Origin of the sequence: Flavobacterium caseinilyticum, from assembly GCF_004349085.1 — a bacterium.
GTDB classification, from domain to species: Bacteria; Bacteroidota; Bacteroidia; order Flavobacteriales; family Flavobacteriaceae; genus Flavobacterium; species Flavobacterium caseinilyticum.
The window spans coordinates 115,343-173,013 of sequence record NZ_SMFM01000005.1; the positions used below are offsets into that span (position 1 = coordinate 115,343).

At 34.0% G+C, this 57,671-nt stretch carries 57 protein-coding genes (2 of these 57 running past the window's edge); 36 read left to right on the plus strand and 21 right to left on the minus strand.

The window, feature by feature from the left end:
* Positions 1-130: the end of a DUF2752 domain-containing protein gene (locus E0F89_RS11540; protein WP_243699516.1), read on the plus strand. The gene continues 131 nt to the left of window position 1, outside the view; 130 of the gene's 261 nt are visible here — the last part of the coding sequence; its start codon lies off the left edge, out of view; its stop codon occupies positions 128-130.
* Between the two features lie 30 nt (positions 131-160).
* Here the strand turns inward: E0F89_RS11540 and E0F89_RS11545 are convergent, their stop codons facing one another.
* The gene (locus E0F89_RS11545; protein ID WP_131909929.1) at positions 161-859 is read right to left on the minus strand and encodes a DUF1003 domain-containing protein; all 699 of its coding nucleotides are present in this window, start codon (positions 857-859) and stop codon (positions 161-163) included.
* A 375-nt stretch (positions 860-1,234) separates the two neighbouring features.
* Here E0F89_RS11545 and cysM point away from each other — a divergent pair, with 375 nt between their 5' ends.
* A complete protein-coding gene (cysM, locus tag E0F89_RS11550) occupies positions 1,235-2,122 on the plus strand; it encodes a cysteine synthase CysM (RefSeq protein WP_131909930.1) in 888 nt (295 codons plus the stop codon).
* Between the two features lie 72 nt (positions 2,123-2,194).
* On the opposite strand, the gene E0F89_RS11555 is transcribed toward cysM, so the two are convergent.
* Positions 2,195-2,605, minus strand: a complete 411-nt coding sequence (locus E0F89_RS11555) for an OsmC family peroxiredoxin (RefSeq protein WP_131909931.1) — start codon at positions 2,603-2,605, stop codon at positions 2,195-2,197.
* Positions 2,606-2,855: 250 nt separating this feature from the next.
* Between E0F89_RS11555 and E0F89_RS11560 the strand changes: the two genes are divergently transcribed.
* Positions 2,856-3,500, plus strand: a complete 645-nt coding sequence (locus tag E0F89_RS11560) for an SGNH/GDSL hydrolase family protein (RefSeq protein ID WP_131909932.1) — start codon at positions 2,856-2,858, stop codon at positions 3,498-3,500.
* 509 nt (positions 3,501-4,009) lie between these two features.
* On the opposite strand, the gene E0F89_RS11565 is transcribed toward E0F89_RS11560, so the two are convergent.
* Positions 4,010-4,237: a hypothetical protein gene (locus tag E0F89_RS11565; RefSeq protein WP_131909933.1), complete on the minus strand. Its 228-nt coding sequence runs from the start codon at positions 4,235-4,237 to the stop codon at positions 4,010-4,012.
* 566 nt (positions 4,238-4,803) lie between these two features.
* Here E0F89_RS11565 and rlmD point away from each other — a divergent pair.
* The 3 genes from rlmD to E0F89_RS11580 all read left to right on the plus strand — a co-directional run bounded on the left by rlmD (position 4,804) and on the right by E0F89_RS11580 (position 7,603).
* Positions 4,804-6,219 carry a 23S rRNA (uracil(1939)-C(5))-methyltransferase RlmD gene (rlmD, locus tag E0F89_RS11570; RefSeq protein WP_131909934.1) on the plus strand — a complete coding sequence of 472 codons (1,416 nt, stop codon included), beginning with the start codon at positions 4,804-4,806 and terminating at the stop codon, positions 6,217-6,219.
* Between the two features lie 81 nt (positions 6,220-6,300).
* Positions 6,301-6,822, plus strand: coding sequence for a DUF6452 family protein (locus E0F89_RS11575; protein WP_131909935.1), 522 nt, complete (start codon positions 6,301-6,303; stop codon positions 6,820-6,822).
* Entirely contained in the window at positions 6,794-7,603 is an 810-nt protein-coding gene (locus E0F89_RS11580; RefSeq protein WP_131909936.1) for a DUF6048 family protein, read from the plus strand. The genes E0F89_RS11575 and E0F89_RS11580 overlap by 29 nt, the downstream gene beginning before the upstream one ends.
* Before the next feature lie 236 nt (positions 7,604-7,839).
* Here the strand turns inward: E0F89_RS11580 and E0F89_RS11585 are convergent, their stop codons facing one another.
* On the minus strand, positions 7,840-8,076 hold the full coding sequence (locus E0F89_RS11585; RefSeq protein WP_131909937.1) for a hypothetical protein: 237 nt from the start codon (positions 8,074-8,076) through the stop codon (positions 7,840-7,842).
* A gap of 45 nt (positions 8,077-8,121) precedes the next feature.
* Positions 8,122-9,327 carry a THUMP domain-containing class I SAM-dependent RNA methyltransferase gene (locus E0F89_RS11590; protein ID WP_131909938.1) on the minus strand — a complete coding sequence of 402 codons (1,206 nt, stop codon included), beginning with the start codon at positions 9,325-9,327 and terminating at the stop codon, positions 8,122-8,124.
* A gap of 95 nt (positions 9,328-9,422) precedes the next feature.
* Here E0F89_RS11590 and E0F89_RS11595 point away from each other — a divergent pair, with 95 nt between their 5' ends.
* Entirely contained in the window at positions 9,423-10,187 is a 765-nt protein-coding gene (locus E0F89_RS11595; protein WP_131909939.1) for a class I SAM-dependent methyltransferase, read from the plus strand.
* 107 nt (positions 10,188-10,294) lie between these two features.
* Positions 10,295-10,963 carry a ZIP family metal transporter gene (locus tag E0F89_RS11600; RefSeq protein ID WP_131909940.1) on the plus strand — a complete coding sequence of 223 codons (669 nt, stop codon included), beginning with the start codon at positions 10,295-10,297 and terminating at the stop codon, positions 10,961-10,963.
* A 57-nt stretch (positions 10,964-11,020) separates the two neighbouring features.
* On the opposite strand, the gene E0F89_RS11605 is transcribed toward E0F89_RS11600, so the two are convergent.
* Complete coding sequence (locus tag E0F89_RS11605) at positions 11,021-13,411, minus strand: outer membrane beta-barrel family protein (protein ID WP_131909941.1); 2,391 nt, start codon at positions 13,409-13,411, stop codon at positions 11,021-11,023.
* A gap of 156 nt (positions 13,412-13,567) precedes the next feature.
* Positions 13,568-14,710: a helix-turn-helix domain-containing protein gene (locus tag E0F89_RS11610; RefSeq protein WP_131909942.1), complete on the minus strand. Its 1,143-nt coding sequence runs from the start codon at positions 14,708-14,710 to the stop codon at positions 13,568-13,570.
* 213 nt (positions 14,711-14,923) lie between these two features.
* Here E0F89_RS11610 and murQ point away from each other — a divergent pair, with 213 nt between their 5' ends.
* From murQ to E0F89_RS11640, 6 genes are all read left to right on the plus strand, one after another.
* Entirely contained in the window at positions 14,924-15,736 is an 813-nt protein-coding gene (murQ, locus tag E0F89_RS11615; protein WP_131909943.1) for an N-acetylmuramic acid 6-phosphate etherase, read from the plus strand.
* 49 nt (positions 15,737-15,785) lie between these two features.
* On the plus strand, positions 15,786-16,256 hold the full coding sequence (locus tag E0F89_RS11620; RefSeq protein WP_131909944.1) for a hypothetical protein: 471 nt from the start codon (positions 15,786-15,788) through the stop codon (positions 16,254-16,256).
* A 4-nt stretch (positions 16,257-16,260) separates the two neighbouring features.
* Positions 16,261-16,479 (plus strand): DUF6095 family protein, encoded by a 219-nt coding sequence (locus E0F89_RS11625; protein ID WP_131909945.1) that lies wholly within the window; start codon positions 16,261-16,263, stop codon positions 16,477-16,479.
* Positions 16,479-17,051, plus strand: coding sequence for a pentapeptide repeat-containing protein (locus E0F89_RS11630; protein WP_131909946.1), 573 nt, complete (start codon positions 16,479-16,481; stop codon positions 17,049-17,051). Before E0F89_RS11625 ends, E0F89_RS11630 begins: the two co-directional genes overlap by 1 nt.
* A 169-nt stretch (positions 17,052-17,220) precedes the next feature.
* A complete protein-coding gene (locus tag E0F89_RS11635; protein WP_131909947.1) occupies positions 17,221-17,595 on the plus strand; it encodes a DNA topoisomerase IV in 375 nt (124 codons plus the stop codon).
* Between the two features lie 26 nt (positions 17,596-17,621).
* On the plus strand, positions 17,622-18,395 hold the full coding sequence (locus tag E0F89_RS11640) for a TerC family protein (protein ID WP_131909948.1): 774 nt from the start codon (positions 17,622-17,624) through the stop codon (positions 18,393-18,395).
* A 40-nt stretch (positions 18,396-18,435) separates the two neighbouring features.
* Here the strand turns inward: E0F89_RS11640 and E0F89_RS11645 are convergent, their stop codons facing one another.
* From E0F89_RS11645 to ychF, 6 genes are all read right to left on the minus strand, one after another.
* The gene (locus E0F89_RS11645; protein ID WP_131909949.1) at positions 18,436-21,129 is read right to left on the minus strand and encodes a DNA gyrase/topoisomerase IV subunit A; all 2,694 of its coding nucleotides are present in this window, start codon (positions 21,127-21,129) and stop codon (positions 18,436-18,438) included.
* The gene (locus E0F89_RS11650) at positions 21,129-22,256 is read right to left on the minus strand and encodes a PDDEXK nuclease domain-containing protein (RefSeq protein ID WP_131909950.1); all 1,128 of its coding nucleotides are present in this window, start codon (positions 22,254-22,256) and stop codon (positions 21,129-21,131) included. Before E0F89_RS11650 ends, E0F89_RS11645 begins: the two co-directional genes overlap by 1 nt.
* 50 nt (positions 22,257-22,306) lie before the next feature.
* Positions 22,307-22,492 carry a hypothetical protein gene (locus tag E0F89_RS11655; RefSeq protein WP_131909951.1) on the minus strand — a complete coding sequence of 62 codons (186 nt, stop codon included), beginning with the start codon at positions 22,490-22,492 and terminating at the stop codon, positions 22,307-22,309.
* An 11-nt stretch (positions 22,493-22,503) separates the two neighbouring features.
* Positions 22,504-24,366, minus strand: a complete 1,863-nt coding sequence (locus tag E0F89_RS11660; RefSeq protein WP_131909952.1) for a DNA topoisomerase IV subunit B — start codon at positions 24,364-24,366, stop codon at positions 22,504-22,506.
* Between the two features lie 130 nt (positions 24,367-24,496).
* Positions 24,497-25,018: an NADPH-dependent FMN reductase gene (locus E0F89_RS11665; protein ID WP_131909953.1), complete on the minus strand. Its 522-nt coding sequence runs from the start codon at positions 25,016-25,018 to the stop codon at positions 24,497-24,499.
* 380 nt (positions 25,019-25,398) lie between these two features.
* Complete coding sequence (ychF, locus tag E0F89_RS11670) at positions 25,399-26,493, minus strand: redox-regulated ATPase YchF (protein ID WP_131909954.1); 1,095 nt, start codon at positions 26,491-26,493, stop codon at positions 25,399-25,401.
* A 292-nt stretch (positions 26,494-26,785) separates the two neighbouring features.
* On the opposite strand from ychF, the gene E0F89_RS11675 reads away from it, so the two are divergent.
* Both E0F89_RS11675 and E0F89_RS11680 read left to right on the plus strand, forming a co-directional pair.
* Positions 26,786-29,503: a TonB-dependent receptor gene (locus tag E0F89_RS11675; RefSeq protein WP_131909955.1), complete on the plus strand. Its 2,718-nt coding sequence runs from the start codon at positions 26,786-26,788 to the stop codon at positions 29,501-29,503.
* A 96-nt stretch (positions 29,504-29,599) separates the two neighbouring features.
* A complete protein-coding gene (locus E0F89_RS11680) occupies positions 29,600-30,340 on the plus strand; it encodes a class I SAM-dependent DNA methyltransferase (RefSeq protein WP_131909956.1) in 741 nt (246 codons plus the stop codon).
* Positions 30,341-30,398: 58 nt separating this feature from the next.
* Here the strand turns inward: E0F89_RS11680 and E0F89_RS11685 are convergent, their stop codons facing one another.
* Positions 30,399-30,749, minus strand: a complete 351-nt coding sequence (locus E0F89_RS11685; RefSeq protein ID WP_131909957.1) for a 4Fe-4S dicluster domain-containing protein — start codon at positions 30,747-30,749, stop codon at positions 30,399-30,401.
* 136 nt (positions 30,750-30,885) lie between these two features.
* Between E0F89_RS11685 and E0F89_RS11690 the strand changes: the two genes are divergently transcribed.
* From E0F89_RS11690 to E0F89_RS11715, 6 genes are all read left to right on the plus strand, one after another.
* Positions 30,886-31,944 (plus strand): acyl-CoA reductase, encoded by a 1,059-nt coding sequence (locus E0F89_RS11690; RefSeq protein ID WP_131909958.1) that lies wholly within the window; start codon positions 30,886-30,888, stop codon positions 31,942-31,944.
* A gap of 93 nt (positions 31,945-32,037) precedes the next feature.
* Positions 32,038-33,108, plus strand: coding sequence for a 3-phosphoserine/phosphohydroxythreonine transaminase (gene serC, locus E0F89_RS11695; protein ID WP_131909959.1), 1,071 nt, complete (start codon positions 32,038-32,040; stop codon positions 33,106-33,108).
* A 114-nt stretch (positions 33,109-33,222) separates the two neighbouring features.
* A complete protein-coding gene (locus E0F89_RS11700) occupies positions 33,223-34,173 on the plus strand; it encodes a D-2-hydroxyacid dehydrogenase (protein WP_131909960.1) in 951 nt (316 codons plus the stop codon).
* A gap of 95 nt (positions 34,174-34,268) precedes the next feature.
* Positions 34,269-34,832: a hypothetical protein gene (locus E0F89_RS11705; protein ID WP_131909961.1), complete on the plus strand. Its 564-nt coding sequence runs from the start codon at positions 34,269-34,271 to the stop codon at positions 34,830-34,832.
* Positions 34,833-34,941: 109 nt separating this feature from the next.
* A complete protein-coding gene (locus E0F89_RS11710) occupies positions 34,942-35,373 on the plus strand; it encodes a DUF6146 family protein (protein ID WP_131909962.1) in 432 nt (143 codons plus the stop codon).
* Between the two features lie 32 nt (positions 35,374-35,405).
* The gene (locus E0F89_RS11715; RefSeq protein ID WP_131909963.1) at positions 35,406-35,708 is read left to right on the plus strand and encodes a DUF6787 family protein; all 303 of its coding nucleotides are present in this window, start codon (positions 35,406-35,408) and stop codon (positions 35,706-35,708) included.
* Positions 35,709-35,720: 12 nt separating this feature from the next.
* Here E0F89_RS11715 and E0F89_RS11720 read toward each other — a convergent pair whose 3' ends face one another.
* Both E0F89_RS11720 and msrA read right to left on the minus strand, forming a co-directional pair.
* Positions 35,721-36,044: a hypothetical protein gene (locus E0F89_RS11720; RefSeq protein WP_243699512.1), complete on the minus strand. Its 324-nt coding sequence runs from the start codon at positions 36,042-36,044 to the stop codon at positions 35,721-35,723.
* A 23-nt stretch (positions 36,045-36,067) separates the two neighbouring features.
* Complete coding sequence (gene msrA, locus E0F89_RS11725; RefSeq protein ID WP_131910053.1) at positions 36,068-36,616, minus strand: peptide-methionine (S)-S-oxide reductase MsrA; 549 nt, start codon at positions 36,614-36,616, stop codon at positions 36,068-36,070.
* Positions 36,617-36,862: 246 nt separating this feature from the next.
* Between msrA and E0F89_RS11730 the strand changes: the two genes are divergently transcribed.
* From E0F89_RS11730 to E0F89_RS11765, 8 genes are all read left to right on the plus strand, one after another.
* Positions 36,863-37,537, plus strand: coding sequence for an ABC transporter ATP-binding protein (locus E0F89_RS11730; RefSeq protein WP_131909964.1), 675 nt, complete (start codon positions 36,863-36,865; stop codon positions 37,535-37,537).
* A gap of 137 nt (positions 37,538-37,674) precedes the next feature.
* A complete protein-coding gene (locus E0F89_RS11735; RefSeq protein WP_131909965.1) occupies positions 37,675-38,439 on the plus strand; it encodes a TIGR02757 family protein in 765 nt (254 codons plus the stop codon).
* A 508-nt stretch (positions 38,440-38,947) separates the two neighbouring features.
* On the plus strand, positions 38,948-39,316 hold the full coding sequence (locus E0F89_RS11740) for a response regulator (protein ID WP_131909966.1): 369 nt from the start codon (positions 38,948-38,950) through the stop codon (positions 39,314-39,316).
* Positions 39,317-39,345: 29 nt separating this feature from the next.
* Positions 39,346-40,449, plus strand: coding sequence for a HEAT repeat domain-containing protein (locus tag E0F89_RS11745; protein WP_131909967.1), 1,104 nt, complete (start codon positions 39,346-39,348; stop codon positions 40,447-40,449).
* 2 nt (positions 40,450-40,451) lie between these two features.
* Positions 40,452-41,882, plus strand: a complete 1,431-nt coding sequence (locus E0F89_RS11750) for a glycosyltransferase family 2 protein (RefSeq protein WP_131909968.1) — start codon at positions 40,452-40,454, stop codon at positions 41,880-41,882.
* Positions 41,883-41,902: 20 nt separating this feature from the next.
* Entirely contained in the window at positions 41,903-44,293 is a 2,391-nt protein-coding gene (locus E0F89_RS11755; RefSeq protein ID WP_131909969.1) for an LTA synthase family protein, read from the plus strand.
* Positions 44,290-45,555 carry a YaiO family outer membrane beta-barrel protein gene (locus E0F89_RS11760; protein ID WP_131909970.1) on the plus strand — a complete coding sequence of 422 codons (1,266 nt, stop codon included), beginning with the start codon at positions 44,290-44,292 and terminating at the stop codon, positions 45,553-45,555. The genes E0F89_RS11755 and E0F89_RS11760 overlap by 4 nt, the downstream gene beginning before the upstream one ends.
* An 82-nt stretch (positions 45,556-45,637) precedes the next feature.
* A complete protein-coding gene (locus E0F89_RS11765; protein ID WP_131909971.1) occupies positions 45,638-46,990 on the plus strand; it encodes a DEAD/DEAH box helicase in 1,353 nt (450 codons plus the stop codon).
* A gap of 151 nt (positions 46,991-47,141) precedes the next feature.
* Here E0F89_RS11765 and E0F89_RS11770 read toward each other — a convergent pair whose 3' ends face one another.
* Positions 47,142-48,254 (minus strand): lactonase family protein, encoded by a 1,113-nt coding sequence (locus E0F89_RS11770; RefSeq protein WP_131909972.1) that lies wholly within the window; start codon positions 48,252-48,254, stop codon positions 47,142-47,144.
* A gap of 182 nt (positions 48,255-48,436) precedes the next feature.
* Here E0F89_RS11770 and E0F89_RS11775 point away from each other — a divergent pair, with 182 nt between their 5' ends.
* The 4 genes from E0F89_RS11775 (at position 48,437) to E0F89_RS11790 (ending at position 52,716) form a co-directional block, all read left to right on the plus strand.
* Positions 48,437-50,365 carry a BatA domain-containing protein gene (locus E0F89_RS11775; protein WP_131909973.1) on the plus strand — a complete coding sequence of 643 codons (1,929 nt, stop codon included), beginning with the start codon at positions 48,437-48,439 and terminating at the stop codon, positions 50,363-50,365.
* Between the two features lie 107 nt (positions 50,366-50,472).
* Positions 50,473-51,726 carry a dihydroorotase gene (locus tag E0F89_RS11780; protein ID WP_131909974.1) on the plus strand — a complete coding sequence of 418 codons (1,254 nt, stop codon included), beginning with the start codon at positions 50,473-50,475 and terminating at the stop codon, positions 51,724-51,726.
* 4 nt (positions 51,727-51,730) lie between these two features.
* The gene (locus E0F89_RS11785; protein ID WP_131909975.1) at positions 51,731-52,063 is read left to right on the plus strand and encodes a hypothetical protein; all 333 of its coding nucleotides are present in this window, start codon (positions 51,731-51,733) and stop codon (positions 52,061-52,063) included.
* Positions 52,064-52,068: 5 nt separating this feature from the next.
* Positions 52,069-52,716, plus strand: coding sequence for an alpha/beta hydrolase (locus E0F89_RS11790; RefSeq protein ID WP_131910054.1), 648 nt, complete (start codon positions 52,069-52,071; stop codon positions 52,714-52,716).
* 60 nt (positions 52,717-52,776) lie between these two features.
* Here E0F89_RS11790 and E0F89_RS11795 read toward each other — a convergent pair whose 3' ends face one another.
* Positions 52,777-53,277: a hypothetical protein gene (locus E0F89_RS11795; RefSeq protein ID WP_131909976.1), complete on the minus strand. Its 501-nt coding sequence runs from the start codon at positions 53,275-53,277 to the stop codon at positions 52,777-52,779.
* An 11-nt stretch (positions 53,278-53,288) separates the two neighbouring features.
* Positions 53,289-54,053 carry an MBL fold metallo-hydrolase gene (locus tag E0F89_RS11800; protein WP_131909977.1) on the minus strand — a complete coding sequence of 255 codons (765 nt, stop codon included), beginning with the start codon at positions 54,051-54,053 and terminating at the stop codon, positions 53,289-53,291.
* A 94-nt stretch (positions 54,054-54,147) separates the two neighbouring features.
* Here E0F89_RS11800 and E0F89_RS11805 point away from each other — a divergent pair, with 94 nt between their 5' ends.
* Positions 54,148-55,608 (plus strand): TonB-dependent receptor, encoded by a 1,461-nt coding sequence (locus tag E0F89_RS11805; protein WP_131909978.1) that lies wholly within the window; start codon positions 54,148-54,150, stop codon positions 55,606-55,608.
* A gap of 217 nt (positions 55,609-55,825) precedes the next feature.
* On the opposite strand, the gene bcp is transcribed toward E0F89_RS11805, so the two are convergent.
* A complete protein-coding gene (bcp, locus tag E0F89_RS11810) occupies positions 55,826-56,278 on the minus strand; it encodes a thioredoxin-dependent thiol peroxidase (protein WP_131909979.1) in 453 nt (150 codons plus the stop codon).
* An 89-nt stretch (positions 56,279-56,367) separates the two neighbouring features.
* On the opposite strand from bcp, the gene E0F89_RS11815 reads away from it, so the two are divergent.
* Positions 56,368-57,045, plus strand: a complete 678-nt coding sequence (locus E0F89_RS11815) for an endonuclease III domain-containing protein (RefSeq protein ID WP_131909980.1) — start codon at positions 56,368-56,370, stop codon at positions 57,043-57,045.
* 285 nt (positions 57,046-57,330) lie between these two features.
* On the opposite strand, the gene E0F89_RS11820 is transcribed toward E0F89_RS11815, so the two are convergent.
* On the minus strand, positions 57,331-57,671 hold the 3' portion of the coding sequence (locus E0F89_RS11820; RefSeq protein ID WP_131909981.1) for an RNA polymerase sigma factor. The gene runs 244 nt beyond the window's last position; only the last 341 of its 585 coding nucleotides appear in the window; its start codon lies beyond the right edge, outside the window; the stop codon is at positions 57,331-57,333.

The window sequence follows — 57,671 nt, forward strand, 5'->3', positions numbered from 1 at the left end:
ACTTTTATTCTTGGGAATTTTGCTTTTAAATTTAATCGACAGCGATAGGAACTACAAAAAAATTATCATTGGCTCAGCCATATTAAATGGAGCTTTTATGATCGCCGGTTATTTTTTTAAACACTATTGATTCCTTTTTTTCTTTTAAAAACAAATTATACTATTTGATTCGAGTCAAAATATCATTCATCATTTCGATTTGAACTTTTTGGATTTCTATCAATTCTTCCTGTTGATGCATGATCAAATGATCCAGTTTTTCATGTAGCATCCTAATTTCAAGTTCTGATTTCAGATTGATCATGTAATCCTTTTTAGACCTTTCCCTGTCTTTCTCCTCCTGACGATTTTGGCTCATCATAATTACCGGAGCTTGGAGCGCGGCAAGACATGATAGAATTAAATTCAATAAAATAAAGGGATAGGGATCAAAACCTTTATTCATCAGAATAAAAATATTCGCTAAAATCCAACATATAATAAAAGCTCCGAAAATAATAATGAATTTCCAGCTTCCGCCAAAAGCTGCAACTTTATCCGCTACTTTTTGCCCAGCTGTACGAACCCCTGTTTCATCCTCGACACTAGTTACTAACGACTTATCTTCCTGCAAGGAACCGAGAACTTTAGCTTCAAGATTGGACAACTCCCCTATTTCTACTAATAAATAATTTGAAATGTATTTTTCCCGATACGCATTGAGTTCGCTTATCGCCAAGAATTTATCGGCATCAAAATCAGGATAATCATCTTGTATAAGCGCCAATATTGGGTTACGTATGTTTTTAGCAGGTACTTTATCTACAATTGGGAATTCCTTCTTGGAAATATCACTTATAAAAGTTGGATTGCTTTTCATAGGTTGTAATTTATTGGCTAATTTAAAAAAACACATTCACCAAAACTAATAAATAACCAAAGGGTATTGAATAATAGCAGTTTAATTAATTTTATGTGTTGCAAAAAAAATCAATAGGTATAAGATTAGAGAATGCACTCTCTTTTTTTTAAAATATATATTATCCTCTTCGTGCTGGAAAGTTATAATCCAAAATAGTTCAATATCTTTGCAATTCTTTTTAAATACCATAAAAATAGCATTGAACCACAAATAAATTTGGTAGTGCTGTTGTTGTTTTTAAAGATAAACTTTTGCACGTAAAATTTAGTAAATCTAATGTATTACAATATAATCTACATTGATTACACAACAAAAATATAAGACAAAAAAAGTATGAAATCACAAAAAATATTGGATTTGATTGGAAATACACCTTTAGTAGAATCCGGTAATCTGATAAAAAATAGAAATGTCAAACTTTTATTGAAGTTAGAAGGCAACAATCCTGGCGGTAGCCTAAAAGATCGTGCAGCGTACAACATGATTAAATCTGCGCTGGAACGAGGAGACATCAAAAAAGGAGATAAACTTATTGAGGCAACCAGCGGAAACACCGGAATAGCTTTGGCGATGATTGCCCAATTGTTCAACATTGAAATAGAATTGGTGCTTCCTGAAGATTCTACTAAAGAACGCACCCAAACAATGCGTGCATACGGCGCAACCGTAATATTGACACCCGCGGCAACAGGAATAATAGGTTCCAGAGATTATGCTGATAAAAAAGTGGCCGAGGGCGGTTACATCATGTTAAATCAGTTTGCCAATGACGATAACTGGAAGGCACATTATAAATCCACCGGTCCAGAAATTTGGAAAGATACCGAAGGTTCCGTCACACATTTTGTAGCTGCTATGGGAACTACAGGAACAATTATAGGAACTTCAACGTATTTGAAAGAGATGAATCCAGCCATTCAAATCATAGGAGCACAACCCAGCGATGGATCTCAAATTCCAGGAATCAGAAAATGGCCTACGGAATACTTGCCCAAAATTTTTGATGCTTCAAAAGTCGATACTATTATTGAAGTTTCTGAAAAAGAAGCACGCGCCATGACCAAACGTTTGGCGCTGGAGGAAGGTATTTTTGCGGGAATGAGCAGTGGCGGTTCTGTTGCAGCGGCTATCAAAATTGCAAATACTTTAGAATCTGGTGTGATTGTCGCTATCATTTGTGACCGTGGCGATCGGTATTTATCTTCCGATTTGTTTGACTAATCCAATATTTATTTAACATATAAAAAGGCTCGATTTAAATTAAATCGAGCCTTTTTATATGCTAATTGTAATTTATGCTAAAGTAGCTGTACTTGAAATCGCTGCATTCAATACTTTAGAAACCGGGCAATTCTTCTCAGCCTTTGTAACTAATTGCTGAAAAGCATCCTCTGTAATTTCTTTTACTTTTGCTTGAACCGTTAAATGAGATGTTACAATTGTTCCATCCACAAAATCGATGTCGCATTTTGTTTCGATACTTTCAACTTCAAAACCTTCTTCATTTATGTAAGCCGAAAGTTGCATTGTAAAACAGCCTGCATGAGCAGCTGCAATTAATTCTTCCGGATTTGTTCCAACTCCTTCTTCAAAACGTGATTTGAACGAATATTGTGTATCCTTTAATGTGGTAGTTTGCGTGGTAAGTTTCCCGGCTCCTTCTTTTAGTGAACCATTCCAGACTGCGGTTGCATTTCTTTTCATATTTTTTAATTTTCTGTTTTCTCAAATTTAGTTATTTAATCAAAAAAAACTTTCAGAAACTGATTTTTTTAACGAAAATTTAAAAAATATTTGAAAAGCATTTTAAATCCTCTTACATTTTTTAGGTAGGTTTCCAATGTGGAATACTTTAGGTTTGTGGGACTTAAAAATTAATAATTTAAAACTAAAGGAAATTTTTAAAATTGAAAAAGTCAAGTTAATCTATTGCGCGTTATTTGAACCAAATTTTATGAAAGGAAGAGGAAATACAGAAGACTGGCCAAATTTAAATCGATACCATAATGAAAACGCAGCTCTAAAACCCGCTGCACAAAAAGAAAAAAGGATTGTTTTTATGGGTGATTCCATCACCGAGTTTTGGAGCACCGTTCATCCAGAGTTTTTCATTGGACAATCATATGTTAATCGAGGCATTAGCGGACAAACTACACCGCAGATGCTCTTGCGATTCAGAGCCGATGTAATCGCGTTACGTCCCAATATTGTTATAATTCATGCTGGAGTCAACGATATTGCTGGAAATACAGGTACGATGACCACTGAAATGATTCGAGATAATATATTTTCAATGATTGAACTCGCCAATTCACACGATATCAAAGTAATTCTTGGTTCAGTACTGCCAGCTTACGACTTTCCTTGGAGACCCAATCAGGATCCAATTGAAAAAATAACAGCTTTAAACGAAATCCTTAAAAATTACGCTAAAAAAAATGACATCGTGTATCTCGATTATTATTCGGCAATGGCTGATGAACGGAAAGGTCTAAAATCTGAATTTTCTAATGATGGCGTGCATCCCAACAAAGCGGGATATCAAGTAATGATGCCATTAGCCGAAAAAGCAATTGCTATGACTTTATTGAAGAAATAAATGTAAATATGCCCCTTTTCTTTTGAACATCGGCATGACTTATAAAAAACCATATTACTGCAACTTTTAAAATAGTATTGCGTATTATTTTTTATGTTTAAAAGATTATGTTTACACCTAAATAGCATGTTATAATCTTTTAAAAAAATAGTAAATTTTCAAAATTCTTAAATAATGAAAAATAAATGGATTTTGATAACAATAAATTTTATTTTAATATTTGTGTTAAGTAGCATATATAAAACTTACCTTAATAAAGGATTTATAATAAATTTTATATTCATATTAGTATCTGTTACTTTATTATGGGAATTAGTTTACTTAATTAAAAAACTATTAAGTAGAAATTAATTTTTTTTAGAAAATAGTATCTAGCGCAAAGCCCGAAAGTAGGGAGTTTTTTTGATAGTTTAAAATATCATGCAATAAAAAACCGGTATAAATTAACCCTATCGAAGGTCAGTTTACACCGGTTTTACTATTGATACTAATAATTAAGTACCTGTATATTAGTTGCTATTTCTACCTCTTAAAAGAGCTACTATAATTATTATAAAAACTGCAGCACCTACGACTAAAAGCCATGGTTCTGCGTACCAATCACTTCCTCCGTCATTCAAATTCAAATTTACATCTACTTCTTTGTCTTGCGCCCATGCAAAAGTTTGAAAAAAGAAAAGTGCACCTATTGCTAAAGACTTTTTTAAATTTGTGTTGATGTTTTGCAATTGTTTCATGTTAAATAGTTTTAATTAGTGATATTAATTATGTTAATTGTTTCGTAAAAACAAATATATTAATATTATCTTAATGAAAAGTTATTAAATTAAACAAAAAGATTACATAATTCACATTTTTATCTACTGTAGTGCAATCAATAATTTCTGCAGTTAGCTGTTTGTACTTTCCACATAAATCGTTGCAGACTCTATCATCGGAATAGATAGTAAGCCAATAATATTTAATAGAAAAAAAGTTAAATATTATATTTTTAATTTCCAAAACACTATTCTGAAATTTTTAAAATTGTACTTTTTTTCCTTTTAAAAATAGTTAATACAATGAACAGGAATTATACTTTAATAATTTGACAATTAACAAGTGGCTTACCCGTTAGTACTCTTTTTTTACTTTTAAAAATATATTTTAATTGAAATTAAATGGTTAATTACGGGGAAAGCTGTTTTGTCGCCATTAAGATTTGTAGCGCAAAGCAGGAATCAGTTCAAATAAAAAACACATCACAGTGAAAATATTTCCTAATTTGAATTTATAAAACCATTCAAACGCTTATTTTTGCGCTATGGCAAAGAAAAATACAGACAAAGTTGTCTTTCATCAAATAAAAGTCCTTGATGCTGGTGCAAAAGGCGTTTCGGTAGCAAAAGCTCCGGATGGTAAAGTAGTTTTTATCCCAAATGTTGTTCCCGGTGATGTGGTTGATGTGCAAACATTCAAGAAACGCAAAGCGTATTATGAAGGAAAAGCAATTCATTTTCACGAATATTCAGAGCATCGTGTAGAACCGATTTGCGAACATTTTGGTGTTTGTGGCGGTTGTAAATGGCAGAATATGAAGTACAGCCAACAGTTGTATTACAAGCAAAACGAGGTAAAAAATCATTTGCAACGCATTGGAAAAATAGAAATCCCCGAATTTGAACCGATTTTAGGTTCGGAAAAACAGTTTTTTTATAGAAACAAAATGGAATTTTCGTTTTCGAACAGCCGTTGGTTGACTGAAGCGGAAATTGACAGCACCGAAGATTTAGGAAACAGAAACGCGCTTGGTTTTCACATCCCGAAAATGTGGGATAAAATTCTGGATATTAACAAATGTCATTTGCAGGAGGATCCATCGAATGCCATTAGAAACGAAGTGAGAGATTTTGCTAATGCAAATGGACTGACTTTCTTTAATCCAAGAGCGCATGAAGGCTTATTGAGAACTTTGATGTTGCGTACGGCTTCGACTGGTGAAATCATGGTTTTGATTCAGTTTTTTGAAAATGACAAAGCCAACAGAGAATTAATCCTAAATCACCTTTACGAGAAATTTCCGCAAATTACTTCGCTCCAATACGTAGTGAACAATAAAGCCAACGATACTTTATACGATACTGATATTAAATTATACAAAGGTCGTGATTACATTTTGGAAGAAATGGAAGGTTTAAAATTCAGCATTAATGCAAAATCTTTTTACCAAACCAATTCGGATCAAGCGTATGAATTGTACAAAATAACACGCGATTTTGCTGGATTAACAGGAAATGAAATTGTTTATGATTTATATACTGGAACTGGGACGATTGCGCAATTTGTTTCTAAAAAAGCAAAAAAAGTAATTGGTGTAGAAAGTGTTCCTGATGCGATTAAAGACGCCAAAGCTAATGCGGTACGCAATGAAATTACCAATTGTGAGTTCTTTGTAGGAGATATGAAAGTGGTATTTAATGATGATTTTATCGCTCAACACGGTCATCCTGATGTGATTATTACAGATCCACCACGAGACGGAATGCACAAAGATGTAATCGAACAAATTATGAAAATTGCTCCCGAAAAAGTGGTTTATGTAAGTTGTAATTCAGCGACACAGGCGCGTGATTTAGCTTTAATGGACGATAAATACAAAGTAACACGTGTGCGTCCCGTAGATATGTTTCCGCAAACGCATCACGTGGAAAATGTTGTACTTTTGGAAAGAAGAAAATAGTAGTCGGTGTGCTGTTTTTAGTATTCAGCGCGTATAGTACTGAATACTAAAAACTGAACACTGAACACTGAATATTATTATATGAAAAAGACATTTTTATTGTTATTGTTTTTTGCTTTCACTTTCTCCGGTTGTGAAAAAGATGATATTTGCGATGCAAATACTCCCACAACGCCGCGATTAGTAATCGAGTTTTATGATTTCGACAATCCTTCCGTTTTGAAAAGCGTTACAAATTTAAAAGTAGTTGGCGCAGGAATGACCGATGGAATTCTTTTTAATGGGAGTATGATAGCCAACGGAAGCAAAATTTCAACTCCATTAAAAACAAATGAAAATAGTACCAGTTATAGTTTGACGCTGAATTCAGGAAATCCTAATCCAGCTTTAGTTAATGAAGATATCATCAAATTTGATTATCTAACAAAAGAACTCTTTGTATCCAGAGCGTGCGGGTACAAAACTGTTTTTTCATTAGATCCTATCAACCCTTATATACATTCCGATGGTGCTGCTGTAGACCAAAAATGGATAAAATTTATATCGGTTGAAAATAGTAACATCGAAAACGAAAATGAAACACACATTAAGATCTTTTTTTAGCATTTGTCTCCTATTGTCTCTTGCTTTTGTACAGGCTCAGGAGACGACTCCTGTAAAAAGTATTAAACAACCCACCAAAACAGAGGACAAGACACCTGAAGCACCTTTGCCTTTAGTTGATTTGAGTCCGGTAAAAACAAACAACGATTCGATTTCCTCAACGACGGAGCGCTACGGCGTGCGTGTAGGAGTAGATTTATACAAACTGACACGTGCTCTTTATGACAAGGATTATAAAGGAATTGAGTTTGTGGGAGATTATCGATTGACTAAAAAATACTATCTCGCTGCAGAAATAGGCAACGAAAACAAAACCACCGCTGATGATCGCGTTAATTTTACGACAAAAGGTTCTTATTTAAAAGCTGGTTTTGATTATAATGCCTACGAAAACTGGCTGGATATGGAAAACATTATATCTATAGGAATGCGTTACGGTTTCAGTACTTTTAATCAGGAATTAAACAATTACAAGATTTATAATTCCAATCCATATTTTGGAGAAGTGCCCGTAATTGTTTCCGGTGAAAAATTCAGTGGATTAAATGCCAGCTGGGTTGAAGTAGTTGCCGGACTCAAAGTCGAAGTACTTGATAATATCTTCGTGGGATTTGGTCTGCAGCTAAAGCTATTAGTGACCAACAAGCAGCCGGAGAATTTCTCCAACTTATATATTCCAGGATTTAACAGGACTTACGATGGCGATTTTGGAGTAGGTTTCAATTATACGGTGACTTATTTTGTTCCTATTTATAAGAAGAAAATTGCTCCTAAAAAGTAGAGAAAAAATTACCACCAATTCGCTAATTTTTATTTAGGAAAAATCAGCAAATTAGCAGTCCATATTTTAAATCGTAATTCGTACTTTATAAAATATCCTACTTATTTAATTCCTTTTATAAAAATCCATTTCAAAAAAAGCAGACAAAAAATAACCGCCAATTTGCTAATTTTTATTTTTGGTAAAAATTAGCAAATTAGCGGTCAGTATTTAACTCGTAATTCGTAATTGATAAACTATCCTATTTCTTTAATTCCTTTCATGAAAATCCATTTCATGAATAATTTCTCTCCATCTTTGGTTTTTATTGCATGAAATTTTGGGGATAAAAGTGTTCCGATCACAAATGCGGTTAACGGAATCCAAAATCCGGTTAAATTAGTGTACTGTTCTACAAGATACCTTGCGGAAATAAATAATATTGCAAAACATCCCAGTTGATATATAAATGCTCGTATTTGTAATTTGGTCATAATAAATTATGAATTGTGAGTTATGAATTATGAATTTTTACCTGATTACCCTTGATTATCTTCTGATGTCTTATCCGTAGTCTCTGAATCCTGAACAACCTGAAACTTTGTTCTTTTACTTCCTTCGTACATTTCGTATTTTACCAAACGAGCTTCTAAGCCAGCATTAAAAAGTTTGATTTTTCTCGAAGGTTTAAGTCCAACATATTTCAATGCTTCCAAGTTTGCTGTAATCATCCAGGCATTTGTACCCGGATAATTTTTCTTTAACGTATCACCAATATTTTTATAGAATTCTTCCATGTGAATATCCAAACGCTCATCATAAGGCGGGTTGAAAACAATATGCAGTTTCCCTTCTGAAGTTTTTTCAGTATCAAAAAAGTTCTTTTCTTCGATAGAAATATACTCTTCAAGGTTGGCGTTTTTGATATTGTCTTTGGCTTTTTGAACCGCACTTGGTGCTTTATCATAGCCTTTTATCGTGTAATGAAACTCACGAACGCGTTTCAATAAACTGTCTGAAATATTATCAAACAACTCATTGTCCCAATCGTTCCATTTTTCGAATGCAAATTCTTTACGGTTAATATTCGCTGGAATATTACAGGCAATCATCGCTGCTTCGGCTAAGAATGTTCCAGAACCACACATTGGATCCAAGAAATCCGTTTGTCCGTCCCAACCGGAAAGCAATAAAATTCCCGCTGCCAAAACCTCATTTATAGGAGCAATATTCGTAGCAGTCCTGTACCCACGTTGGTTCAATGCATTTCCTGAAGTATCTAATGCAACTGAAACCTGGTCTTTATCGATATGGATGTTGATTCTTAAATCAGGATGTACTTTATCAATACTTGGTCGTTGTCCGGTTCTTTCTCTAAACTGATCGACAATCGCATCTTTACATTTTTGGGAAACAAATTCCGAGTGATTAAAATATTCCGAATGCACCGTTGTATCAATCACAAAAGTCTGATTGGCATTCAGTAATTTAGACCAGTTCATGCTCGAAATTCCTTTGTATAAAGCCTGTTCGTTATTTGCCTTAAAAAAATAAATAGGTTTCAGGATTTTCAATGCTGTACGCAAAGATAGGTTTGCCTTGTACATGAAGCCTTTATCTCCTTTAAAACTTACCATTCTTACCCCTTGCTCCACGTTTTGTGCGCCAAGGTTTTGCAGTTCTTTTGCTAGTATTTCTTCAAAACCAAAAAAGGTTTTGGCAATCATTTTATAATTATTTTCCATTTGCCCACTCTAACCCCTAAAGGGAGAATTGTTATCGTTATATTCGGCAAAAATACACTAAATTTGCATCAATCGAATTAATTGAAAAAGAATAAATGTCTGCAGCACAAAATCCACCAATTGAAAATCAACCGGAATCAACTGAAAAGTGGTACACTTCCTGGTTTGACACTCCGTATTATCACATCCTATACAAAGACAGAAACTACAGAGAAGCTCAGGTTTTCATGGATAATCTTACCCATTATTTAAATCTTCCTGAAAACGCAACAGTACTGGATTTAGCCTGTGGTAAAGGCCGTCATTCTATTTATTTGAACCAATTAGGTTTTACGGTTCTAGGAGCAGATTTATCCGAAAACAGCATTTCTGAAGCTACTAAAAATACCAATGAAACCCTTCATTTTAAAGTACACGATATGCGTGAACCTTTTGAAGAAAAATTCGATGCTATTTTCAATTTATTTACCAGCTTTGGTTATTTCGAAAATGACGAAGACAACTTGACAACATTAAAAGCCATCAAAGAAAGCCTTTCAGAGTATGGTTTTGCCGTGATTGACTTCATGAATGTTCCCCAAGTACTCGAAACGCTGATTCCGGAAGAGACAAAAACGGTCGAAGGAATCAATTTTAATATCAAACGCTATCTGAAAGACGGTCATATTTACAAAGAAATTGACTTTGAAGACAAAGGTCAAAAATTTCATTTCACCGAAAAAGTAAAAGCGCTTACTTTAAAAGATTTTGAGGAATTAATGGAAGAAGCCGGAATTTATCTACTGGATATTTTTGGCGACTACAAATTAAAAAAATTCCATAAAACAGAAAGTGAACGACTAATCATGATTTTTAAATAATTGTTGGGTTAGTCGGTTAATCGTTTAAAGGGTTAATCGAAAAAACAAATAAACCGTCAAGCAGATTAACGGTTGAACGAATAAAAATAAACGGTTAAGCAAGAAACATGAATTACCTTTTACCATTACTATCCGTAATCATCGGATATATTGTCGCATTGATTATACGACCAAAGAACAAAATCAACCTAAAATTGCTATTGGCTTTCAGTGGTTCTTTTTTACTTTCTTTAACGGTAATGCATTTATTACCTGAAATTTATGAAAATGCAAACCCAAACATTGGACTATTCATCATGCTGGGGATATTATTCCAAATCATATTGGAATTTTTTTCAAAAGGAGCTGAACACGGGCATGTTCACGGGCATCCCACAATGACCCAAATACCGTGGTTGCTATTCATCAGTTTATGTATTCATGCATTCTTGGAAGGATTTCCAGTGAGTCATCACCATGATTTAGCAATCGGAATTGCTATCCATCATTTACCCATTGCCATAATCCTGACCACCTTTTTTATCAATGCCGGTCTGAACAAAAAAGCCATTTTTATTTTCATGATTACCTTTGCAGTCATGACACCGCTTGGTACCATTTTATCTGATTATTTGCCAGTATTAAACGTGTATTATACTGAAATCACCGCCATTGTAATAGGAATATTATTTCATATTTCATCCACCATTATTTTCGAAAGCAGCGAAGGACACAAGTTCAATATTGCCAAAGTTTCGATGATAGTGATAGGAATTGCGTTGGCATATTTTATATAAATTTATAAAGCTAAGAAACAGAAATAAAGAGATTTCTGTTTCTTAACTTTCAATTTTCTAATTACCTCCTGTTCTTTTATTCTCCTCCTTATTTCCAAAATCACGCTGCTGTACATTGATCTTTTTGTTTCCAAAATTATAAACCACAGATAAACGTACAAATCGATTACTTTCTTTCTGGTCATATACCTGTTTTACACCGTTTATAACTGAAGTAAAATCTTTTAAATAAGATGTATTAAAAATATCATTTACCAAAAATGCAATCTGCAAGGTTTTATTAAACAAATCCTGTGTGAAACCAATGTCAAAACTCGAGGTATATCCTACTTCATATAAACCGGATTTAAAAGGCGTTGTGTACATAAAATCGATTTGCAATTTTGTTGTTTTACCTAATAAAAAAGTATTATTTGTCGACAAATCAATTTGTAAACTGTTTGATGGTGTGGCATTGATATCTTTAATAAATTCTGTTTTTGCTCCCAAAAGGTACAATGAATTTTCACTAGACCACCAATCTGCAAAACTTGCTGAGTAACTTTCCCCTATTCCATAATTTAAGTTTTTAAAATAATTCTCACGGGTTATAATCTGTGTATTGGTTTCCGGGTTTGAAGTAAACAAAACGCCATAACCGTTTGTAATTGCATTGACAAAAACACTTGTTCTCAAAATTTCTTTATAAGAATGTGCCAATTCAAAATTATCACTAAATGAAGGTCTTAAAAACGGATTTCCTTCGGAATAACTATTGCTGTTGATGTAAATTCTGAACGGATTCAATAAGTCAAAACGTGGTCTGTTGATTCTTTTTCCATAATTCAAACTAAAAGTATTGTTTTCGTTTTTCTTATAAGAAGCATAAAACGTTGGGAATAATTTCAAATAATTATTTTCTGTTTCCTGATTTAAATTTTCAGAAAATCCATTTGTTTGAGTGTTCTCCAATCTTAATCCCATTTGGAAATTCCATTTTTCATTGAGTTTTTTATCCGCATTTACATAAACTGCCTGATTGTTTTCAGTGTATATAAATCGGTTGGATTGGTTAGAATCTAATTCCGGAGTTCCTGTAATTGTATTAAAATAAAGTACATCACTTACACTATTTGTAAAACTCATTTTTGCGCCATAAGACAAATTCATCGCTTGAAGCGGATGTTCCATATCTGCCTTAAAACTCCAATTGTCAATATCCTGATTCGAAATGTTTCTTCCCGACTGATTTATATCAACAAATATCATATCTGGCGTAAAATTATTAGCGACAAAATTTCTATCGAATTTTGAACTGTAATTAAAATAATCCACATCAACAGATAACTTCCTTTTTAAGGAATCTAGTTTGGTAATCAAATGTGCATTATACGTTTGATTTTTTGATCCTTTATCAGTGAAGCTATTGTTCAGTGTAACATTATCCAATTCATTTTGAGTATTGTAATCCTCAATTCTAATGTCCGATTTAAAATCAGGGTTATTTCTATCGTTTAAATATTGAAATCCAATAGTAGTGTGTTCTGAAAGATCATAATCTAAAGCCAATTTACCGGAAAGATTTTCAGTTTTTACCTTTGTCACACTTTTCATATGGGAAAGTCCATCAGGAAAATACATTTTTAAATCATCTGTAGCATTCAAATAACCTATTTTCGCATTAATGCTCGCAGAAAATCTAAACTTGTTTTTATTGTAAAAAAAGTTATCTCTTAAAGTATAAACACTATATTTATTTTGATCATAAGAAACTGTAGTCGTGTTTTTCCAGGAATCACGAACTCCTTTTTTCATAATAATATTAATCAATCCACCAGTTCCTTCGGCATCATATTTTGCCGGCGGATTGCTGATAATTTCAATATTTTTAATATCACCAGCCGAAATTGATTTCAGAAAATTATTCAGTTCCTCACCTACTAATTCAATCATTCGTCCCTCTATCATAACGCGGGAAGTTCCTTTCCCTAATATATTAATTGTATTATTCTGAACGACAACTCCGGGAGCCGTATTAATGGCGCTTAAAGCATCTCCGCCAACGGTTGTAACATTGTTTTCAAGATTGTAAACCAAACGATCCGTTCTCTGTTCGATTGTTTTCTTTTTAAATTGAACGATAACCTCCTTTAAATTGGTTGCGCTTTCTTTTAAAATGATTGTTCCTAAATCAGTATCATTTTCTATTGTAAACTCTTTTTCATAATCTGTAAATTTTAATAGGGTGATTCCAATTTTATAAGATCCTTTTTTAAGATTGATTTCAAAACTTCCATTTTGTTTAGAGGTTGAACCGTCTATAATTTTTCCTTCTGAATTGGATATGGAAACATCTGCCCATTCTAATGGAATTGTTTCGCTTGCTATTTTTCCTTTTAATTTAAATGATGCTTGTGCTAAACAAAATAAAGGCAATAATAAAAAGATAAGGAGATTTGCTTTTTTCATGATTTCTAATTTTAAAACTTGTTTAGATTAATTTGAAGCAAAGTTGCCTTAGAAATTTTCAGAATTCGACCGACAAAAAAAAGTCGAACCAATTTCTATTCAGAAAATCAGTTCGACTATATCAGGTATGAAGTACGACTTTTTACAAGCCACTTATTATAAGGCGTTTCTGTAAGCTGTCGGCGTCAAATTAGTGTGTTTTTTAAAAGAGGTATTAAAAGAAGATTTGGAGTTAAAACCAACTTCGTATAAAATTTCCAGAACGGTAAGCTGACTTCTAGACTGATCTTTCAAAATACCCATCGCTTTTTGAATACGATATTCATTGACAAAATCAAAAAAGTGCTGATCCATATGATGATTAATCAAAACCGATAAATCCCGAACCGGAATATCAATTTGATTGGCAAGCTCCTGAATGGTAAGCGATGGATCAAGAAAAGGCTCTTTCTCAGCCATATATTTTTTTAATGTCGAAATTTGACTGGAAATAGCATCATCTTGAACATCTTTAGATTCAGTTTTTTCTTCTACTGCAGGCAAAATATCTTTTGCCAATTGTAATTTAGAATTAACGCCTCTAAAAAGTTCCGGATGATTCAATGCTTTCATTACTAACCAACAGGTAATAAATAAAGCTACACTTCCTACAACTACATTTAACCAAAGAAACATTTGTCTGTATTCGGTATACCGTAAGAGGTTTTTTAATGCAACCAAACAGTGCGCGATTAGAAAAACAGTAGTCATCTGAAAAAGATACTTGTATGTCGAAGTACTTGGATTGGTATAGTTCTCCAGATAAATTTCTCTGTATTTCTTCAAAATTAAAAATGCGCCAATAATATAAAACACATATTGAAATTCAATTAAAATCTGGATTAAGTATATTTCAGGCATATGATCAAGATCTCCGGATAAGAGTTTCATATCTGCATCACTGGCTAAATAAAGTCTTGGAAGAAAAACTAAATTAACTAGTACAATAGGTAGTAAATGCACTAAATGCTTCCACTTTAATTTAAAATCAGAATAACAAACTGATAATACATAAAGATAAAATAAGGGCATTGCCAGCAAACAGATTGTCCATCTAAAAATCAACAAATCAAGATAATCCTGAATATAATCGGTAACAAAAAAACCACTAAGATCAATAGCCGAAACAATAAAAAACCAGGCAAATAAACGGTTGGCCAATTTATTTTCAGTTTTAACAGTCAGTAAAAAAAATGCCATCAATAAAGACACAAAAACTGAAATCCGTGCAATCCCTTGCAATAAGATTATTCTATCCATTTATTTTTTAATATTTAACAAATATAATATTTTAGTTCATCTAACAAAGATTCAATACCCTTTCTCCACATGAGAAATTAAAAACTGAAAAAAGTAAATCAATACATGTCAAATTTAAAGAAAATAGACAGTGAAAAACCTGAAACTAAAAATAGAAAATTTCGAGATTGTGATAAAAAAGGTTAATTTTGGACTTGTCCAATTATACGAAAAATGACCTTCACAAAAACTACCGAACAATCCTCAAAATACGAACATTTAGAAAAAATGTCGGTTCAAGAATTGTTATCTAATATCAATCAAGAAGACAAAACCGTACCGCTTGCCGTAGAAAAAGCGTTGCCGCAAATAGAAACTTTAGTGACTGAAATCGTTGCCAAAATGAAACTCGGCGGACGATTATTCTACATTGGCGCAGGAACATCAGGACGTATTGGAATACTTGATGCTTCGGAATGTCCACCAACATTTGGTGTACCTTTCGATTTAGTAATCGGGATTATTGCAGGTGGCGACACCGCAATTCGTAAAGCAGTAGAAAATGCCGAAGACAACGCAACACAAGCCTGGATAGACTTGAAAGCTTTTGATGTAAATGAAAATGATGTTGTTATAGGAATAGCAGCTTCAGGAACAACACCTTATGTTATTGGAGGATTACAATCTTGTAACGAAAATAATATTAGCACAGGAAGTATTTCTTGTAATGCAGGAAGTCCGCTTTCGCAAACGGCAAAATTCCCTATTGAAGTAGTTGTAGGACCTGAATTTGTAACGGGAAGTTCCCGCATGAAAGCCGGAACAGCACAGAAACTGGTACTCAACATGATCTCAACCGCAACCATGATTCAACTGGGAAAAGTGAAAGGCAACAAAATGGTAGACATGCAACTCAGCAACAGCAAACTCGTGGATCGAGGCGTGAAAATGATTATGAGTGAAATTCCAGTTACCTATGAACAAGCTTCTGATTTATTAAAAGAACATGGGAGTGTGAGAAAAGCAATTGATAATTACATTTTTTAGTAAATCGCTTTATTAATTTTACAAAAAAACATTCAGATAAAACAATTATATGAAATCAAAAACTTTACTCGTTGTATTTTTATTATTTTCTGCAGTATCATTTTCGCAACAATTAACTTTGAAATCAGGCGGGAAAATATATGATTCCAACAACCAAAAACTTTCAAACGCCGCTGTAAAAGAAATACTGGCTGCACAGCCCGAACTTCTAGCACAATATAATCAGGGGAGAACGAAAGCTGCAGCTGGAGGATTCCTTCTGGGATTTGGAGTAGGACTTTTAGGAGCTGATTTGGTAACAGGCATCACACAAGATAAAATATACCCTACCGCAATAACTTACATTGGACTGGCCTCTACAATTATAGCTATTCCGGTTCTAATTGGCCATTCAAAAAAAATAAAGAAGGCAATTGACGGATACAATGAATCATTATTGATCAATAAAACCGGTTTTAATGTCGAAAAAATTAATGTTATTACCAATCAAAACGGAATTGGTATGCGAATCTCTTTTTAAATAAATGGCAAATAAAGAACTATTATCAAAAGGTATCAAATACATGGCAGGTGCATTACCGCTGCTTTTTTTAGGTCCGGTCGTGATTCATAACGCGTTTATGAATAAGCAAAACATATGGCATTATGCAGTGTTGGCAGTTGGAGTCATTGCTTGTCTTGCTGCAATGTATTTGATGTTTTTGGGGTTAAAAACAATTATGAAAAGCTTATTTAACGACTGATGGAAAATCTAATTCACGTTCAAAAAACATTTGAAAAAATCGTTTATGTCGATAAAAAAGTAAACAATCGAGAATTTGAGGACTGCGTTTTTAAAAACTGTGATTTATCGAATAGTGATTTCTCTTATAGCAGTTTTATGGATTGCGAGTTTATTGATTGTAATTTGGCCATGACCAAATTATCGGGAACAAGCTTGAAAGGGGTACAATTCAAAAACTGTAAATTGCTGGGTATTCAGTTTGAAGAATGCGAAGATTTCTTGTTTAACGTCAGTTTTCAGGATTGTGTTTTAGATTATTCTTCGTTTGCCAACAAAAAAATGCCGAAGACAAAATTCAATTCCTGTTCTTTAAAAGAAGTAAGTTTTGTTGGGACCAATCTTACGAGTTCCGTTTTTGACAACAGTAATTTGGATGGTGCTATTTTTAATAATACGCAGTTAGCTGGAGCCGATTTTTCAAAAGCAACTGATTTTAAAATTGATCCCGAATTCAATCCGATGAAAAAAGCAAAATTTTCGACGCAAGGAATTATTGGTCTTCTGGAAAAATATGACATTAAAATACAATAATCCCTTACCCCAGATGGAAGTGAAAACCCGCAAGGTTTAAAGCTATTTTTTCTTGACTAAAAAGATCGACCAAAGGAAGCTCCTTTTTTGTCATTAGAAAAAAAGATTTTAGACTTGTGAGTTGCAACGTACAGCTGGATTAGGTCCCAAAAAATAAAATAAATTAAAAATGAAAAAAATAATGTTCCTCCTCCCACTACTGCTGCTAATGTCTTGCTATGATGCGGACCGCAATTGCAAGGATTTTAAAACCGGTAAATTCAAATTTGAATATGAAGTTGACGGTGTCAAGAAAACAACTGTTTTTGAACGCAATGACAGTATTGAAATCGAAACTTTTGAGGGAAAAACAGATACCGCTTCGATACGATGGGTAAACGATTGTGAATATGTATTGCAAAAAATTCATCCTAAAAATATGGCTGAGGAAAAAGCAATTGGTATGAAGATCATGACAACCTCAAAAAATTCATATACCTTTGAGTTTGGAATGGTAGGTTCTGATGCTAAACAAAGAGGAACAGTTACTAAGATTGCTGATTAAATATTAAAAACTATAATTAAATAAACATGGAAGTATTTTTAAATCCCGATGCTTGGGTTGCACTGTTAACATTAACTTTTCTTGAAATTATTTTAGGAATTGACAATATTATATTCATATCGATTGTTACTGGTAAATTACCTCCTGAGAAACGCAAAAAAGCAACTCAAATTGGTTTATTTTTAGCCATGTTCATGAGAATTGCATTATTATTTGGAATCACATTACTGATCAAAATGAAGGAACCTCTTTTTAGTTTTGACTGGGGCTGGTTCAGCGGTCATTTTAATGGTCAGGCATTGATACTATTAAGTGGTGGTATTTTTCTGATTTATAAAAGTACCAAAGAGATTCATGAAAAAGTAGATCTTAAAGGCGAAGAGGAATTAGAGTTAAAAACCTCAGCAGCAAAATCATTTGGAAATGTAATTTTTCAGATTTTATTGATTGATCTTATTTTCTCTGTAGACAGTATTCTTACCGCTGTAGGAATGACTAACGGACTGGAAGGCGCTTTATATATAATGGTAACCGCGGTTGTTATTTCTGTTGCTGTGATGATGTTGTTTGCTGTCCCTGTAGGTACATTCGTCAACAATAATCCATCAATTCAGATTTTAGGTTTAGCCTTTTTGATTTTAATCGGATTCATGTTAATTACTGAAAGTATGCACTTATCGGATGCGGTATTGGCAGGACAAACTGTGGGTGCGGTTCCAAAAGCGTATCTGTATTTTGCAATTGCTTTCTCCCTTGCGGTGGAATTCCTCAATATGAAAATGAGAAAGAGGAAGAAATAATATTTCATAAAAAAAGCGCTTTTAGCGCTTTTTTTATTTTTTATTCTAAACTTAAAGTAATCTGACCGTCATCATCTAATTGAATAGTAGCGTCATCAGCATCAGTTTCTCCTTTTACTTCTAAATCTTCTGGAATAACCTCAACTGGAATTTCATACGGCAAAGGTTCGAGCAGGTTTACTTGTTTCAACTTATCGGTTGTTAATTGATTTCCTAAAGCTTTAAATCCTTTCAAAGAAATAAAAGATTCAATATCTACAGTGATACTTTCTTTTTGAACTCCTTTTACTTTTGTAAAAACTAATTCAGCAACCGGACGATATTCCGTTGAAACAATCTCCAATTGTGAATTAGGATGCTCCGTGATAAAACTTTCTTCTTTGTTTTCAGTTTCCACCAAAAAACGTTTGATATAATACCGTTCTTTTTCGCCATCATAATAAATAGCTGAAATTGGTTTCTTGGGAATCCATTTTTCTAAAACTACCATATCTTCATCAAAATGAGTAGATAATTCTGGTGTGATTACTTTTATTTTTCCAGATTGCGTTATGACTAAAATTTTATCATTTGGCCTGAACTCACCTAATAATTCTCCTCTTGCATCAACGTTTAGGCGTTGAACAGTATCGTCAAACCAAACTTTTCTTGGCAATAAAGTAGAAATTCCTTTCTCCTTCAATTCTATTTTTTTTATTGGATATTTGGTTACCAAATTCCCTTTCGAAGCGCGTCCTTTTATCGCTAAACTGGCAAAATCAATATCGAATTTCAGCTTTTTGACACTTCCCACCTGACGTAATAATATTGTGATTACCTCTGCTTCACCGTTTGGATTGCAAGAAAAATACAAAACTTGAGAACCAGCAGTTTCATTGGTTAAATCGTACGCTTTGTCACGGGTAACTCCTGAAACATTAAAACGTTTTATATAGGAAGGCCCGGATTTTCCATCGCGGTAAATCATGTTATAAATGGTACGCTTGTCGCTTTTGTCAAAAATAGCAATGTGAATAATATCTTTACCCACAAATGTTTTAGCATCTACTTTGGTAATCATCACTTTTCCATCACGCAGAAAAACAATTACATCATCAATATCAGAACAATCCGTAACGTATTCGTCTTTTTTCAAGCTCGTACCTACAAATCCTTCTTCTTTATTAACATATAATTTAGTGTTTCTTAAAACCACTTTCGTAGCTTCAATATCATCAAAAATTCGAAGCTCTGTTTGACGCTCACGTCCTTTTCCATACTTCTCTTTCAACTTGGTAAAATAGGCAATCGCAAAATCAATCAGATGTTCTAAATTGTGTTTTACTTGCTCGATATCACCTTCCAATGATTCTATTTTATCCTGCGCTTTATTACTGTCAAATTTGGAAATACGCATGATTCGGATATCCAACAATCGCAGAATATCTTCTTCGGTAACAGCGCGTTTTAAGTGTTTTGTGTGTGGTTTTAAACCATCATCAACCGCTTTAATCACCGATTCTCGAGTCGTCATTTCTTCAATGTCACGATAGATTTTATTTTCGATGAAAATACGTTCTAAAGAAAGAAAATGCCATTGTTCTTCTAATTCATTCAATTGAATTTCGAGTTCACTTTTCAGTAATTCAACGGTTCTGTTGGTTGATATTTTCAACATTTCAGAAACCCCAATGAATAACGGTTTGTTGTCTTCAATTACACAGCCCAAAGGCGCTACCGAAGTTTCACAAGCCGTGAAAGCAAATAATGCGTCAATAGTTTTATCAGGAGAGACACCTGGAAAAAGGTGAATTAATATCTCTACCTCAGCGGCAGTATTGTCTTCAATTTTCTTGATTTTGATTTTACCTTTTTCATTCGCTTTCAAAATACTGTCAATCAAAGTCGTAGTATTGGTTGAAAACGGAATTTGGGTAATGACCAACGTATTTTTATCCAGCTGACCAATTTTGGCACGAACTCGAACACGTCCGCCACGCAATCCGTCATTATAATTAGACACATCGGCAATTCCTTGCGTCATGAAATCCGGATACAGTGTAAATGGCTTCCCTTTTAATATTTTTATCGAAGAATCTATTAATTCATTGAAATTATGAGGTAAAACTTTGGTCGAAAGACCTACCGCAATACCTTCGGCTCCTTGTGCCAAAAGCAACGGGAACTTCACCGGAAGATTGTTTGGTTCCGCACGTCTTCCATCGTAAGAAACGCCCCAATCGGTAATTTTTGGACTATAAATAACTTCCAAAGCAAATTTAGACAAACGTGCTTCAATGTAACGAGAAGCCGCAGCGCCATCACCCGTTAGGATATTTCCCCAGTTTCCCTGACAGTCTATTAATAATTCTTTTTGTCCAATTTGCACCATCGCATCACCAATACTTTGATCTCCGTGAGGATGATACTGCATGGTGTGACCAACTACATTGGCAACTTTATTGTAACGACCGTCATCTAATTCTTTTAAAGAGTGCATGATACGGCGTTGCACCGGTTTAAAACCATCTTCAATCGCCGGAACTGCACGCTCCAAAATTACATAAGAAGCATAATCCAGAAACCAGTCTTTATACATTCCAGTAACTTTGGTAATGGTATCGTTTCCGTCTTCTTGATTATCGTAAAAATGCTGGCTTCCAGAAGAGATTATGTCTTCAAAGCCTTCTTCACCACTTGTATTATCTTCTTCTTGACCTTCTGGTACTATGTTTTCGTCTTCTTCGTCTTTCATTATATTGATTCCGAAATTAATTGTATTAAATCTTCTCTGCTTGGCAGAATTGTTTTGTATTTACTAGCAAAAATTTGCTCGTTATTTTCAGGTAAAGTATATTCTACAACCAAATCACTTTTGTTTTGGCACAATACAATTCCTATGGTTTTATTTTCATCTTCCAAACGCATTTCTCTATCGTAATAATTGACATACATTTGCATTTGTCCTAAATCTTGGTGTTTTAATTCACCTATTTTCAAGTCAATTAGCACAAAACATTTAAGAATTCGGTTATAAAAAACCAAATCGATTCGAAAATGTTTATCGTCAAAAGTAATTCTGTTTTGTCTTGCTACAAAAGTAAAACCATGACCTAATTCTAATAAGAAATGTTCTAATTTATTGATGATTTCTTCCTCTAATTCCGATTCCGAATACTGATGTAATTCCGGTAAACCTAAAAATTCCAAAATATAAGGATCTTTAATAAGGTCTTTAGGTTTTTCTATAATCTGACCCTGTTCCGAAAGTTTCAAAACTCCTGCTGCATCTCGGCTTAAAGCCAATCGTGTATAAAGAGCTGAATCATATTGTCTCTTTAATTCGCGAACACTCCAGTTGTATTTGTCAGATTCTATTTCGTAGAAACGTCTTTCTTTCTCATCGTCAATTCGCATTAAGAATGAATAATGAGACCATGTCAATTTAAAAAATGAAATCAGCGATTGCGCTTTTTGATTTTCAGAAACCCCAATCAGTGGTTGAGGGATCTTAATATTCAATTCCCCAGTCAGTGACTGGGATTTTTGAATTTGCAAAATCCTAGACACTGTCTCGGAAATTGAGTAAGCTAAATAAAACTTTCTTATATTCTCCAAATTAGCTACAGAAAACCCTTTTCCAAACTCAATTGTCAACTGTTCAGAAAGTCCTTTTAGTAATTGCTTTCCGTATTCAGCTCGTTCTTTTCCGCTTTGCTCCTCTTCCACAATCATTCTTCCTATTTCAAAATAGGTATACACCATTGTAGAATTTACGGTACGTAAAACCTGCTGCCGGGCATTTTGCAAAAGCGCGACTACTTGAGAAAATAAAATTTTATTTTGAGAATTATTTGGAATTGTATTTTCTTCGTCTTTCATTAAACATATTCTATTGAATAGTAGTTAATTATATTTTTTGTCTTAAAATGCTAAAAAGAATAATTTTCTTTACAAACATGCTTTTGCGTTGTAACCTCAATTCCATTTTTATCCAATTCTCTTTTCGGAATTGTGTCGCATTCTATGTGATCATTACTACTTTTAATAAAAAAGATAGTTGAAAAACTAATCACAAATAGGACAGCGATAAGAATTGGTGTTCTTGTTGTAGGCATTTCATAATTATTTAAACTTTCTCGATTACATCTAATTCCACCTTCAAATTTTTGATGATAAATTCCTGTCTGTCCGGCGTATTTTTCCCCATATAAAAAGACAACAATTGTTCAATCGAAGTGTTTTTGTCCATCATAATCGGATCCAAACGAATGGTTTCTCCAATAAAATTCTTGAACTCATCCGGCGAAATTTCTCCTAATCCCTTAAATCGGGTGATTTCCGGTTTTGGTTTTAATTTTTCGATTGCCGCTTTTCGCTCGTCGTCAGAATAGCAATAGATTGTTTCTTTCTTGTTTCGAACTCTGAAAAGTGGTGTTTGCAAAATATACAAATGTCCTTCTTTTATCAATTCAGGGAAAAATTGCAGAAAGAAAGTAATCAATAACAATCGAATATGCATTCCATCGACATCGGCATCAGTAGCAATTACAATGTTGTTGTAACGCAATTTTTCTAATCCGTCTTCGATATCCAAAGCCGCTTGCAATAAATTGAATTCTTCATTTTCATAAACAATTTTCTTGCTCATTCCATACGAATTCAAAGGCTTTCCACGTAAACTAAAAACGGCCTGAGTATTTACATCACGTGATTTGGTAATGGATCCGGAAGCCGAATCTCCCTCTGTAATGAAAAGCGTGCTTTCTAAATTTTTAGGATTTTTAGTATCTGGAAGATGTGCGCGACAATCCCTTAATTTCTTATTGTGCAGATTCGCTTTTTTGGCGCGGTCTGTGGCTAGCTTTCTAATACCTGATAATTCTTTTCGCTCTCTTTCGGCTTGAAGAATTTTGCGTAATAATGCGTCTGCAGTTACAGGATTCTTGTGCAAATAATTATCTAATTTCGTTTTTACAAAATCATTTACGAAAGTACGCACCGAAGGCATTCCCGGTTCTGAACCCATATCAGTCGAACCTAGTTTAGTTTTCGTCTGCGACTCAAAAACCGGTTCCATTACTTTGATGCTAACCGCCGTAACAATCGATTTTCGAACATCTGAAGCTTCGAAACTTTTATTATAAAACTCCCGAATCGTTTTGACAATTGCTTCTCGATATGCCGCTAAGTGTGTTCCTCCTTGCGTCGTGTTTTGTCCATTTACAAACGAATGGTATTCCTCGCTGTACTGTGTTTTACTGTGTGTTAAAGCAATCTCGATATCCTCGCCTTTCAAGTGAATGATCGGATATTCCAAATCGTCTGCATGAATAGTTTCTTCTAACAAATCCTTCAGACCATTCTCAGAAAAATATTTTTCTCCGTTAAAAATGATTGTCAAACCATTGTTTAAGTAACAATAATTTTTGAGCATTTTGATGATATACTCAAATCTAAATTTATAGTTTTTGAAAATCGCTTCATCAGGAATAAAAGTTACTTTAGTTCCTTTTCGTTTCGTCGTATCAATAATGTCTTCTTCGAGAACTAAATTTCCTGCCGAAAATTCAGCTGCTTTTTGTTTTTCGTCACGAACAGATTCTACACGAAAATAATTAGACAACGCATTTACGGCTTTTGTCCCTACTCCATTCAAACCTACGGATTTCTTAAATGCTAATGAATCATATTTCCCACCGGTATTCATTTTTGAAACTACATCAATGACTTTTCCTAACGGAATTCCACGACCATAATCCCGCACTGTAACTGTTTTATCTTTAATCGTTACCTCGATTGTTTTTCCTGCACCCATAACAAACTCATCGATGCAATTATCGAGAACTTCTTTTAAAAGAATATAAATACCATCATCCGGAGAAGAACCATCACCCAATTTCCCGATGTACATTCCGGGACGCATGCGAATATGTTCTTTCCAGTCGAGTGACCGAATATTATCTTCGGTATATTGATTTTGTTCGGACATTGTAAAATTTGTGGATTTTGTGCTAATGTAGTGTAATTCGATACATTTTAAAATAGGAAGTCATCAAAGTTATCAAGAATAATATTGACATTTTCTATTGAAAAATTTAAATATTGAAAAAATTAAAAGATTAAAAATTTTTAATAATTTCTTTCAACTGATTATCCAACTCGGCATTAGAAATTTTACTGTTTTCAACATCGAAATTAGCTTCGAAACTTGGCAATGAAAATGTTGCTTTTATGTTTCCACCGTAAAATGGAAAAGCATTTTTAGCAATTCCCAAAACGATTGCGCCACCCTTGGCTCCTGGAGAAGTTGCCATCAACAACATTGGTTTTTCCTGAAAAACTTTAGCGTTTATTCTGGTACACCAGTCAAAAATATTCTTGAAAGCAGCGGAATAATTTCCGTTATTTTCTGCCATTGAAACTACCAAAATATCCGCAGTAGCAATTTTAGCCAAAAATGTTTTTGCTAACTCGTGCTGACCGATTGCTGGCTCGATATCAACGGTAAAAATTGGCATTTGGAAATCATTTAAATCCAGAACCTCCACTTCGGCATTTTCAAATAAATTGGCTGCGTAAGTTGCTAATTTTTTATTGATTGAGTTTTTGCTGGGGCTTGCGCCAAAAGCGATTATTTTCATGAGAGTTAGTTTTTTTTAAAAGTACTAAAAATTGGCTCTGATACAAAATAATTACTAACAGATTCAACTATTTTGAAATTAATAGTACACAACGAAACTTCGTTTGTATCCAAATCGATGATACCCCAGAGTGAAACAGAAAGCTTTTTTTTTTGATCAATCTTCTTTTTTCTTGATGAAAAAGAGCGACCGAAGGAAGCTCCTTTTTTCTCTTAAAAAAAAGAGATTGATGGAAAAATATTACTTCACTAAAGTTGTATTTTTATTGGAGTTCCGTGAACTTCGTTTGAAATAAAAAGCTGGAATGGGAACAAAAAAAACTGTCCAATTTCTTGAACAGTTTTGTCTATTTTCTTTATTCTATTTTCTTTATTCTAAGACTACACGTTGAATCTAAAATGCATCACATCACCATCTTTTACGATATATTCTTTTCCTTCTACTTTGAATTTTCCGGCTTCTTTACATTTAGCTTCTGAACCGTATTGAACGAAATCCTCGTATGCAATAACTTCGGCACGGATAAATCCTTTTTCGAAATCAGTGTGAATCACTCCCGCAGCTTGTGGCGCGGTTGATCCAACATCAATAGTCCAAGCTCGAACTTCTTTTACACCTGCGGTAAAATAGGTTTGTTGTTTCAACAACTTGTATGCGGCACGAATAAGAACTGAAGCTCCTGGCTCAGTCAATCCCATATCTTCTAAGAAAACCTGACGCTCTTCGTAGCTTTCTAATTCGGTAATATCAGCCTCAGCACCAACCGAAAGTATAATCACTTCCGCATCTTCATCTTTTACCAACTCCCGAATTTGGTCCACATATTTATTTCCGCTCACTGCTGAATTTTCATCTACATTACAAACATACAAAACTGGTTTTGCTGTAATCAATTGAAATCCCTCCATCAAAATTTCCTCATCATTATTTTGAGGAGTTATTGTTCTGGCCGATTTTGCCTGAAGTAACGTTTCTCTGATTCGGTCTAAAAGCGCTTTCTCGGTTTGCGCTTCTTTATTCCCTGTTTTAGCGGCACGATTTACTTTTTCCAGACGTTTTTCAACGTTTTCTAAATCTTTTAACTGCAATTCGATATCAATTGTTTCTTTGTCACGAATTGGATTTACATTTCCGTCAACGTGTACAATATTATCGTTGTCAAAACAACGCAAAACATGAATAATCGCATTACATTCTCTGATATTTCCAAGAAATTGATTCCCCAATCCTTCTCCTTTACTGGCGCCTTTTACCAATCCTGCAATATCAACGATATCAACTGTTGCCATTTGCACGCGTTCTGGTTTCACCAATTCTTCCAATTTTTCAATTCTTGGATCTGGTACATTTACAACACCTATATTCGGCTCAATAGTACAAAAAGGAAAGTTGGCACTTTGCGCTTTTGCGTTGGATAAACAATTAAACAATGTTGATTTTCCAACATTTGGTAATCCTACAATTCCTGCTTTCATATGTGGATAATATTTTATTTTTAATGGAATATGGTGTCGTTATCCTGTCGATTTTTTTGAGAAGATTATACGATTCTTTTTTTTACGTATTAGGCGCTGCATCTGAATTTAGCGACCGCTGTAAAAGTTTGCAAATATAAGATTTTAATACTATTTAAATAAGTAAAAATTGCAGTTTAAACAGGTCTGATAATTTTTTTATAAAAATTTAAATTATGTTGTAATATTTTGTTAAAAAAAAATTATATTGTGAACGATTTCAAACCAAACAAACAACTAAATACAACTTATTATGAAAAAATTAGCATTATTACTAATCCTTTTAAACGTCTCGTTTATTTTTGCTCAAAAGCAAGTCTCGGGCGTGGTAAAAGACAACACTGGCAATGCTTTACCAGGCGTAAACATTGTTGAGAAAGGAACTCAGAACGGGGTTTCCACTGACATGGACGGAATGTATACCATTAAAGTAAAAGAAGGGGCTATCTTAGTTTTTAGCTATGTTGGTTTTTCTAAATTAGAAAGAGCAGCTACTGATGCGGTAATAAATGTAGTTTTATCCGAAGAAGAAGGACAAAATCTTGACGAAGTTGTAGTTACAGGAACCAGAACGGCACCAAGAAGCAACACAACTTCAGCATTACCAATCGATGTATTGTCAGCAAAAGATCTAAATTCAACCGGACAAGCTACCTTTGACAAGGCATTACAGTATAAAATCCCATCATTCAACACGGTTCAAACTCCTGTAAATGATGCAACTTCATTATTGGATCCTTATGAAATTCGTAATATGGGACCAAGTAGAACTTTAATTCTTATCAACGGGAAACGTAAAAATATGAGTTCTTTGCTTTACACACAAACTTCTCCGGGACGTGGTGAAACGGGATCAGACATTTCTGCAATTCCTACTGACGCTATCGAAAGAGTAGAAATACTTCGCGATGGAGCATCGGCTCAATATGGTTCTGATGCGATTGCTGGAGTAATGAATATTATTTTGAAAAAAAACACCAATTACGGATCTGTAACACTTCGAAGCGGAGTTACATCTGAGGGAGACGGAGAAATGTTAGGTGTGAGTTTAAACAATGGATCAACTGTTGGAGACAAAGGATTTGTAAATTATACAATAGATTTTTCTAAAGTAAATCTAGCCAATAGACCCGGAAAAGTTGATGCAGCAGCTGAAGCTGATGGAAATACAGGTTTTGGTGCTCCTCTAGCGGATGTTCAGGCCTTTCTTTCTAAATATCCTGATGCTGGGAATGTTAATGGTTCACCAGAAACTGCTGCTGCAAAATTCTTAGTGAATGGCGGAGTTAATTACACAGAAAACACTCAATTATACTACAATGCTGCTTATGTTTACAAGAAAGTAAACTCATTTGCAAACTACAGAACGCCGTACTGGAGAACATTAGATGAATTTCCATATCTATTAGATTTATTTGGAGACGGTACAAATCCAAGTTCTTATGTAGGTTATGTTCCAACTTTTACTGGAGATTTGAATGATTATAATGCTACGGTTGGTTACAAATCTACCAAAAATGAATGGAATACGGATGTCAGTATTACAACAGGCGGCAACAAACAAAGTTATACTGTTGATAATTCTCATAATAGATCTGTGGATTCTAATGGAGATTTCGTTTATGGGGGTTTAAGCCCAATTTCATTCAGACCAGGGGGAACCTCGTTCAGTCATATCGTTGGTAACTTGGACATTTCTAAAGCAGTTTCTGACAAAATTAGCATTGGTTTTGGATCTGAATTTAGAACAGAAAATTTTGAAATTATTGCTGGAGATGAAGCATCATATTTTGGTGTTGGTGCAGATTCATTCCAAGGAAATACTCCTGAGAATTCCGGAAAATTTAATCGTTACAATTTAGGTGGTTATTTTGATGTTGCTTATGATGTAACCGAAGATTTCTTGATAAACGGTACAGTACGTTATGAAGATTATAGTGATTTTGGAGGAGCAACAGTGTGGAAAGTAAGTTCCAGATATAAATTTTTAGATGACAAAATCACTTTAAGAGGTTCGCTTTCTACTGGTTTCAGAGCGCCGTCATTACACCAAATTTACACGCAAAAATCACAGTCCTCTTTCGAGGCCGGTGGAGCTATTGTAGTCACAGGTTTGATAAACAATGTTTCATCTGCAGCTAGACAAAACGGTATACCAAAATTGGATTCTGAAAAATCAAACAACTTGACTTTAGGTTTTGGATTAAAACCAACTAAAGATTTCACCTTTACTTTAGACTACTACAATATAAAAGTAAAAGACAGAGTATTGTTAAGTAACGAAATAGCTTTTGAACTAAATGATGATGGTGAACCCACTAACAAACAAAGTTTTTTTGTGAATGGTATGGATACAAAAACTTCTGGAATTGATGTAGTTGCCAATTACAGAAACATTTTGTTAGGTTCCGGGAAATTAGGCCTTAATTTTTCTGGAAATTACACGTTCGAAAATGAAAGAGATGGAGCAGTAAAAGATCCTCAAAGTGTTAAAAACCTATCTGGCGCTTTAGCTGGACAAACCATTATTGATGCAACGCAAGAAGCATTACTTTTTACATCAAGACCAAAATTCAAATACATTTTGGGTGGAGATTACGAAATTGGTAAATTTGGTTTTTCTTTGAACAATACTGTTTTTGGACCTACAAAATTTAAAAATGCAGGTATGAGCGATGATTTAAGAATCGAATTTTTAACAAAAGTTGTTTCAGACTTAGGCGTTACGTTTTCGGCAACAGAGAAATTAACAGTAGCGTTAAATGTAAATAATTTGTTAAATGTTTTACCTGAGTGGGAATTTAAAGCTGAAAATGCAGCTGGAACCGCGCTTATTAATGATGCTGTTGGCATCAAAGAACAGTCTGACTTAATTACCTTCAACCAACGTTATTCTCAAATGACATATGATGGTTATCATTTTAGCCAATTGGGAACAATGTTTAATTTATCTTTAAATTATAAATTCTAATTCGGTTATAGAATAATTTTACAAGGGCTGTCAAAAAGACGGCCCTTTTTTTATTTCAATAAATCTTCCTAAATTTAATCTCTAATAATAACTATTATGGCAAATCTCTATGAAGGAAAAATGGCAGCCATTTTTGACGCTATGTACCAAACCTTTATTGATTATGATGAAGAATATCAGCTCTATAACAATTTACTGATAGAACATCATTGTCAAACAGTTTTAGAAATTGGCAGTGGAACTGGCAATCTTGCTCAACGATTTTTACAAAATCATGCTGATTATATCGGTTTGGATTACAGCGAAAGTATGATTGCGATTGCCAAAGAAAGAAATAAAAGCGGCATTTTCATTTCGGGCGACATGAGAGATTTTGAACTTGAAAAACCAGTAGATTCCATACTAATTACTGGACGCTCCACCAGTTATTTGATTACAAACCAAGACATAAATAATACGTTGGATTCCATTTATAAAAATTTAAATAAAGGCGGCATTCTTATTTTCGACATTATAGATGCTAATAGATTTATTCCTTTTACTAAAGAAAATCCCGTAATAATACATGAGGCTTACTACCAAGGCATAAACTATTATCGCAACAGCAACTGGAAAACGACTCTATCAGAAAATTTCATGCTGGAATGGACCGCGAACTATTATACGATTAATGGAGAATGGAAAGAAATAATAGCCGATGATTTTTCTACCGTTCGTGTTTTTACCTTGAATGAAATGCAATTATTTTTATATTTAAATGGCTTTGAAATCATTCAGACAATCGACAGAAAAACCTATGCATACGATACCTACGTGATTGTGGCAATAAAAAAATAAAATAAAAAATCCCGAGCGCTAAACTCAGGATTCATGTTTGTCAATATTGTAACGTTTGTTATTCGTTGTGTAAAAACGCTTGTCTGTTCAGCAATGTTTCTTCGCTTTCCACATGATTATCGTCTGGAATACAACAGTCAACAGGACATACGGCTGCACATTGTGGCTCATCATGAAAACCTTTACATTCGGTACATTTTCCGGGAACAATATAATACACTTCGTCAGAAATTGGAGTTTGAGCTTCATCAGAATCAATTTCAGAACCATCAGGCAAAATCACTTTTCCTTTCAGTTTTGTTCCGTCTTTATATCTCCAATCGTCTGCTCCTTCATATATTGCTGTATTTGGGCACTCGGGTTCACAAGCACCACAATTAATACATTCATCAGTTATTATAATTGCCATCTAGTTATAGTTTTAAAGTCATAATTTCGAATGTCCACTATCAAATATTCTTTTGACATTAGGACTTTTGACTTTCGACATAATTATGCTTATTTTTGTGCAAAATTACAATCAAAACTATTCATAAGCAAACATTATGACATTAGAAACAAAAAAAAGTGTTTTTGTTGAATTAGGGAAATTTTTAAGTCAGTTTTCCGAAAATAACACTTTAAGAAATCCGGCTGTTTTGCACAACGAAACGTTTTTTGATGCTTTTGTTGATTTAATCAAATTGTCGCAGTCGCACAATGGTTGGTATACTCCTGAAAACGTCTATTTTTCGATACAATCTTGGGCAGAAGCTTTAACCGCCGAAAACCTGAATCAATGGCTTTCAAGCTATACAATTCCAATTCAAGAACCTAAAAAAGTCGCTTTAATTCTTGCCGGTAATATTCCGTTGGTGGGTTTTCACGATTTCCTTTCGGTTTTGATTACAGGAAATACTGTTTTGGTAAAAACATCCTCAAATGATCAGCATTTGTTGCCTTTTTTAGCGAAATATATTATTGCTGTTCAGCCAGAATTAGCTAAGAATATTGCTTTTGTAGATGGAAAATTAGAAAATTTTGATGCCGTTATAGCCACAGGAAGCAACAATACAGCCCGTTATTTTGAATATTATTTTAAAGATAAACCGTCCATTATTCGAAAAAGCAGAAATTCAGTGGCAGTTTTAACCGGAAATGAAACCAAAGAACAACTTACCGCTTTGGGTGAAGATATTTTTCGCTATTTTGGATTGGGTTGCCGCAACGTTTCTAAACTTTTTGTTCCAAAAGGTTATTCTTTTGTTCCGTTTTTTGAAGCGATCTTTGCTTACCAAGACGTCATTCATTACGAAAAATACGCCAACAATTACGATTACAACAAAGCTGTTTTTCTGATGAGTAATTTCAAATTATTGGATAACGGATTTCTGACTTTAAAAGAAGATCAAAGTCATGCCTCGCCTATTTCGAGTGTTTTTTATGAGTTTTACGAAGATATAAATGAATTAAAAACAAGATTAGAGTCGGAAAGTGAGCTGTTACAATGCATTGTTGCTGATGAGACCATAGAAAACAGCGTGGCATTTGGACAAACTCAAAATCCCCGTTTATGGAATTACGCAGATAATACCGATACTATTTCGTTTTTGTTAACAACATAGTTAAAAAAACTTCAATAATTCCGAATTAATTAACGCTTTTTAAACTGTGATTGTCGAAATTTACACCTTAATTTTTTGGACATAAACTACACCATGAAAAAACACAACTACAGCGCAGGACCTTGTATTTTACCGCAAGAAGTTTTTGAAAAATCAGCACAAGCAATTTTAAATTTTAACGATTCCGGGTTATCGCTTTTAGAAATTTCGCACAGAAGCAAAGACTTCGTTGCCGTTATGGAAGAAGCAAGAGCCATCGTTCTGGAACTTTTAGGACTTGAAGGCAAAGGATATCAAGCTTTATTTCTTGCTGGCGGAGCGAGTTTAGAATTTATTATGGCTCCTTATAACTTGATGAAAGAAGGCGGAAAAGCGGCTTATCTGGATACAGGAACTTGGGCAGCAGCAGCTATAAAAGAAGCCAAACTTTTTGGAGACACAGTTGTTGTCGCTACCTCAAAAGAGCAAAATTACAATCATATCCCAAAAGGATATACTGTTCCTTCAGATGCTGATTATTTCCATTGCACAAGTAACAACACTATTTTTGGTACACAGATGAAGGAATTCCCGTCAGTTGATATGCCACTTGTATGTGATATGAGTTCTGATATATTTTCAAGAGAATTGGATTTTTCTAAATTTGATTTGATTTATGCCGGAGCACAAAAAAATATGGGACCCGCAGGAACTACACTGATTGTTGTAAAAGAAGAAATTTTAGGTAAAAATGGCAGAATAATCCCGAGCATGTTGGATTACGCCAAACATATCAAAGCAGAAAGTATGTACAATACGCCACCTGTTTTCCCTATTTACGCGTCTTTATTGACTTTACAATGGTTGAAAAACCTTGGTGGAATTGCTGCTATTGAAAAAATAAACAATGCCAAAGCGGCATTGCTTTATGGGGAAATAGACAGAAACCCGTTATTCAAAGGAGCTGCAGCTGTTGAAGACCGTTCAAATATGAATGCTACGTTCTTATTAAATGATGAAGCACATGCTGCAACATTTGATGCGATGTGGAAAGCAGTAGGAATTTCAGGTTTGCCTGGACACCGTTCAGTAGGTGGTTACAGAGCCTCTATGTACAATGCGCTTCCGCTGGAAAGCGTTCAGGTATTAGTAGATGTTATGCAGGCTTTGGAAAAAGCAATTTAAAAATTAAAATATTGAATGATTTAAAGATTTGAAAAATCAATTTTTAATCAATCACTACATTAAACAACATAGATTGAATCTTTAAATTTTTCAATCATTAAATATAAAATACAAATGAAAGTATTAGCCAATGACGGAATTTCTAAAAGTGGAATTCTAGCTTTAGAAAAAGGTGGATTTGAAGTTATAACTACAAAAGTAGCGCAGGAACAAGTGGCTAATTTTGTCAATGAAAATAATGTAAGCGTGGTATTGGTAAGAAGTGCGACTAAAGTTCGTAAAGATATCATTGACGCTTGCCCAGGATTGAAGATTATAGGTCGTGGTGGTGTAGGGATGGATAATATTGATGTGGATTATGCTAAAAGCAAAGGAATTCATGTAATCAACACTCCGGCTTCGTCCTCAGAATCGGTGGCAGAATTAGTTTTTGCACACTTATTTTCTGGTGTTCGTTTCTTGCATGATTCGAACAGAAATATGCCGCTTGAAGGCGATACTAACTTTGATGGCTTGAAGAAAGCCTACGCAAACGGAATCGAATTAAGAGGAAAAACACTGGGAATCGTTGGAATAGGCCGTATTGGTCAGGCTACTGCTAAAATGGCGTTAGGATTGGGAATGAAAGTAATTGCTGCCGATAGTTTTATCCCTCAAGTTGATGTTAAAGTGGAATTTTTTGACGGACAATCGATCACAACTACAATAGTTTCACAATCTTTGGAATCTTTATTTAAGGAAGCTGATTTCATTACGTTACACGTTCCTGCTCAAAATGGTTACATCATTGGCGAGAAAGAACTTGCTATCATGAAAGATGGTGTGGGAATTGTAAACTGTGCTCGCGGCGGAGTTATTGATGAAGTAGCATTAGTAAAAGCATTAGACAGCGGAAAAGTTTCATTTGCAGGATTAGACGTTTTTGAAAACGAACCAACGCCTGAAATGGCTATTTTGATGAATCATAAAATCTCGTTGACTCCACACATTGGTGCTGCAACTGGAGAAGCACAAGATAGAATTGGTACTGAATTAGCTTCACAAATTATTAGTATATTAGGCTAGGTTCTAAATGTTAAAAAATACAAGGGGATTTATTAAAAAATTTAATAAATCCTTCTTTTTGTATTAAATTTGATATGCAACCAAAATCAAGTAAAATGTTTGAACAATTAATTCAATTAACAAAGCAGTTTGGATATCAATCTGTTGTTACAAACAGCAATATACCGAATGAGCAAAACGAGGCTGTAATCAACGAAACGACCAGCTCTATTTTTTCAGGACTGCAAAAAATCGCTTCAGAAGGTGCATTTGACCAGTTAGCCAGTTTATTTCAGGGAAATAATGCTCAGGATACTTCCAATCCTGTTGTTCAAAAATTAATACAACAGCTTTCTGGAAATTTGGGCGAAAAATTCGGATTAGCTGAAGGAACTGCTACTGGTGTGGCAGGAAATATAATTCCTAAAATATTAGGTTCTCTAATTGGAAAAGCAAAAGATCCTAATGATTCCAGTTTTCAAATTTCAGATGTCATTGCCGCTATTGCTGGTAATTCAGGACAAAATTCTAGTATCATGGATGCAATATCTAAATATGGAGTCCAATTTGGATTAGATAAAGATTCAGATGGAAAAGTAGATGCCTGTGAGGTTATTGACATGGTTACAAAAAATAGTGGAGGTCTGGGTGGTTTGTTAGGTAAACTTTTTGGTAAATAACAATCGAGTTACCTAAACGAAATATTCTACTTTTAGAAGGAACATTTTTTACACGAGACAACTATCGATAATTTTTTGTTTTTGAAACTTTATAATTCATTTTATTATCATGAAAAATAGTTATTATATCATCATCCTTTTTTGCGCTTTATTTGGCTGCAACACTTCTAAATCTTATCTGCCACCTGTTGAAAAATCAATTACTTCTACAAGTGATACAATTAGAATTGCCAATGATGCGCTCGAATATGAAGTGATTATTATTGATCCGGGTTTTAATTCTTGGTTGGCTTCGAGAGCCTATCCTCGAGGATACCATTCTCAGTCTTTTTTGGAAAATAAAAACCAGATGTACGTTCGTGAGTGGAATAATCGAGTGCTGCAACCGCAACGTTATGACCCTAATCTTTATGAAATGACAATCAATTATGACCGCGGCACGGATTACGGTTATGAAGTAAATTATTTAATATACAATTACATGATTTATTTTCAGAATACCTATAATCAAAAACTTTTTGGTTTTGTCCCCATACGATAATGCCACTGTATGTGTAATAATTATGAATAAAAATGAATAAACTAAAAGAACGTTGGGGAATTGATTCTAATTTCCAACTTGCCCTAATATTTATTGTTTTTGCAATTACCGGTTCGGCATCCGCATGGTTGTCGAAACCATTTAGTATCTGGCTTGGAATTACAAAAGAAGATTTAGGCTATTGGTTTACTCCTGTCCGATTAATTCTGATTTTTCCAATTTATCAGGTACTTTTGGTGTTGATCGGTTTTATTTTTGGACAGTTCACATTTTTTTGGGCTTTCGAAAAAAAAATGCTGAAACGCATGGGACTCGGATTTTTTTTTAAAGAATAAAAAATGCCTCGATTACGAGGCATTTTTGTTTTTTATTACATAATTATAAATCCAGGTTAGCGTAAAAGTTGGAATAAAATCTGAAAAAGGTAAAATTTCTTCCACAAAACTAATTACTCCCGCTACTCGACCAAGGGTGCCTTTATACATCCAAGTCATTAAAAAACCGGCTAAAGGAGCCCAAATCACATCTGAAAATTCACCGATAAAAGGAACAGCAAACGAAAGCATTCCAATGGCATCAAATAGAATTCCTAACACCAGATTTCTGGTTTTGTTATTTACTTCACTAACGGACAATTGTTCTGTCATAGTATTTAGATTATTATTTTCCATAATACTTACAAATCTAATGCCAACTATTTTTTGAGTTTATCCTGATATAATTTTTTTAATTTATCTATTTTAGGAGTAATCACATAACTGCAATATCCCTGCGTTTTATTCTGGTTGTAGTAGTTTTGATGATACTCCTCTGCTACATAAAACTTCACTGCTGGAGAAACTTTAGTAACAATTGGTTTTCCAAACGTATTTTCAGTCGCCATCAAAGCCATGTAGTCTTCGGATAATTGTTTCTGAAAAGGATTGTGATAAAAAATTTCGCTTCTATATTGTGTCCCAATATCATTCCCCTGACGGTTTAATGTTGTAGGATCGTGCGTAGCAAAAAATATTTCCAGCAGCTCCCCAAAACTAATTTTATTGGGATCAAATGTAATTTCAATTGCTTCAGCGTGACCAGTTTCACCAGTACCGATTTCCTGGTACGTAGGATTCACCGTGCTTCCCCCTATATATCCTGAAACCACTTTACTGACACCGTCCAGTTGTAAAAAAACTGCTTCCGTACACCAAAAACAACCTCCTGCAAAGGTTGCTACTTCCATTCCGTTTTGTATTTCCATATTTTTTGTTTCTATACTTTTGGGCAAAGTAATATTCTTTTCTTTTGCACATGATGAAAAAGGCAACAGCGCCAAAAAAACCCCAATTATTTTTTTCATTATTTACGATTTAAATTCAAATTTATTCATTAAATCGGAGCGCGTATTCCCTATTAACTAAAGTTTATAGTTTGTCAAAGCAAAATAACCGGTGATGCATTTAAAAATCATTAAAATCTTTGTTTCTTTGCCAAAAACAGTTCCACGATGATACAAGCCAAAAATTTACATAAATATTACGATCAACTACATGTGTTGAAAGGCGTTGATTTACATATACAAAAAGGCGAAATTGTCTCTATTGTTGGTGCTTCAGGTGCCGGGAAAACAACCCTTTTACAAATTCTTGGTACTTTAGACAAGCCTAATCAATCCATAAATTCAGAGAATCTGTTAGAACTTAAAATAAATGGTCAAGACATTCTATCCATGAACGACAAAATATTGTCTAAATTCAGGAACTTAAATTTAGGCTTTATTTTTCAGTTCCATCAATTATTACCGGAATTTACAGCACTTGAAAATGTTTGCATCCCTGCTTTTATTGCCAATAAATCCAGACAGGAAACTGAAATTGAAGCGAAAAAACTCCTTACTTATCTTGGTCTTTCCCATCGTTTAAATCATAAACCTAATGAGCTTTCGGGCGGAGAACAGCAGCGCGTGGCCGTTGCAAGAGCATTAATCAATAAACCCGCTATTATTTTTGCCGATGAACCATCGGGAAATCTAGATACAGCGTCTGCTGAAAACCTGCATCAATTGTTTTTTAAACTGCGAGATGAAATGGGACAAACTTTTGTGATTGTGACACATAATGAAGAATTGGCTAATATGGCCGATCGGAAATTAGTAATGGTTGATGGTTTAATTAGTAATTAGGAGCTATTTCAAGATATCCAATCTATCTTTTTATTTTAAACAAAAAATAAAAAGGATGTCGCTTCTATCTAGGCAATAAGTTGCAAGAACAGGCTGTACTTCCTGAAATAAATTAGTATTCTTATTCATCATCAAAAATGAATCTATTAGAGCTTCAAGATTTCCTCGACGAAAAGGTCGAATTTTACAACACTCCTGACTTCATAGAGAGTGATCCGGTCCAGATTCCTCATCTATTTTCACTGAAGGAAGATATTGAAATTGCCGGATTTCTCAGCGCGATTATTGCTTGGGGAAATAGAAAAATGATCCTTAAAAACTCTCATAAAATGATCCATTTAATGGGTAATGCACCATATGATTTCGTAATGTCACATACTGAAACTGATTTGGAACGCCTGGAGTTTTTTGTTCATAGAACTTTCAACGGGCAGGATTTTATCAGTTTTATCAGATGTCTAAAAAACATCTATCAAAACCATAATGGGTTAGAAAGCGTATATGCAAAGAACCAGGAAATAGGAACTATGCAAAAAAGCATTCACGAATTTAAGAAAATATTCTTTGAAATTCCGCATCAGTACAGGACACAAAAACATATATCGGATCCTTTGAATAATTCAGCTGCCAAACGAATAAATATGTTTCTGCGCTGGATGGTACGACAAGACAACAAAGGCGTGGATTTAGGAATTTGGAAAAGTATTTCTCCATCATCTTTATCCTGTCCTTTGGATGTGCATTCCGGAAATGTAGCACGAAAATTAGGATTGCTGACACGAAATCAAAATGATGCAAAAGCCGTAGCCGAACTCGATTCGAAACTTCGTGAATTTGACCCAATTGATCCTGTAAAATATGATTTTGCATTGTTTGGATTAGGAGTTTTTGAAAGATTTTAAAGCTATTGTTGTTGATCATAAACGACTAAAAAAGAGTGTTTAATTACCTGATTTTATAGTGAAATCAATTAAATTTAATTAGTTTTACCGCTATATTTAAAAAAAAAAAATGCCAATGTTATAACTTTACATATAGAATGAATTTAACCTTGCCCCATTTTATTCATTTTATTCTACTTTTTTTATTCGTTTCCCATTTGATTTTAATTATATCTATAATTATACATCGTTTGGAATACGAATCATGCAAGTCAAGAATAAAATCATCAAAAACTGAAACAATTGTTTTTTTAACAGCTGTTTTGTTCTCCTCTTTAGATGAGCTTGGTATTAAACGTGATACCGATACATTCAAGAAAGAAATCCCTTTTGAAAAAAAATGAAGGATGTTAAATCGCAATGATAAAGCAATTTAGTGCCGAAAAGTAACTGAATCGTTGTGAAGAGCTTCACCGCTTTTGGAAAAAAGATTATTAAACGTGGTAGAAGTAACAAAAACAAAATTATAATGAGCGATGCTAAAAAAATTGTTTTGGCTGAAGATAATTCTATTCTATTATTATTGCTGAAATTCCAATTGGAAAAAGAAGGGTATAAACTCTTAATTGCAGTGAACGGAAAGGAAGCGGTCGACTTGATAGAAGCACATAATCCAGATCTGATTTTAACTGATATTATGATGCCTTTTATTAGTGGATTAGAAGTCATTAGCCATGTAAGGAATAAGTTAAATCTAAAAACTCCGATCATCGTTTTTTCGTCAGCCGGACAAGAGGAAATGGTCCTTAAAGCGTTTGATTTGGGAGCTACCGATTTTATGAGTAAACCTTTAAGCCCTAATGAACTCGTTATTCGAATAAAAAAATTATTTCGTTAGTATTTAACCTACTGCCCCAGGGAAACAATATGAATGAAACCTACTATTTTATTGAATACTTTAAACAATCTCCACCTATAATTCAGGTGGCATGGATTTTTAGTGCCGTTTTTAGTGTATTTATAATTCCTTTAATCATTTACCTAAATTATTTACGATGGCATTTGAGAAAAAATGAAATAGTGGTGGCTAAATATCAAGCAGAATACGAACAAGCTCTTGTACATTATTTGTATTCTGGAAATGAAGAGGAAGAAATCAGCTCAGAACAACAATTAATCATTGATAAATTAAAAAAATGCATTCTTACTCCTTTTAAAAGAAAGATTGTCATCTCAACTTTACTGAAGTTAAAAAATGAAATATCCGGAGAAGTGGCTCAATCTATAGAAAAACTATATTGCCAAAGCGGACTCATTGATTACACATTACCCAAACTGACAAGTAAAAAATGGTATACTCTTGCTAAAGGAATTAGAGAACTCAGACAATTTCAGGTAAAAGAAGCGCATGATCAGGTTGCAAAACATATCAACCATCCGAGAAGACAAGTGCGTAAAGAAATGCAATTGTACATGGTTAATCTTTTTTATTTCGAGGGTTTAGATTTTCTGAATGTTTTAAAAACTCCTTTATCAGAGTGGGATCAGATTCAGTTATTGGAAGTACTGCAACGATTCGATAATCAAAAAATTCCTAATATTACCTCTTGGCTGAATTCCTCCAATGATTCCGTTGTGGTATTCGTATTAAAACTGGCGAAAATCTACAATCAATTTGAGCAAAAAGAAGTCCTGATTGATATGCTCAATCATAAAAACAAAGATATAGTCGTAGAAGTGATTTCAGTACTGTGCCATCTGGAAGTTTTTGAAGCCAAAGAAGTGTTGAAAAATACTTTTGAGCAACGAACTCAGGAAGAACAAATTGCCATTTTTAAATTGATGGAAAATTTATATGAAATTAATGACGAACCTTTTTTACTGGATTATATATATCATGAAAACTTCGAAATTAAGGTATCGGCCCTAAAGATTTTGAAATCAATAAATAGCTACAAGTTCAACTTTCTGAAGTCAAGCTCCTCCGAATCTGAATTTTTACAAATTGCTCATTTTATAGAAAATAATTAGTTATGGACAAAAGCACGGAGATCATTTTAATATCGATCATTCATTATTTATTTTTTGTTTACACCATAGCAGCAATAGGATCTTATATCATATTAGCCTTCATTTCTGCAATTGAGACCAAAGAATATATGAGGAAAAATAGCTTTGTGAACTACAAAGAAATACTAGCTTCGACTATTTCCCCTTCGATCTCGATCATTGCTCCGGCATATAATGAGAGCTTAAATATTGTCGAAAATGTGCGCTCGTTACTCTCTAGCTATTATGTGAATTATGATGTCATTATAGTTAACGACGGAAGTACCGATAATAGTTTGGAACAATTAATTGAAGCCTATGATCTAATCCCGGTAGAGTACCTTATCAATGAACAAATTCTGACAAAACCATTAAGAAATGGCGTTTTTAAATCAACGAATCCTGCGTTTGAAAAACTGATAGTGGTTGATAAAGAAAACGGAGGAAAAGCAGATGCACTGAATCTTGGCCTCAATATCAGTACTCACAAATATGTTGCCTGCATAGATGTCGATTGTTTGTTACTGGAAGAATCCCTTCAAAAAATGATAAAACCATTTCTTGAAGCGACTGATGCCAAAGTAATCGCGGCAGGAGGAGTAATTCGGATTTCGAATTCTTGCCTGGTTAAAGGAGGTAAATTACATGATGTAAATTTTCCTTCTAAATGGCTCGAAAAGGGACAAATTTTGGAATATTTAAGAGCCTTTTTACTGGGACGAATGGCGTGGAGCAGGCTTAATGGTTTGTTGGTAATTTCTGGTGCGTTTGGATTGTTCGATAAAAAAATAGCCATTAAAGTGGGCGGTTATGACACCAAAACCGTAGGAGAAGATATGGAAATTGTGGTGCGAATGCGCGGCTACATGGAAGAACAAAACATTAAATATAAAGTCGCTTATATCCCTGACCCTCTTTGCTGGACGGAGGCTCCGGACAATTACAAGACTTTTATTTCACAAAGAAACAGATGGACTCGCGGCACCATTGAAACCTTGCGAAGACATCGCAAAATAGGATTTAATCCAAAATACAATTCGCTGGGACTGTTAAGTTATCCCTACTGGTTTTTTTTCGAAAGAATGGCACCAATTATCGAAGTTGCCGGTATCATTTATTTTGGAATCCTAATTGCACTGAACCACATCCGATGGGATTATTCTTTGGCCTTTATTCTTTTGGCCTATCTGTTTACGGTTCTATTTTCTATCGTGGCAATCATTACTGAAGAGCTTACATATCACCAATACAAAAAGAAAGGAACAGGGAAACATCTGGTAATGATTGCTTTCTTAGAACCTTTTGTAAATCACCCTTTTATTTTATATGCGGCTATTAGAGGAAACATAGATTATTATTTCAATAAAAATAAAAAATGGGGAGCTATGACACGTAAAGGAATGAATAAAGCATAAAACTATAAAATTACCGCTAGATGAAAATGAAATTTACTTATAAAAACTATTTAGAATACATTTACGCAACTGTTTCATTGACAATTGTTTTTTGCCTTTTAAGCTTGATTGAAGTATTCAAAAATTTTGAGATACTACTGTTTACTTATAAATTATTAAATGATATTTTTACTGGATTATTAATAGGATTGCTCTTTTTTCCCTTGTATTTAGCATTGAAATATTTAAAGAACTCTTTGGGAATAATCGTCATCAGAGTCCTATTTTCTGTTATTGCACTCATCCAACTTGGTTTAATAGGATACAGCCTAACCACACATACCAATCTTGGAGCTGATCTTTTGGGATATTCGTTGAGTGATATGTATATCACGGTAACGGCCTCTTTATCATTATCAATCTTGCTATTTTTGCCTTTTATAATTCTACCGCTTGTATATCTTGGATTGATTTGGTTATTCCAATCTTTTGGACATAAGATCAACACTATAATTATTGTTGTAGTTATAATTTTTTTTGGAGGTATCAATTTAATTATGGCTAGTAGCATTAAACCAGTTTCTCAAAATAAATTAAATTTTTTAATTAGCGACATTATACGCAGCGAAAATGATAAGACATCGTCTAGCAAGGGCATCACTACTTTTAAGAAAGAATTCCCTTTAGAACAATCCGCTGAAAACACAAAAGATGTTCTTTCCCCATTTTTCAACATTCAAAAAGAAAAGCCAAATGTGGTTTTTATTATAATTGAAGGGTTGGGAAGTGATTTTACTGATGATGGTGAATACAAAGGGTTTACTCCCTACCTCGACGCATTGACTACGAAATCGCTGTATTGGGAAAATTTCGTTAGTAATGCTGGAAGAACATTTGGCGCACTGCCCTCGCTATTGGGTTCGTTACCTTTTGGAGAAGATGGCTTTATGGAATTGAACCCATTACCCAAACATAATTCGCTAATCAGTATTCTAAAAGAAAACGGATATACAACCAGTTACTACTCTGGCGATGAATCATCATTTGACAAAAAAAGTAATTTCTTAGAATATAATGGAATCGATAAAATCATAGACATTAATAAATTTGGACCTGGATATGAAAAAACAAAGGAGAATTCAGGCGGATTCTCTTGGGGTTTTCCCGATGCTGAGATATACCGAAAGACACTTTCTGAATTAAACAATAAAAAGGAGCCACGATTGGATATCATAATGACACTTACCAATCATGAACCTTTTGATTTTCCTTCCAAAAAAGTTTACCTAGAAAAAGTAGAACGAATTTTAAATACCAAATCGTCTTTTGAGCAAAATAAAATGAAGGAATATAAAGATATTTTGGCCTGCGTTTTATATACTGATAATTCTCTTCAAAGTTTTATGGAAGCGTACTCCAAAAGAGCAGATTATGCCAATACCATATTTATAATTACGGGAGATCATAGGTTAATTCCAGTTCCTCAAAAAGACAATTTATCCCGTTTTCATGTCCCGTTATATATTTACAGCCCAATGTTAAAGAAAACGGCAAAATTCAAATCCATTTCTTCACATACTGATGTAGCGCCAAGTTTAGTTTCTTTTTTAACGAATAACTACCAATTCAATAAAATAGAAAAAACCACTTGGCTAGGTCAAGGATTGGATACAGTAAGACATTTTAGAAATATCCACAACATTCCATTGATGCGATATAAGGGAAGTATTAATGATTACATCTACAAAGATTTTTATTATTCGGATGGAAATCTTTTCAAAATTGATGAAGACTTCAATATTAGTGAAGCCGATGATGACATGAGGGAAACCATAACCGGCTCCTTTAATGACTTCAAAAAATTAAACTCCTACTTAACCACCAAAAATAAAATAACCAAAGTTGCTTCCAGCTTTATAAAACCTGTTTATGCATTTACACCTGCGCAACTTTCGACCATAAAAAAATTAACAAAAGGACTCGATCGCGATCAAATTTTCTTTCTTGCCAGAGATTTGGCCTTTAAAAAAGAGCGTGAAAATGCAAGATTATTATGCAATTATGTTTTGAATGATCTTCCTAATTATGGCGATGTCAGAACTTTGAAAGGAAGAACATTGGCATGGGATGGCGACTATAAAAATGCAGAAAAGGAGTTGCTTGAAGTCATAAGCAGAACACCCTTTTATGGGGACTCATACTTAGCATTAATGGATGTGTATTGGTGGTCAGGGAAGAACAAAAAAGCAGTCGAAATAGGTAAAAAGGCACTACAAAATCAGATAGTTGATTCGGAATTGGGATATAAATTGGCTCAAGCCTACAACAGAATGAGCAATTTTAAAGCTTCGAATACTACGATTGACAGTCTTTTACTTGTACATCCTGAAAATAAAGAATACTCAAATTTTAAAAAATCCTTAAAAAAATGATTTCAAAAATAGTTATTAAAATCACCTATATAATTGCATTCTTAAGTGTATTTCAAATGTCTGGACAAGAAATTAAATACAACGGAGATCCAGACGCTTCTTTCGAGAAAGCCCGATACTTAGCCTTTAATCAGCAACGTAAACAAGCCCAGGATACCTTATTATTTATTTTAACTAAATATCCTGATTATCATGATATTCGCTCCTTTTTGGCCAGCACTTACTCGTGGGATGGCGATTATAAAAAAGCAAGAAAAGAATTTGATTATATTTTAAAAAAAGAAAAAGAGGACAGAAACATTTGGATGGCCGCCATCAAAAATGAAATTTGGGCTGACATGCCTTATGTTGCTCTTGAAATGACTGACACCGCTTTAAAAACAATTCCTAATGATCCAGAGCTTTTGTACTTGAAGGCCAGCGCACAAGAAAAGACAAATAATCCATTAGAAGCATTGAGCACACTTGACGCCGTACTGAAAGAAAACCCGAATGATCAGAACGCCAAAGAATACAAAGCGAGCTTAAAAAATAGTTTGAGCCAAAATACAATTGGTCTTACCTCTTCCTTGGATATTTATTCTGATGTTTTTGATCCGATGCAATATTACGGCCTCAGCTACAGACGGTTAACTAAATACGGAAGTGTCATCGGCAAGGTAAATTTCAACAGACGATTCAATGAAAATGGGTTGCAGTACGAAATCGATTTATACCCTAAGATTGCAAATGGACTTTATGGTTACGTAAATGTTGGCTTGTCAAAATCGTTTCTATTCCCGGATATCAGGTTTGGTGCAGAATTGTATAAATCTTTACCAAAAAGCTTTGAAGTTTCGTTAGGACTGCGAACTCTAAAATACAGTACGACAACCAATATATATACTGGATCGTTGGGTTGGTACACCGGAAACAGTTATTTAGCTTTCCGTCCCTATTTCACTCCGGGAGAAACAGGTACCAGCAAATCGGGTACGGTTACCTACCGAAAATACCGCAGTGATGCCGAGAATTTTTTAGGGGTATCGCTTAGTGTGGGTTACTCACCGGAAATTAATCAATTCAACATCAACCAAGATGCGTCAGAATTCGTTGATTTAAAGGCACAACGAATTAATTTTTCTTATTTTTTTACTTCTTCCAATAAACAAAACGCATGGGGAACGCAATTCGGTGTTGCACACCAGGAAATAATCTTTGATCAAGGGAATTACTTTTGGATTTACTCCGTTGGGTTATCATGGGACTTGAAATTCAAGTAAAAACAAAATAAAGAGATTCTCCAATTCTTTGATTTTGGAGCATTACTTTCAAAAAGACTATCTTTGCAAAAAATTTAAGCAAATGACTACTTTTGAGCAATTCAACCTTCCTAAATCCGTACAAAAAGCGATAGACGATTTAGGATTTACTACGCCTACTCCGATTCAGGAAAAAACTTTTTCTGTGATAATGTCAGGCAGAGATATGATGGGAATCGCTCAGACGGGTACCGGTAAAACATTTGCTTACCTATTGCCTTTGTTGAAATTATATAAATTCACACCTGGACATACCCCAAAAATAGTAATTCTGGTTCCTACTCGCGAACTTGTAGTGCAAGTTGTGGAAGAAGTTGAAAAATTGACGAAATACATGTCGGTTCGAACTATTGGAATTTTTGGTGGTGTCAATATCAACACACAAAAGAAAGCAGTTTACGCAGGTTGCGACATATTAGTGGGAACTCCAGGAAGAATCATGGATTTAACGCTGGATAACGTCATTCGTTTTGAGGAAATGCAGAAATTGGTGATTGATGAATTTGATGAAATGCTGAATTTAGGTTTCCGTACTCAATTGACATCTATTTTGGCCATGATGCCAAAAAAACGTCAAAACATCCTGTTTTCGGCAACGATGACAGAGGAAGTAGATGCTATTTTGAATGACTATTTTGATTATCCGGAAGAAGTTACGCTTTCGGCATCAGGTACTCCGTTAGAAAATATCAAACAAATTAGCTATAAAGTTCCCAATTTCAATACTAAAATAAACCTTCTAAAGTATCTATTGGAAAACAACGAAGACATGAGTCGTGTTCTGGTATTTGTAAATAACAAAAAAATCTCCGACATGGTTCACGAACGAATCGAAGAAGATTTTGAAGGAGAATTTGGAGTAATTCACTCTAATAAATCACAAAATTATCGTTTGAGTACGATGGCTTCGTTTCAAGAAGGGAATTTACGCGGTTTGATTACTACTGACATTATGGCTAGAGGTCTGGATATTTCAAATATTACTCATGTTGTCAATTTCGAAATGCCTGAAATGCCTGAATTGTACATGCACAGAATTGGTAGAACAGGTCGTGCAGATGCTACAGGAACCGCAATAAGTCTTATCGCACCTCGTGAAGAAGAATCGAAAGTGGAAGTTGAAGTACTGATGAATATGGAATTGGCAATTGAGCCTTTCCCGGAAACCGTTGAAGTTTCATTGAAATTAATCGAACCTGAAAAAGACAGACAACCGATTAAGTTTATGATGAAAAAACAGAAACTTGACGGAGATGGCGCTTTTCAAGAAAAAAGTAAAAAGAATAAGAAAGTCAACTTAGGTGGTCCTGGTGTCACCAAGAAAAAAACGCACGGCTCTGTAAATAGAAACATGCTGAAAACCCGAGATAAAAAGAGAAAAGATAAGAACAAATAGTGTTCAGTATTCCGTTTTTAGTGTACCGTTTCTAAATCTTCATTTTTTTTCTGAACACCGGAACAAAAGATAAAAACCAATAGTAAAAAAGGGTTGAAAAATGGAAATCATTTTTCAACCCTTTTTTGGGAATTTTATTAAATTTTCAAGTTTAATTCTTTGTAAAAACCAAACAAACCGGAGAACACAAAGTAATTTTCTTACCAGTATCTGTAAGAGCTCCCGTAGTTTTATTCCTTTTAAAAATTACAATATCATTTGTATATTGATGTGCTGCCAAAAGAAAATTACCCGTCGGATCAATCGCAAAATTTCGAGGTCCTTTTCCTAGAGTGCTGCTTTGTCCTTTCAACAGTAATTTTCCGTTTTTTAGAATTTTATAAATTGTGATAGTATTTGCTTGACCACGATTAGAAGCATATAAAAACCTCCCATCCGGCGAAATATGGATATCCGCAGAACTAAATGTTCCTTTGAAATCTTTAGCTAAAATAGTGGTTTCATCGATCTTTTTTAATTTCCCGTTTGAATAACTAAATACGGTTAAAGCTCCATCGAGTTCCTGTAACAGATAAACAAACTTTCCGTTTTTGCTGAACGTTAAATGTCTAGGACCGCTTCCTGATTTCACTGAAATGCTATCTTTTAATACTAATACCGTATTTGCAGCAGCAGGATTATAGGCATATGAGTATACTTTGTCATTCCCTAAATCATTGGCCAAAACGAACTTTTGATCGGGAGAAAAATGAACCATGTGCACATGAGGACCTTCTTGTCTTTGCATGTTAGTTCCTTTTCCATAATGCTGAATCACCTGCTTTGCTTCAGTAAGACCTCCGTCGTTATTTTTTCCAAAAACGGAGATATTTCCACCGGAATAATTGGCAACAATTACATTTTTTTCATCGTTTATAATGTAACAAGGATCTGCGCCTTTGGAACTTTGTTTATTAATTAAGTCAAGCTTTCCGCTTGATGAATTGTAACTAAAAGAACTTACTGTACTTTCAGCACCAGACTCATTTACAGAATACACAAAATTATTGTCTTTTGAAACGGTCAAATAACTTGGATTGACAACCTTTTCCGTTGCGTTTTTAAAACTGAAATTACCTGTTTTTGAATCAAAATCATATACATAAATTCCTTTACTTTCACAGGTTTGGGTGTAGGTTCCAATTAGCAAATTGAATTTGTTTTTTTGTGCCTGCACGTTTGTAAAAATGAAAATGAAAAGAAAAACAACTATCGAATTTTTCATGTTTAAGAATTTTATTAAAAAGCTAAAATACAGAATATAGTGAGATGGAATTTTAAATATTTTTTCATTTGAAAAATAATAACAACTTCAATCAAAACTCAACACAAATTTGTATTTTTGAGTATTCAAATTCAGTGAAATCCATTGAAAATTAAATCCAGTGAAGTAAAATCAACCTCAGAATGCATTTTAAACATCCCGAAATTTTATACTTCCTGTTCTTTTTGATTGTTCCAATTTTGGTTCATTTGTTTCAATTGCGCCGTTTCAAAAAACAATATTTCACCAATGTTCGTTTCTTAAAAGCACTTTCTATACAAACCAGAAAAAGCTCTAAAATCAAGAAATGGCTGCTTCTCGCCTGTCGTTTATTACTATTAACGAGTATTATCATAGCATTTACACAACCTTATTTTGAGTCGAAAGACAGTAAAAATGCCAACAATGAATTATATATCATTTTAGATAATTCTTTTAGTATGCAAGCCAAAGGCAAAAAAGGAGAATTGCTAAAAAGAGCTGTTCAGGAACTACTAGAAGAAACTCCGGAGAACGTGAATTTTTCTTTGCTTACCAATTCCGAGAATTATTGGAACACAGATATTAAATCCGTTCGAAGTGCTTTGCAGAATCTAAAATACAGCGCCACTCCTTTTCAATTAGACAATATAATGGCTAAAATAAAAGCGCATAAATCAGCTTTTAAAAAGGATATTATTATCATTACTGATGCTGTTGGTCTTGATGAAAAACAACTAAAAAATAGTAATACAACTGATTCTCCTTTATTTATAATTCCAAAAGCAGAACAAAAAAACAATGTTTCTATTGATAGCGTTTTCATCAATAAAACATCAGATAATTTTTATGAAATTAATGTCCAAATTTCCGGTTATGGAGATGGTTTTAAGCCGATTCCAATTTCCTTATTTAATGAAAATAAGCTTATTGCGAAGACAATAGTAACTTTAGACACCAATAAAAAAAATCTGAGTTTTACGATTCCGAAACAAGCTTTTCATGGCTATTTTTCTATTGTTGATGCTGGTTTGTCTTATGATAACACCTTGTATTTTAGCATTTCAGAGTCTACGAAAACCAAAGTTATCAGCATTGGAGAACCGGCAAAAAGCAACTTTCTTTCCCGAATTTACACCAGTGAAGAATTCAGTTTTAACAATTATACTTTAAGCGCGTTAGATTACAATAAACTGGAAGAACAGGATGCGATTGTTTTAAATGAATTGGATGAAATTCCGCAAGCTTTGGTGACCACTTTGAAATCTTTTGTGGCAAAAGGCGGCAGTTTAATTGTGATTCCTTCGGCAGGGAGTTCAATTATAAATATGAATTCTTTTTTGTCAAATTTCGGGAATTTGAAATTCAATTCTCTAGAAAACAGAGAAAAGCTAATTACTAAAATCAACTTCAATCATCCTATATTCAGTAGCGTATTTGAAAACAAAGTGACTAATTTTCAGTATCCAAAAACAAAAAGCTCTTTTATATTATCAAGTTCCAGTCCTGCGGCTTTGTCCTATGAGGATCAAAGTGTTTTCTTGACTTCTATAGCAAATTCGACTTCAGCGGTTGCTGTTTTTGCAGCTCCTATCAACATTGAAAATTCAAATTTCCAGCAATCTCCACTAATTGTACCTACGTTTTACAAGATGGCAATGAACAATCAAAACAACAGTGTAAATGCTTTGATAATTGGAAAAAATAATCCGCACTTGACTGAAGTATCGTTAAACAAAGATGCTATTTTGACCGTAAAAGGCTTGGATGAACAATTTATTCCTATTCAACAAATACTGAATAACAAAGTCAAAATAACTTTCAATGATTATCCTGAACACGCAGGAAATTTCAGCATTTTCAATAAAAAAGAATGGATTGAAAACATCAGTTTCAATTACAACAGAACCGAAAGTGATCTGGCTTCAGCCAATGACAATATTCTTTCTGATTATAAAACAATCGAATCAATCCCATCGCTATTTGACACTTTACAAACTGACAGAACTGATAATCAAATTTGGAAATGGTTTGTTATCTTTGCGCTATTATTTGTAATAACCGAAATGGCAATTATACGATTCGTAAAGTAAATAAGGAAGGTCAAAAACTTTAAAAATCAATATAACATGATTACGGTTTAAAGTGTTAATACACCTCGCGAATTACCTATTCCATTAAAAAAAAACATTATCTACATATGAAATTAATCATCAGAGACGCCAAAATTATCGATTCGAAAAGTCCCTTTCATAATAAGACTGCAGATATTTTAATTGTTGATGGTTTTATAAAAAAAATTGGAACATCACTTCCTAATCCCGATAAAGCAGATGAAGTACAACTTGATAATTTGCATGTTTCGCAAGGCTGGTTTGACAGTAGCGTTTCGTTTGGAGAACCAGGTTTTGAAGACCGAGAAACCATATCAAACGGACTCAATGTTGCAGCCAAAAGCGGTTTTACGGCAATAGCTTTACAACCCAACTCCTTCCCTATTATTGACAATCAGTCCCAAGTAAATTTTGTTTTAAACAAAGCACAAGGTTTTGCAACTCAACTGTATCCTATTGGCGCTTTGAGCAAAGAAAGTGCAGGGAAAGATATGGCTGAATTGTATGACATGAAAAAAGCGGGAGCAGTTGCTTTTGGCGATTATAATAAAAGTTTGGATAATGCTAATTTGCTGAAAATAGCATTACAATACGTTCAGGATTTTGATGGATTGGTTCTTGCTTTTTCACAAGACGAAAATATAAAAGGAAACGGAGTAGCGAATGAAGGCATTGTTTCTACCCGATTAGGCTTGAAAGGAATTCCAAATCTTGCTGAAGAATTGCAAATTGCAAGAAATTTATTTCTCTTAGAATATACCGGAGGAAAACTTCACATTCCAACAATTTCTACTAAAAAATCAGTGCAATTAATCAAAGAGGCTAAAGCGAATGGACTGAATGTAACCTGTAGTGTTGCTGTTCATCATTTGGTTTTAACCGATGAAAAACTGGAAGGTTTTGACACTCGTTATAAAGTTTCGCCGCCACTTAGAACTGAAACCGACAGAAAAGCATTGTTAAAAGGAATAAAAGACGGAACTATTGATATGATTACATCCGACCATAACCCGATGGACATCGAGCACAAGAAAATGGAATTTGACGGCGCTAAAAATGGAACAATTGGATTGGAAAGTGCTTTTGGTGCTTTGATGACCGTATTACCATTAGAAACCGTGATAGATAAATTGACCTCCGGAAAAACAACTTTTAGTATCGAAATTGAAACAATTAATGAAGGTTCCAAAGCAAATATTACCTTATTTAATCCAGAACCAAAAGGCATTTTTACAAAATCATCTATTCTTTCAAAATCAAAAAACTCCGCGTTACTGGGGACCGAAATAAATGGAAAAGTATACGGGATTGTAAATCAAGGAAAATTAATTTTAGCATAAAAAAATGATCAATAATAATAATTCTGAGTCCGGAAAAACTGCTGCAATAACCAGTTACATATTAGGAATTGGCGTCTTTATAGCGATGTCGATGAACTCCGAAGACAAAAATGCATTTGCGTCCTTTCACATTCGCCAAGGCCTGGGACTAACTTTAACTTTTATATCACTAGGATTAATCATCAGCAATTTTGACAGCTTAATGATTTCAGCTCCCATGTGGATTTTCGTATTTATTTTGTGGTCTTATGGCATTACCAGCGCCATAAAAGGCGAAACAAAACCGGTTCCTTTATTGGGAACTTATTTTCAAAAATGGCTATCAAACATATCATAATTACAATGAACTTATCCTTAGAATATAAAATACGAGAACCTAAAATAAAATTAGACAAAAATCCACTTATCCTTTTATTACACGGATACGGCAGCAATGAAGAAGATTTATTTTCGTTTGCCGCTGAGCTTCCTGATGAATATTACATCATTTCTGCCAGAGCTCCGTATAACATGCAATATGGCGCTTATGCTTGGTACGCGATAAACTTTGATGCGGATGAAAATAAATTTTCAGATCATCAGCAGGCAATAATTTCAAGAGATTTAATCGCACGCTTTATTGACGAATTAATACAAAAATATCCAATAGATGCTAAGGATGTGACTTTGGTTGGCTTCAGCCAAGGCTCCATTTTGAGTTATGCAATAGCTTTATCACATCCTGATAAAGTGCAACGTGTAGTGGCCTTGAGCGGTTACGTCAGTGAACCTATATTGGAAGAAAATTACTTACGAAACGATTTTACACAACTAAAAGTATTCCATTCACACGGAACTGTAGATCAAGTAATTCCTGTAGAATGGGCCCGAAAAACAAAACCGTTTTTGGATAAATTGGGTATACAATCAGTCTACAAAGAATATCCAATAGGTCATGGAGTGGCTCCGCAAAATTTTTATGACTTTAAAAATTGGCTTCAGGAAAAATAGTTCTAAGTAGTAAGTTGCAGTTTTCAGAACTCAAATTTCCTGAAAACTGCGACTAAATATTTATTTCTGATATAACAAAGATTGATTCACTTCAAATGAAATACTGTCATCAGGATTCACAAAGTATTTTAACAAAACTTCTCCCCAAATTTCACCATCACTATAATCGGCAATAATCCATCTGTGGTTTAGGATTTTCACCTTATTGATAATGAATTTATTCGCTCCTATCTGGTCTTGTCCCGTATAAGGATTTCCTTTCGCGTTGGCATTAAAATCTAGTAATTTTTCGGTAACGAAAGGAATTAATTTTTCGTACTGAATTATTTTTTCTGAATTTCCAGAATCAAAATAATTTTGGGCATTTTCATTTTTATCCAATGAAAAGTATTTTGCATCAACTAACTGATTCGTAACCAGACTTAAACTGTCTCTTAATTTCTTTGTGGTTTTATCGTATCTTTTTTGTTGAAATGTCACTTCTTTACTCAAGAACATATAAGTAAAAATCGTAGAGAGAACCGCCAAAATAGTAAGATAAAGCAATAATGATTGTTTCATTTTAAATAAAATTAAATTGTAATTTCTAAATTATCATAGGCCAGAAACACATTTTCCGGAAGATTTTTTTGAACCTCTTCATGGTACCCCATAATGTGACTGATGTGGGTGAGATACGCTTTTTCTGGCTGCAACAAAGTTATAAAATCTAATGCTTCTTTCAAATTGAAATGTGTATCATGAGGCTCTTCACGTAAAGCATTTATAACCAGTACTTTTAATTTTTTTAGCTTTGCAATTTCGCTGTTTTCAATTGTCTTGACATCAGTTAAATAGGCGAAATTATCAATTCTATAACCAAAAACCTGAAGATTGCCATGCATTACATTTACAGGTATAACTGTTTTGTTACCAATAGAAAATGGCTCATTGTTAATCACCTCAATTGTTTCTACAGAAGGCGCACCAGGATACTTATTTATAGTTTCAAAAACGTAGTCAAAACGTCTTTTTAAATTACTTATAACTCGGTGATGAGCATAAAAAGGCATTTCACCTTGTTTAAAATTAAAGGGTCGAATATCATCAATGCCTGCGGTATGATCTGCATGTTCGTGGGTAAACAAAATTGCATCCACTTTCTTGCAATTTGAAGAAAGCATTTGCTGCCTGAAATCAGGTCCGCAATCGATTACGAAAGAATGATGTCCCCAAGAAATCCAGACAGAAACTCGCAGTCTTTTATCTTTAAAATCAGTACTTTTGCATACGGGATGATTACTGCCAATAACAGGAATCCCTTGTGAGGTGCCAGTTCCTAAAAAATATACTTTCAAATTTCTTGTTTTTATTTACAAAAATAGGGTTAATTCTCTTTCTTTAGAAACCTATTTCACTAACTTTGCGACATATTAGCCATATTAAAAGAAAATGGATACAGAAATAAAATTAAAAGGTGACAAAATCATCGAACAAATCCCTTCGATCAAAGACAAAGCACTTCGTATCAATTTAAATGAAAATATTTACGGAACTTTTGCAGAAATTGGAGCTGGTCAAGAAACTGTAAGACATTTTTTCAGATCAGGCGGTTCATCCGGTACAATCGCAAAAGCAATGTCTGCTTATGACAAAGATTTTAGTGATGCCGTTTATGGTATCGAAGAAGACGGCCGTTATGTAACTGAAAGCCGACTTAAAAAGATGCTCTCTCACGAAGTTAATCTGATTGAGCAACGATTGAGCAGAGAAAAACATCCCAATAAAATGTTTTTTAGTTATGCCAATACTGTGGCTACGATCGATTTTGCTAAGCAATTTAAAGGACATGGGTGGGTTGGAATCAGTTATCAAATTGAGCCAGATGAGGATTATAACGAAATTATAATTCACATTCGATTTAAAGAAACTGATGTGCGATTACAGCAAGAAACACTTGGTATTCTTGGCGTAAACTTAATTTATGGAGCTTACTATAAATACAATGATCCTAAACGATTGTTGCGCTATTTATATGATCATTTAGACAAAGACCAATTAGAAATAGACACGATAAATTTTTCAGGTCCCCGTTTTGCCGATGTTGACAATCGATTGATGAGTTTACAGTTGGTAAAAAATGGAATGACTGATGCGGTAATGTTTAATCCAGAAGGAAAAAACATTCTTCCTGCAGCTATTTTATACAAGAAAAATATTCTTGCTTTCAGAGGTAGTTTTCGTCCTGTTACAAAAGTAAACATGGACATGTATGAGAAATCATTGAAGATGTTCCTGAATGAAAATAAAGTAAATGCCGAAAATACATTGGTGATTTTTGAAATTACATTATCAAACTTGCGTTCAGACGGTGAAATTGATGAAAGAGATTTCATGGATCGAGCTGAATTACTGTGTTCTCTTGGACAAACAGTAATGATTTCAAATTTCCAGGAATATTATAAAGTGGTAGAGTATTTTGCTAATTATACCAAAGCTCGAATGGGATTGGCGATGGGTGTAAATAATTTAGTGGATATTTTTGATGAGAAGTATTACCGCCATTTAAGTGGTGGAATTCTTGAAGCCTTTGGGAAGTTATTTTATCGCGATATGAAAGTTTTCTTGTATCCAATGATGGGAGAAAATGGCGAAATCATCACATCGGAAAACTTAAAAGTACATCCAAGAATGAAGGAATTATACAAATTCTTTAAATTCAACGGAAAAGTAGTTGATATCGATGATTATGACCCTGCGATTCTTGAGGTTTTCTCTCGTGAAGTTCTTAATATGATTAATCATGGAAAACCAGGGTGGGAAACCATGCTTCCGGCAGGTATTGCAGAAATTATCAAGGAGCACCGCCTTTTCGGGTTTGACCCCAATAAAGTCTTGAAAGAAAGCAATTAAGAGGTTGTAGCCAGTATTTAGTTTTTAATGTTCAATTGCTACACCTACTTACCTTTTATATCCATAATGAAATTTAAATTACAAAAAAAAGTCCAAAGCTGCGGTCAATTAAAACCTCAACTTTGGACTTTTTTAATTATTCATAATATGTTTTTCAGTTTTTGTATACTTATTTGCAATTGCTGTAAGTAATCGCTAAAAAGTGAATACTGAACACTTATTTTAATATCTGCGCGGCATGAGCCTTCGTTTTTACATCTGAAATCACATCCTCTATAATTCCTTTTTCATCAATTACAAATGTGGTTCTGTGAATTCCGTCATATTCTTTTCCCATGAATTTCTTGGGTCCCCAAACTCCAAATGCATTGATTACTGATTTATCTTCATCAGCAAGTAATGGAAAAGGAAATTCATACTTGTCTTTAAACTTGGCTTGCGCTTTTTGCGCATCTGCGCTTACGCCTAAAATTTCGTAATTATTAGCTTGAAATCGTTCGAAATTGTCTCTTAAATCACAAGCTTCAGCAGTACATCCTGGCGTATTTGCTTTCGGATAAAAGAAAAGAACTAATTTTTTTCCAGCATAATTAGCTAACTGATGCGTTTTTCCATCTTGATCAAAACTTGAAAAATCGGGCGCTTTGTCTCCTTTTTTTAATGTTGTCATTGGTTATATTTTTTATTTATTTGAATTGAAATTGAATTTTGCTATTGCCGTTGAAATAGTTTTTCTTTACCAATCAAATTTAGACAATAATGAATAAACAGGAACGTGTAACTTTTGTTATTAATACGTTAAAAAAATTGTATCCAACGATTCCAGTTCCGCTCGACCATAAAGACCCTTACACTTTATTGATTGCCGTTCTACTATCAGCGCAATGTACAGATGTGCGCGTGAATCAGATTACCCCTCTACTTTTTGCAAAAGCGGACAATCCATATGATATGGTTAAATTGTCAGTGGAGGAGATCAAGGAAATCATTCGTCCCTGCGGCTTATCGCCAATGAAGTCCAAAGGCATTCACGGCTTATCACATATCCTAATTGATAAGCATGGCGGAAAAGTGCCTCAAAGCTTTGAATTTTTAGAGGAATTACCTGCAGTAGGCCACAAAACGGCAAGTGTGGTAATGTCACAAGCATTTGGTATCCCAGCTTTTCCTGTTGATACACATATTCATCGTTTAATGCACAGATGGAACCTGACCAACGGAAAAAATGTAGTTCAAACCGAAAAAGATGCCAAACGCATTTTTCCTGAAGAAATCTGGAATGACTTGCATCTTCAAATTATTTGGTATGGAAGAGAATATTCGCCGGCTCGCGGCTGGGATTTAGAAAAAGATATAATCACAAAAACAGTTGGAAGAAAAACAATCATCGATTTATACTACAAAAGTAAACTTCCAATAAAGAAAAAATCCCACTGATTTTCTAGGAAAACAGTGGGTCTTTTTTAAAATGTAACAATTTCATAAGCAACCTTACAACTGTGTTCGTGCAGGAATCGAAGTAGATTTAATTCGATATAAATTCGAAAACTCTGTTGTCAATCTTTATTATGCTTAATGCCTGAGAATAGCTTAATAGGAAAGAAACTGTTTCTTTTCTAGGTTTCATACTCTTTGAAACTACTGATTTTTTTGAGTAAATTTTTGCCATAAAGTAATAAATTTTTATCTTTTTATTACAACGCAGCAAGTTTAAACATATTGTTAATTGGTTAAAACAATTTGATGCTTATCGATCACTTTTCTCAAATTCATAAGAGCATAACGCATTCTTCCTAAAGCAGTATTGATGCTGACTCCCGTTGATTCCGAAATTTCCTTAAAACTCATGTCGTGATACATTCGCATAACTAATACTTCTTTTTGATCACATGGTAATTCTTCGATAAGTTTTTTTAAATCCATTTCGACTTGTTCGGATATAATTTTATTTTCGATCGACAGGGAATCATCAGACATTATTGAGAAGATAGAAAATTCTTCTGTTTCTCTGAACATCGGCATTTTTTTTGTTTTTCGATAATGGTCAACTACAAGATTGTGGG

Excerpts from the sequence above, each read along its gene's own strand:
- E0F89_RS11815 (WP_131909980.1), top strand. The coding sequence starts at position 56,368 with ATGAATAAACAGGAACGTGTAACTTTTGTTATTAATACGTTAAAAAAA.
- E0F89_RS11675 (WP_131909955.1), top strand. The coding sequence starts at position 26,786 with ATGAAAAAATTAGCATTATTACTAATCCTTTTAAACGTCTCGTTTATT.
- ychF (WP_131909954.1), bottom strand. The coding sequence starts at position 26,493 with ATGAAAGCAGGAATTGTAGGATTACCAAATGTTGGAAAATCAACATTG.
- E0F89_RS11775 (WP_131909973.1), top strand. The coding sequence starts at position 48,437 with ATGCATTTTAAACATCCCGAAATTTTATACTTCCTGTTCTTTTTGATT.
- E0F89_RS11805 (WP_131909978.1), top strand. The coding sequence starts at position 54,148 with ATGGATACAGAAATAAAATTAAAAGGTGACAAAATCATCGAACAAATC.
- E0F89_RS11620 (WP_131909944.1), top strand. The coding sequence starts at position 15,786 with ATGAAATCAAAAACTTTACTCGTTGTATTTTTATTATTTTCTGCAGTA.
- E0F89_RS11690 (WP_131909958.1), top strand. The coding sequence starts at position 30,886 with ATGACATTAGAAACAAAAAAAAGTGTTTTTGTTGAATTAGGGAAATTT.
- E0F89_RS11565 (WP_131909933.1), bottom strand. The coding sequence starts at position 4,237 with ATGAAACAATTGCAAAACATCAACACAAATTTAAAAAAGTCTTTAGCA.
- E0F89_RS11600 (WP_131909940.1), top strand. The coding sequence starts at position 10,295 with ATGAATTACCTTTTACCATTACTATCCGTAATCATCGGATATATTGTC.
- E0F89_RS11790 (WP_131910054.1), top strand. The coding sequence starts at position 52,069 with ATGAACTTATCCTTAGAATATAAAATACGAGAACCTAAAATAAAATTA.
- E0F89_RS11585 (WP_131909937.1), bottom strand. The coding sequence starts at position 8,076 with ATGACCAAATTACAAATACGAGCATTTATATATCAACTGGGATGTTTT.
- E0F89_RS11650 (WP_131909950.1), bottom strand. The coding sequence starts at position 22,256 with ATGAAAGACGAAGAAAATACAATTCCAAATAATTCTCAAAATAAAATT.
- E0F89_RS11700 (WP_131909960.1), top strand. The coding sequence starts at position 33,223 with ATGAAAGTATTAGCCAATGACGGAATTTCTAAAAGTGGAATTCTAGCT.
- E0F89_RS11580 (WP_131909936.1), top strand. The coding sequence starts at position 6,794 with ATGAAACACACATTAAGATCTTTTTTTAGCATTTGTCTCCTATTGTCT.
- E0F89_RS11730 (WP_131909964.1), top strand. The coding sequence starts at position 36,863 with ATGATACAAGCCAAAAATTTACATAAATATTACGATCAACTACATGTG.
- E0F89_RS11595 (WP_131909939.1), top strand. The coding sequence starts at position 9,423 with ATGTCTGCAGCACAAAATCCACCAATTGAAAATCAACCGGAATCAACT.
- E0F89_RS11685 (WP_131909957.1), bottom strand. The coding sequence starts at position 30,749 with ATGGCAATTATAATAACTGATGAATGTATTAATTGTGGTGCTTGTGAA.
- serC (WP_131909959.1), top strand. The coding sequence starts at position 32,038 with ATGAAAAAACACAACTACAGCGCAGGACCTTGTATTTTACCGCAAGAA.
- E0F89_RS11645 (WP_131909949.1), bottom strand. The coding sequence starts at position 21,129 with ATGAAAGACGAAGAAGACGAAAACATAGTACCAGAAGGTCAAGAAGAA.
- E0F89_RS11655 (WP_131909951.1), bottom strand. The coding sequence starts at position 22,492 with ATGCCTACAACAAGAACACCAATTCTTATCGCTGTCCTATTTGTGATT.
- bcp (WP_131909979.1), bottom strand. The coding sequence starts at position 56,278 with ATGACAACATTAAAAAAAGGAGACAAAGCGCCCGATTTTTCAAGTTTT.
- E0F89_RS11545 (WP_131909929.1), bottom strand. The coding sequence starts at position 859 with ATGAAAAGCAATCCAACTTTTATAAGTGATATTTCCAAGAAGGAATTC.
- E0F89_RS11555 (WP_131909931.1), bottom strand. The coding sequence starts at position 2,605 with ATGAAAAGAAATGCAACCGCAGTCTGGAATGGTTCACTAAAAGAAGGA.
- E0F89_RS11795 (WP_131909976.1), bottom strand. The coding sequence starts at position 53,277 with ATGAAACAATCATTATTGCTTTATCTTACTATTTTGGCGGTTCTCTCT.
- E0F89_RS11750 (WP_131909968.1), top strand. The coding sequence starts at position 40,452 with ATGGACAAAAGCACGGAGATCATTTTAATATCGATCATTCATTATTTA.
- E0F89_RS11560 (WP_131909932.1), top strand. The coding sequence starts at position 2,856 with ATGAAAGGAAGAGGAAATACAGAAGACTGGCCAAATTTAAATCGATAC.
- E0F89_RS11785 (WP_131909975.1), top strand. The coding sequence starts at position 51,731 with ATGATCAATAATAATAATTCTGAGTCCGGAAAAACTGCTGCAATAACC.
- E0F89_RS11745 (WP_131909967.1), top strand. The coding sequence starts at position 39,346 with ATGAATGAAACCTACTATTTTATTGAATACTTTAAACAATCTCCACCT.
- E0F89_RS11740 (WP_131909966.1), top strand. The coding sequence starts at position 38,948 with ATGAGCGATGCTAAAAAAATTGTTTTGGCTGAAGATAATTCTATTCTA.
- E0F89_RS11640 (WP_131909948.1), top strand. The coding sequence starts at position 17,622 with ATGGAAGTATTTTTAAATCCCGATGCTTGGGTTGCACTGTTAACATTA.
- E0F89_RS11590 (WP_131909938.1), bottom strand. The coding sequence starts at position 9,327 with ATGGAAAATAATTATAAAATGATTGCCAAAACCTTTTTTGGTTTTGAA.
- E0F89_RS11780 (WP_131909974.1), top strand. The coding sequence starts at position 50,473 with ATGAAATTAATCATCAGAGACGCCAAAATTATCGATTCGAAAAGTCCC.
- E0F89_RS11680 (WP_131909956.1), top strand. The coding sequence starts at position 29,600 with ATGGCAAATCTCTATGAAGGAAAAATGGCAGCCATTTTTGACGCTATG.
- cysM (WP_131909930.1), top strand. The coding sequence starts at position 1,235 with ATGAAATCACAAAAAATATTGGATTTGATTGGAAATACACCTTTAGTA.
- E0F89_RS11625 (WP_131909945.1), top strand. The coding sequence starts at position 16,261 with ATGGCAAATAAAGAACTATTATCAAAAGGTATCAAATACATGGCAGGT.
- rlmD (WP_131909934.1), top strand. The coding sequence starts at position 4,804 with ATGGCAAAGAAAAATACAGACAAAGTTGTCTTTCATCAAATAAAAGTC.
- E0F89_RS11755 (WP_131909969.1), top strand. The coding sequence starts at position 41,903 with ATGAAAATGAAATTTACTTATAAAAACTATTTAGAATACATTTACGCA.
- E0F89_RS11705 (WP_131909961.1), top strand. The coding sequence starts at position 34,269 with ATGTTTGAACAATTAATTCAATTAACAAAGCAGTTTGGATATCAATCT.
- E0F89_RS11665 (WP_131909953.1), bottom strand. The coding sequence starts at position 25,018 with ATGAAAATAATCGCTTTTGGCGCAAGCCCCAGCAAAAACTCAATCAAT.
- E0F89_RS11765 (WP_131909971.1), top strand. The coding sequence starts at position 45,638 with ATGACTACTTTTGAGCAATTCAACCTTCCTAAATCCGTACAAAAAGCG.
- msrA (WP_131910053.1), bottom strand. The coding sequence starts at position 36,616 with ATGGAAATACAAAACGGAATGGAAGTAGCAACCTTTGCAGGAGGTTGT.
- E0F89_RS11715 (WP_131909963.1), top strand. The coding sequence starts at position 35,406 with ATGAATAAACTAAAAGAACGTTGGGGAATTGATTCTAATTTCCAACTT.
- E0F89_RS11720 (WP_243699512.1), bottom strand. The coding sequence starts at position 36,044 with ATGGAAAATAATAATCTAAATACTATGACAGAACAATTGTCCGTTAGT.
- E0F89_RS11760 (WP_131909970.1), top strand. The coding sequence starts at position 44,290 with ATGATTTCAAAAATAGTTATTAAAATCACCTATATAATTGCATTCTTA.
- E0F89_RS11635 (WP_131909947.1), top strand. The coding sequence starts at position 17,221 with ATGAAAAAAATAATGTTCCTCCTCCCACTACTGCTGCTAATGTCTTGC.
- E0F89_RS11605 (WP_131909941.1), bottom strand. The coding sequence starts at position 13,411 with ATGAAAAAAGCAAATCTCCTTATCTTTTTATTATTGCCTTTATTTTGT.
- E0F89_RS11630 (WP_131909946.1), top strand. The coding sequence starts at position 16,479 with ATGGAAAATCTAATTCACGTTCAAAAAACATTTGAAAAAATCGTTTAT.
- murQ (WP_131909943.1), top strand. The coding sequence starts at position 14,924 with ATGACCTTCACAAAAACTACCGAACAATCCTCAAAATACGAACATTTA.
- E0F89_RS11770 (WP_131909972.1), bottom strand. The coding sequence starts at position 48,254 with ATGAAAAATTCGATAGTTGTTTTTCTTTTCATTTTCATTTTTACAAAC.
- E0F89_RS11660 (WP_131909952.1), bottom strand. The coding sequence starts at position 24,366 with ATGTCCGAACAAAATCAATATACCGAAGATAATATTCGGTCACTCGAC.
- E0F89_RS11710 (WP_131909962.1), top strand. The coding sequence starts at position 34,942 with ATGAAAAATAGTTATTATATCATCATCCTTTTTTGCGCTTTATTTGGC.
- E0F89_RS11610 (WP_131909942.1), bottom strand. The coding sequence starts at position 14,710 with ATGGATAGAATAATCTTATTGCAAGGGATTGCACGGATTTCAGTTTTT.
- E0F89_RS11575 (WP_131909935.1), top strand. The coding sequence starts at position 6,301 with ATGAAAAAGACATTTTTATTGTTATTGTTTTTTGCTTTCACTTTCTCC.
- E0F89_RS11735 (WP_131909965.1), top strand. The coding sequence starts at position 37,675 with ATGAATCTATTAGAGCTTCAAGATTTCCTCGACGAAAAGGTCGAATTT.